The organism is Cumulibacter manganitolerans, from assembly GCF_009602465.1.
In the GTDB taxonomy this organism is placed as follows: Bacteria; Actinomycetota; Actinomycetes; order Mycobacteriales; family Antricoccaceae; genus Cumulibacter; species Cumulibacter manganitolerans.
The window spans coordinates 56,072-105,492 of sequence record NZ_WBKP01000008.1 but is presented as its reverse complement, the minus strand read 5'-3'; the positions used below and the strand labels follow the sequence as shown (position 1 = coordinate 105,492).

49 protein-coding genes, 5 tRNA genes, 1 other RNA gene and 2 riboswitches (1 of these 57 cut by a window edge) are annotated in these 49,421 nt (G+C 72.3%); of the genes, 29 read left to right on the top strand and 26 right to left on the bottom strand.

Going from position 1 to position 49,421, the window contains the following annotated elements; all coding sequences use genetic code 11:
• The coding region (locus F8A92_RS05120; protein ID WP_153503963.1) for a DNA polymerase III subunit gamma and tau at positions 1–1,288 on the bottom strand (1,288 nt) is incomplete at its 3' end.
• 232 nt (positions 1,289–1,520) lie between these two features.
• Positions 1,521–1,616, bottom strand: an RNA gene (gene ffs, locus F8A92_RS05115) — signal recognition particle sRNA small type.
• 160 nt (positions 1,617–1,776) lie between these two features.
• On the opposite strand from ffs, the gene F8A92_RS05110 reads away from it, so the two are divergent.
• The 3 genes from F8A92_RS05110 to F8A92_RS05100 are packed head-to-tail and all read left to right on the top strand — an operon-like array spanning position 1,777 to position 3,710.
• Complete coding sequence (locus tag F8A92_RS05110; RefSeq protein ID WP_153503961.1) at positions 1,777–2,964, top strand: acyl-CoA dehydrogenase family protein; 1,188 nt, start codon at positions 1,777–1,779, stop codon at positions 2,962–2,964.
• Positions 2,965–2,979: 15 nt separating this feature from the next.
• Entirely contained in the window at positions 2,980–3,390 is a 411-nt protein-coding gene (locus tag F8A92_RS05105; protein WP_153503959.1) for a YidH family protein, read from the top strand.
• Positions 3,390–3,710: a DUF202 domain-containing protein gene (locus F8A92_RS05100; RefSeq protein ID WP_153503957.1), complete on the top strand. Its 321-nt coding sequence runs from the start codon at positions 3,390–3,392 to the stop codon at positions 3,708–3,710. The genes F8A92_RS05105 and F8A92_RS05100 overlap by 1 nt, the downstream gene beginning before the upstream one ends.
• A 12-nt stretch (positions 3,711–3,722) precedes the next feature.
• Here F8A92_RS05100 and F8A92_RS05095 read toward each other — a convergent pair whose 3' ends face one another.
• A complete protein-coding gene (locus F8A92_RS05095) occupies positions 3,723–4,118 on the bottom strand; it encodes a Zn-ribbon domain-containing OB-fold protein (protein WP_153503956.1) in 396 nt (131 codons plus the stop codon).
• Positions 4,118–5,290, bottom strand: a complete 1,173-nt coding sequence (locus F8A92_RS05090) for a thiolase family protein (RefSeq protein ID WP_153503954.1) — start codon at positions 5,288–5,290, stop codon at positions 4,118–4,120. The genes F8A92_RS05095 and F8A92_RS05090 overlap by 1 nt, the downstream gene beginning before the upstream one ends.
• A gap of 155 nt (positions 5,291–5,445) precedes the next feature.
• On the opposite strand from F8A92_RS05090, the gene F8A92_RS05085 reads away from it, so the two are divergent.
• Positions 5,446–5,530 (top strand) — tRNA-Ser (locus F8A92_RS05085).
• 87 nt (positions 5,531–5,617) lie between these two features.
• Positions 5,618–6,361, top strand: a complete 744-nt coding sequence (locus F8A92_RS05080) for a cobalt-precorrin-6A reductase (RefSeq protein ID WP_153503953.1) — start codon at positions 5,618–5,620, stop codon at positions 6,359–6,361.
• Here the strand turns inward: F8A92_RS05080 and cbiB are convergent.
• The 5 genes from cbiB to F8A92_RS05055 are packed head-to-tail and all read right to left on the bottom strand — an operon-like array spanning position 6,358 to position 13,485.
• Positions 6,358–7,326 carry an adenosylcobinamide-phosphate synthase CbiB gene (gene cbiB, locus F8A92_RS05075; RefSeq protein WP_228389218.1) on the bottom strand — a complete coding sequence of 323 codons (969 nt, stop codon included), beginning with the start codon at positions 7,324–7,326 and terminating at the stop codon, positions 6,358–6,360. The two genes, F8A92_RS05080 and cbiB, sit on opposite strands and share 4 nt — an antisense overlap.
• The gene (cobA, locus tag F8A92_RS05070; protein WP_153503951.1) at positions 7,319–8,344 is read right to left on the bottom strand and encodes a uroporphyrinogen-III C-methyltransferase; all 1,026 of its coding nucleotides are present in this window, start codon (positions 8,342–8,344) and stop codon (positions 7,319–7,321) included. The genes cbiB and cobA overlap by 8 nt, the downstream gene beginning before the upstream one ends.
• Positions 8,341–10,824, bottom strand: a complete 2,484-nt coding sequence (locus tag F8A92_RS19190) for a cobyrinate a,c-diamide synthase (protein ID WP_153503949.1) — start codon at positions 10,822–10,824, stop codon at positions 8,341–8,343. Before F8A92_RS19190 ends, cobA begins: the two co-directional genes overlap by 4 nt.
• A gap of 1 nt (position 10,825) precedes the next feature.
• On the bottom strand, positions 10,826–11,440 hold the full coding sequence (gene cobO, locus F8A92_RS05060) for a cob(I)yrinic acid a,c-diamide adenosyltransferase (RefSeq protein WP_153503947.1): 615 nt from the start codon (positions 11,438–11,440) through the stop codon (positions 10,826–10,828).
• The gene (locus F8A92_RS05055) at positions 11,440–13,485 is read right to left on the bottom strand and encodes a VWA domain-containing protein (protein ID WP_153503945.1); all 2,046 of its coding nucleotides are present in this window, start codon (positions 13,483–13,485) and stop codon (positions 11,440–11,442) included. The genes cobO and F8A92_RS05055 overlap by 1 nt, the downstream gene beginning before the upstream one ends.
• Positions 13,486–13,684: 199 nt before the next feature.
• On the opposite strand from F8A92_RS05055, the gene cbiT reads away from it, so the two are divergent.
• From cbiT to F8A92_RS05015, 8 genes are all read left to right on the top strand, one after another.
• Complete coding sequence (cbiT, locus tag F8A92_RS05050) at positions 13,685–14,929, top strand: precorrin-6Y C5,15-methyltransferase (decarboxylating) subunit CbiT (RefSeq protein WP_228389217.1); 1,245 nt, start codon at positions 13,685–13,687, stop codon at positions 14,927–14,929.
• Positions 14,926–15,666 carry a cobalt-precorrin-4/precorrin-4 C(11)-methyltransferase gene (locus F8A92_RS05045; RefSeq protein WP_153503941.1) on the top strand — a complete coding sequence of 247 codons (741 nt, stop codon included), beginning with the start codon at positions 14,926–14,928 and terminating at the stop codon, positions 15,664–15,666. Before cbiT ends, F8A92_RS05045 begins: the two co-directional genes overlap by 4 nt.
• Before the next feature lie 28 nt (positions 15,667–15,694).
• Positions 15,695–15,835: riboswitch (adenosylcobalamin (AdoCbl) riboswitch) on the top strand.
• Positions 15,836–15,842: 7 nt separating this feature from the next.
• Complete coding sequence (locus tag F8A92_RS05040; protein ID WP_153503939.1) at positions 15,843–16,517, top strand: energy-coupling factor ABC transporter permease; 675 nt, start codon at positions 15,843–15,845, stop codon at positions 16,515–16,517.
• Positions 16,510–16,857 (top strand): energy-coupling factor ABC transporter substrate-binding protein, encoded by a 348-nt coding sequence (locus tag F8A92_RS05035; protein ID WP_153503938.1) that lies wholly within the window; start codon positions 16,510–16,512, stop codon positions 16,855–16,857. Before F8A92_RS05040 ends, F8A92_RS05035 begins: the two co-directional genes overlap by 8 nt.
• Positions 16,854–17,627 (top strand): cobalt ECF transporter T component CbiQ, encoded by a 774-nt coding sequence (gene cbiQ / locus F8A92_RS05030; protein ID WP_153503936.1) that lies wholly within the window; start codon positions 16,854–16,856, stop codon positions 17,625–17,627. Before F8A92_RS05035 ends, cbiQ begins: the two co-directional genes overlap by 4 nt.
• Positions 17,624–18,496 carry an energy-coupling factor ABC transporter ATP-binding protein gene (locus F8A92_RS05025; RefSeq protein ID WP_153503934.1) on the top strand — a complete coding sequence of 291 codons (873 nt, stop codon included), beginning with the start codon at positions 17,624–17,626 and terminating at the stop codon, positions 18,494–18,496. The genes cbiQ and F8A92_RS05025 overlap by 4 nt, the downstream gene beginning before the upstream one ends.
• Positions 18,483–19,172 carry a precorrin-8X methylmutase gene (locus tag F8A92_RS05020; RefSeq protein WP_153503932.1) on the top strand — a complete coding sequence of 230 codons (690 nt, stop codon included), beginning with the start codon at positions 18,483–18,485 and terminating at the stop codon, positions 19,170–19,172. The genes F8A92_RS05025 and F8A92_RS05020 overlap by 14 nt, the downstream gene beginning before the upstream one ends.
• Positions 19,169–20,710: a precorrin-2 C(20)-methyltransferase gene (locus F8A92_RS05015; RefSeq protein ID WP_153503930.1), complete on the top strand. Its 1,542-nt coding sequence runs from the start codon at positions 19,169–19,171 to the stop codon at positions 20,708–20,710. Before F8A92_RS05020 ends, F8A92_RS05015 begins: the two co-directional genes overlap by 4 nt.
• Here the strand turns inward: F8A92_RS05015 and F8A92_RS05010 are convergent.
• The 3 genes from F8A92_RS05010 to F8A92_RS05000 all read right to left on the bottom strand — a co-directional run bounded on the left by F8A92_RS05010 (position 20,703) and on the right by F8A92_RS05000 (position 24,191).
• Positions 20,703–21,068 carry an HNH endonuclease signature motif containing protein gene (locus tag F8A92_RS05010; protein WP_153503928.1) on the bottom strand — a complete coding sequence of 122 codons (366 nt, stop codon included), beginning with the start codon at positions 21,066–21,068 and terminating at the stop codon, positions 20,703–20,705. The genes F8A92_RS05015 and F8A92_RS05010 overlap by 8 nt on opposite strands.
• Before the next feature lie 32 nt (positions 21,069–21,100).
• The gene (locus F8A92_RS05005) at positions 21,101–22,285 is read right to left on the bottom strand and encodes a DUF222 domain-containing protein (RefSeq protein WP_153503926.1); all 1,185 of its coding nucleotides are present in this window, start codon (positions 22,283–22,285) and stop codon (positions 21,101–21,103) included.
• Positions 22,286–22,703: 418 nt separating this feature from the next.
• On the bottom strand, positions 22,704–24,191 hold the full coding sequence (locus tag F8A92_RS05000; RefSeq protein ID WP_153503924.1) for a cobalamin biosynthesis protein CobG: 1,488 nt from the start codon (positions 24,189–24,191) through the stop codon (positions 22,704–22,706).
• A 49-nt stretch (positions 24,192–24,240) separates the two neighbouring features.
• A riboswitch (cobalamin riboswitch) is annotated at positions 24,241–24,321 on the top strand.
• Positions 24,322–24,401: 80 nt separating this feature from the next.
• On the opposite strand from F8A92_RS05000, the gene cobN reads away from it, so the two are divergent.
• Genes cobN through F8A92_RS04980 form a run of 4 tightly spaced genes read left to right on the top strand, consistent with a single transcriptional unit; the run spans position 24,402 to position 30,616 of the window.
• Positions 24,402–28,100 (top strand): cobaltochelatase subunit CobN, encoded by a 3,699-nt coding sequence (gene cobN, locus F8A92_RS04995; RefSeq protein WP_153503922.1) that lies wholly within the window; start codon positions 24,402–24,404, stop codon positions 28,098–28,100.
• Between the two features lie 31 nt (positions 28,101–28,131).
• Positions 28,132–29,148 carry a nicotinate-nucleotide--dimethylbenzimidazole phosphoribosyltransferase gene (gene cobT, locus F8A92_RS04990; RefSeq protein ID WP_153503920.1) on the top strand — a complete coding sequence of 339 codons (1,017 nt, stop codon included), beginning with the start codon at positions 28,132–28,134 and terminating at the stop codon, positions 29,146–29,148.
• Between the two features lie 4 nt (positions 29,149–29,152).
• The gene (locus tag F8A92_RS04985) at positions 29,153–29,935 is read left to right on the top strand and encodes an adenosylcobinamide-GDP ribazoletransferase (protein ID WP_153503918.1); all 783 of its coding nucleotides are present in this window, start codon (positions 29,153–29,155) and stop codon (positions 29,933–29,935) included.
• A 30-nt stretch (positions 29,936–29,965) separates the two neighbouring features.
• The gene (locus F8A92_RS04980; RefSeq protein WP_153503916.1) at positions 29,966–30,616 is read left to right on the top strand and encodes an MSMEG_1061 family FMN-dependent PPOX-type flavoprotein; all 651 of its coding nucleotides are present in this window, start codon (positions 29,966–29,968) and stop codon (positions 30,614–30,616) included.
• Here the strand turns inward: F8A92_RS04980 and cobF are convergent.
• Both cobF and F8A92_RS04970 read right to left on the bottom strand, forming a co-directional pair.
• Complete coding sequence (cobF, locus tag F8A92_RS04975; RefSeq protein ID WP_153503914.1) at positions 30,592–31,362, bottom strand: precorrin-6A synthase (deacetylating); 771 nt, start codon at positions 31,360–31,362, stop codon at positions 30,592–30,594. The genes F8A92_RS04980 and cobF overlap by 25 nt on opposite strands.
• Positions 31,359–32,795, bottom strand: a complete 1,437-nt coding sequence (locus F8A92_RS04970; RefSeq protein ID WP_153503912.1) for a cobyric acid synthase — start codon at positions 32,793–32,795, stop codon at positions 31,359–31,361. Before F8A92_RS04970 ends, cobF begins: the two co-directional genes overlap by 4 nt.
• Before the next feature lie 37 nt (positions 32,796–32,832).
• Between F8A92_RS04970 and F8A92_RS04965 the strand changes: the two genes are divergently transcribed.
• Both F8A92_RS04965 and F8A92_RS04960 read left to right on the top strand, forming a co-directional pair.
• On the top strand, positions 32,833–33,450 hold the full coding sequence (locus tag F8A92_RS04965; RefSeq protein ID WP_153503910.1) for a histidine phosphatase family protein: 618 nt from the start codon (positions 32,833–32,835) through the stop codon (positions 33,448–33,450).
• The gene (locus F8A92_RS04960) at positions 33,447–34,052 is read left to right on the top strand and encodes a hypothetical protein (protein WP_153503908.1); all 606 of its coding nucleotides are present in this window, start codon (positions 33,447–33,449) and stop codon (positions 34,050–34,052) included. The genes F8A92_RS04965 and F8A92_RS04960 overlap by 4 nt, the downstream gene beginning before the upstream one ends.
• A gap of 14 nt (positions 34,053–34,066) precedes the next feature.
• On the opposite strand, the gene F8A92_RS04955 is transcribed toward F8A92_RS04960, so the two are convergent.
• From F8A92_RS04955 to F8A92_RS04940, 4 genes are all read right to left on the bottom strand, one after another.
• The gene (locus F8A92_RS04955; RefSeq protein WP_153503906.1) at positions 34,067–34,609 is read right to left on the bottom strand and encodes a DoxX family membrane protein; all 543 of its coding nucleotides are present in this window, start codon (positions 34,607–34,609) and stop codon (positions 34,067–34,069) included.
• Positions 34,610–34,721: 112 nt separating this feature from the next.
• Positions 34,722–34,919, bottom strand: a complete 198-nt coding sequence (locus tag F8A92_RS04950) for a hypothetical protein (protein ID WP_153503904.1) — start codon at positions 34,917–34,919, stop codon at positions 34,722–34,724.
• A 140-nt stretch (positions 34,920–35,059) separates the two neighbouring features.
• Positions 35,060–35,146: transfer RNA gene (locus F8A92_RS04945), tRNA-Ser, on the bottom strand.
• A 60-nt stretch (positions 35,147–35,206) separates the two neighbouring features.
• Positions 35,207–35,689: a nucleoside deaminase gene (locus F8A92_RS04940; RefSeq protein WP_228389216.1), complete on the bottom strand. Its 483-nt coding sequence runs from the start codon at positions 35,687–35,689 to the stop codon at positions 35,207–35,209.
• Between the two features lie 43 nt (positions 35,690–35,732).
• On the opposite strand from F8A92_RS04940, the gene F8A92_RS04935 reads away from it, so the two are divergent.
• From F8A92_RS04935 to F8A92_RS04925, 3 genes are all read left to right on the top strand, one after another.
• Positions 35,733–36,707 (top strand): prephenate dehydrogenase, encoded by a 975-nt coding sequence (locus F8A92_RS04935; protein WP_153503902.1) that lies wholly within the window; start codon positions 35,733–35,735, stop codon positions 36,705–36,707.
• A gap of 66 nt (positions 36,708–36,773) precedes the next feature.
• A complete protein-coding gene (gene ypfJ, locus F8A92_RS04930) occupies positions 36,774–37,751 on the top strand; it encodes a KPN_02809 family neutral zinc metallopeptidase (protein ID WP_153503900.1) in 978 nt (325 codons plus the stop codon).
• A 25-nt stretch (positions 37,752–37,776) separates the two neighbouring features.
• Positions 37,777–38,604 (top strand): aquaporin, encoded by an 828-nt coding sequence (locus tag F8A92_RS04925; protein WP_153503898.1) that lies wholly within the window; start codon positions 37,777–37,779, stop codon positions 38,602–38,604.
• 65 nt (positions 38,605–38,669) lie between these two features.
• Here the strand turns inward: F8A92_RS04925 and F8A92_RS04920 are convergent.
• The 5 genes from F8A92_RS04920 to F8A92_RS04900 form a co-directional block, all read right to left on the bottom strand.
• Positions 38,670–38,743, bottom strand: a tRNA-Arg gene (locus F8A92_RS04920).
• Between the two features lie 93 nt (positions 38,744–38,836).
• Positions 38,837–38,926, bottom strand: a tRNA-Ser gene (locus F8A92_RS04915).
• A gap of 86 nt (positions 38,927–39,012) precedes the next feature.
• Positions 39,013–39,747, bottom strand: a complete 735-nt coding sequence (locus tag F8A92_RS04910; protein WP_228389219.1) for a CPBP family intramembrane glutamic endopeptidase — start codon at positions 39,745–39,747, stop codon at positions 39,013–39,015.
• Between the two features lie 89 nt (positions 39,748–39,836).
• Positions 39,837–39,924: transfer RNA gene (locus tag F8A92_RS04905), tRNA-Ser, on the bottom strand.
• 132 nt (positions 39,925–40,056) lie between these two features.
• Positions 40,057–40,263, bottom strand: a complete 207-nt coding sequence (locus tag F8A92_RS04900) for a hypothetical protein (RefSeq protein WP_153503894.1) — start codon at positions 40,261–40,263, stop codon at positions 40,057–40,059.
• Positions 40,264–40,584: 321 nt separating this feature from the next.
• Here F8A92_RS04900 and F8A92_RS04895 point away from each other — a divergent pair, with 321 nt between their 5' ends.
• The 6 genes from F8A92_RS04895 (at position 40,585) to F8A92_RS04870 (ending at position 45,525) form a co-directional block, all read left to right on the top strand.
• Positions 40,585–40,998, top strand: coding sequence for a PaaI family thioesterase (locus F8A92_RS04895; RefSeq protein ID WP_228389215.1), 414 nt, complete (start codon positions 40,585–40,587; stop codon positions 40,996–40,998).
• Positions 40,999–41,079: 81 nt separating this feature from the next.
• On the top strand, positions 41,080–42,645 hold the full coding sequence (locus tag F8A92_RS04890) for a 4-coumarate--CoA ligase family protein (RefSeq protein ID WP_153503892.1): 1,566 nt from the start codon (positions 41,080–41,082) through the stop codon (positions 42,643–42,645).
• Between the two features lie 41 nt (positions 42,646–42,686).
• Positions 42,687–43,124, top strand: a complete 438-nt coding sequence (locus tag F8A92_RS04885; protein WP_153503890.1) for a hypothetical protein — start codon at positions 42,687–42,689, stop codon at positions 43,122–43,124.
• 52 nt (positions 43,125–43,176) lie between these two features.
• Positions 43,177–43,740 (top strand): DUF305 domain-containing protein, encoded by a 564-nt coding sequence (locus F8A92_RS04880; protein ID WP_153503888.1) that lies wholly within the window; start codon positions 43,177–43,179, stop codon positions 43,738–43,740.
• Positions 43,741–43,856: 116 nt separating this feature from the next.
• On the top strand, positions 43,857–44,849 hold the full coding sequence (locus F8A92_RS04875) for an NAD(P)H-quinone oxidoreductase (RefSeq protein ID WP_153503886.1): 993 nt from the start codon (positions 43,857–43,859) through the stop codon (positions 44,847–44,849).
• Between the two features lie 28 nt (positions 44,850–44,877).
• Positions 44,878–45,525, top strand: a complete 648-nt coding sequence (locus F8A92_RS04870) for a bacterial proteasome activator family protein (RefSeq protein WP_153503884.1) — start codon at positions 44,878–44,880, stop codon at positions 45,523–45,525.
• A gap of 132 nt (positions 45,526–45,657) precedes the next feature.
• Here the strand turns inward: F8A92_RS04870 and F8A92_RS04865 are convergent, their stop codons facing one another.
• Genes F8A92_RS04865 through serS form a run of 3 tightly spaced genes read right to left on the bottom strand, consistent with a single transcriptional unit; the run spans position 45,658 to position 48,607 of the window.
• The gene (locus F8A92_RS04865; protein ID WP_194291367.1) at positions 45,658–46,452 is read right to left on the bottom strand and encodes an HAD-IIB family hydrolase; all 795 of its coding nucleotides are present in this window, start codon (positions 46,450–46,452) and stop codon (positions 45,658–45,660) included.
• Positions 46,449–47,342, bottom strand: coding sequence for an HAD family hydrolase (locus tag F8A92_RS04860; RefSeq protein WP_153503881.1), 894 nt, complete (start codon positions 47,340–47,342; stop codon positions 46,449–46,451). The genes F8A92_RS04865 and F8A92_RS04860 overlap by 4 nt, the downstream gene beginning before the upstream one ends.
• A complete protein-coding gene (gene serS, locus F8A92_RS04855; protein WP_153503879.1) occupies positions 47,342–48,607 on the bottom strand; it encodes a serine--tRNA ligase in 1,266 nt (421 codons plus the stop codon). The genes F8A92_RS04860 and serS overlap by 1 nt, the downstream gene beginning before the upstream one ends.
• Positions 48,608–48,677: 70 nt before the next feature.
• Between serS and F8A92_RS04850 the strand changes: the two genes are divergently transcribed.
• Positions 48,678–49,421, top strand: partial view of a GuaB1 family IMP dehydrogenase-related protein gene (locus tag F8A92_RS04850; protein WP_153503877.1) — the 5' portion only. It continues 714 nt past the right edge of the window; 744 of the gene's 1,458 nt are visible here — the first part of the coding sequence; it begins with the start codon at positions 48,678–48,680; the stop codon falls past the right edge of the window.

Here is a 49,421-nt window from a genome sequence, read left to right as displayed (position 1 = left end):
GGCGGGGCACGTCGCGGACCACCGCGCCGCGGGCGGCGGCGACTCTGGCCTCGGCGCGCTGCCGCGGGCTCAGGCCGGCGGTGTCGGCACCGCCGGCCGGCGCGGCGGGGCCTTGCGGCACGCCGCCGATCTCCAGCCGGCGCTCGAGGCGCTCCATGCGCTGCGAGAGCGCGGCACCGTCGCTGCTGACCGCAGGCAGCAGCATCCGGGCGCAGATCAGCTCCAGGCCCAGGCGGGGGGCCGTCGTGCCGCGCATCTCGGTGAGCCCGACGTGCACGATGTCGGCGAGCCGCGACAACGTGGTCAGCCCCAGGCGACCGGCCTGGTCGGCGAGCCGCTCGAGGTGATCCTCCGGCGCGTCGATGAGGCCCTTCTTGCCGGCGTCCGGCACGGCCGCGAACAGGATCAGGTCACGCAGCCGGTCGAGCAGGTCGGCCGCGAATCGCCGCGGATCATGCCCGGCGTCGACGAGCCGGTCGACGCTGCCGAACACCGTGGCGCCGTCCGCGACGCCGATCGCCTCCACCATGTCGTCGAGCAGGGCCGCGTCGGTGACGCCGAGCAGGGCGAGCGCCGACTCGTACGTGATGCCCTCGGGTCCGGCGCCGGCGATCAGCTGGTCGAGCAGCGACTGCGAGTCGCGCACCGATCCCCCGCCGGCGCGGACGACCAGCGGCAGCACCGCCGGACCCACCGCGACGCCCTCGCTGGCGCAGTTGCGCTCGAGCAGGTCGCGCATCGCGGCCGGCGGGACGAGCCGGAACGGGTAGTGATGGGTGCGCGATCGGATCGTCGGCAGCACCTTGTCGGGCTCGGTCGTCGCGAAGATGAAGATCACCGACTCCGGCGGCTCCTCGACCACCTTCAGCAGCGCGTTGAAGCCCTGGTTGGAGACCATGTGGGCCTCGTCGATGATGTAGATCTTGTAGCGGTTGGCCACCGGCAGCTGGAACGCCCGCTCGCGCAGCTCGCGGGCGTCGTCGACGCCGCCGTGCGAGGCCGCGTCGATCTCGATGACGTCGATGTTCCCAGGCCCGTCAGGCGCCAGGTCGACGCACGACTGGCAGGTGCCGCACGGGGTGGACGTCGGACCCTGCTCGCAGTTCAGCGAGCGGGCGAGGATCCGGGCAGACGACGTCTTGCCGCAGCCGCGCGGGCCGCTGAACAGGTAGGCGTGGTTGATCCGGCCGGAGTCGACCGCCGTCATCAGCGGACCGGTCACGTGGTCCTGCCCCACCACCTCGGCGAAGCTCGCCGGTCGGTACTTGCGGTAGAGCGCGAGCGCCATGCCTCACCCCTGGTCGATTCGTTCGTCGTAGGCCGCCCCGAGCCTAGTCTCTCCGCCGGACGCCGACCGGCCGCTGTGGACGACCCAGCGGCCCGTTGTGTTGTTACCGCTCCGGGCGTCGTCGCCCGGAGTCGTCACAAGACAACGGGGGGGGAGGCCAGCGTCGAGGGTGATCGCGACCATCGAAGCGGCCGCTGGGGCCGCGAGGAGCGCAGCGAACGAGGCGAATTGATATAGGGACCCCTCGCGCACCCGCCAGAGCCCGCTTATCCTTGCTGCCTTCCGGCCCTGGGGAGGTTCACAGGGTGACGCCACACGAGGGGTCGGTGCACCATCCTACGCGGCCCCGCGGACGCGTGCGCGCCCGCTCCTCATCCTTCGTGCCGCTAAGGACTGTGAGCAATTACCGGCGGGCACCGGTATCGCCGGACAGGTCGCTCTTGGGACAATGAACGTCGCCCATCGACATACCGAAACAGGAGTTCACCGTGAGCCTCAAGCCTCGCGCCGCCGCCCCCGCGCCCACCGACCTGCTCGGCATCACCAACCTGCTCGATGAGGAGGAGCAGGCCATCCGCGGCACCGTCCGCAAGTGGGTCGAGGAGAAGATCACCCCGCACGCCGGCGAATGGTTCGAGGACGGCGTGTTCCCGGCCGACATCATTCCCGAGCTCGGCGAGATGGGCCTGCTCGGCATGCACCTCGAGGGCTACGACTGCGCGGGCATGAGCGCCACCAACTACGGGCTGGCGTGCCTCGAGCTCGAGGCCGGCGACTCCGGCCTGCGCTCGTTCGTCTCGGTGCAGGGCTCGCTGGCGATGTTCCCGATCTGGGCGTACGGCTCGGAGGAGCAGAAGCAGCAGTGGCTGCCGGAGATGGCCGCCGGCCGAGCCATCGGGTGCTTCGGCCTGACCGAGCCCGACCACGGGTCGGACCCCGCCAACATGTCGACCCGCGCCGTCAAGGACGGCAGCGACTGGGTCATCAACGGCTCGAAGATGTGGATCACGAACGGGCCGATCGCCCACGTCGCCATCGTCTGGGCCTCGACCGAGGAGGGCGTCCGCGGCTTCGTCGTCCCCACCGACACCAAGGGGTTCACGGCCAACGAGGTCAAGCACAAGGGCTCGCTGCGGATGAGCAAGACCGGCGAGCTGGTGTTCGACAACCTGCGGCTGCCCGCCGATGCGGTGCTGCCCGAGGTGAAGGGGCTCAAGGGTCCGCTGTCCTGCCTGTCCGAGGCCCGCTTCGGCATCCTGTTCGGCGCGCTCGGCGCGGGCCGCTCCTGCTTCGAGACCGCGCTCGACTACTCGAAGTCGCGCGTGCAGTTCGGTCGTCCGATCGGCGGCTTCCAGCTGACCCAGCAGAAGCTGACGAACATGGCGATGGACCTGGCCAAGGGTGAGCTGCTCGCCCTGCACCTGGGGCGCCTGAAGGACTCCGACACCGGTATCGCCCCCGAGCAGGTCTCGTTCGGAAAGCTCAACAACGTGCGCGTCGCGATCGACGCCGCGCGCACCTCGCGGACCATCCTCGGCGGCAACGGCATCAGCCACGAGTACCCGATCATGCGGCACGCCGCGAACCTGGAGTCGGTGATGACCTACGAGGGCACCGAAGAGGTGCACACGCTGATCCTGGGACAGCTCCTCACGGGCCAGAACGCCTTCTCCTAACGAATCCGGCGTGTCATGGTGGATGACGCCGACTCCACGAGCCGGGTGAACCCGCCGGCGCGGAGCAGGCTCAGTGCGCGCGTCCTGGGCGGGGGAACAGAGCCCGACCCCCGCTTCAGCCTCGCCAACGAACGCACGTTCCTCGCCTGGATCCGGACCTCGCTCGCGCTTCTCGCGGGCGGGGTCGGGGTCGAGGCGTTCGCCCAGGAGGTGCTGCCGGGCGGATGGCGGCGGGCGCTCGCCATCGCGCTCATCCTCCTCGCGATGGCGCTGAGCGCCGGGGCGGTGGTGCGGTGGGTGCGCGTCGAGCGCGCGATGCGCCGGGGCAGCCCGCTGCCGTTGAGCGGCATCGCCGGCTTGCTCGCGCTGGGTGTCGCGATCGCCTGCGCGCTGGTGATCCTCGTGTTCGTGATCAGCGGCCGCTGATGCGACCGCCGCGGGTCGTCCACCGCGACCGCGGTCTCCAGCCCGAGCGCACCATCCTGGCGTGGAATCGCACCTTGCTGGCGCTGGTGGCGTGCGGCCTGCTGTTCCTGCGCTGGCTACCCACCCATCGGGTCTGGGCGCTGCTGCCGTTCGTGCTCGCCGCGGCCGGGGCGCTCGCGATCATGATTGGACGCCGCCGCGCGGCCGACCGCACGGCGTTGGCGATCCACCTCGAGCGTCCCGATCCGCCGGTCGGCGCGGTGCTGTCCGTGACCGCGCTCGTGCTCGTGATCGGGGCGATCGCGCTCGTCGTCGTGTGACGAGCGGCGAGGTCAGCCGGCGGCGCGCGGGACGGCGTACGGAATCGGCTCGCCGCCCTCCGGGGCCGCGAAGCGCACCTCGACCGGGTCGTTGGTGGCCAGCGACGCCGGATCGACGTCCTGCAGCTGCATGCGCATCCAAGGGCCCTCGTCGAGCTCGACGATAGCGACCGGCAGCGGGTCCGCATCGCGCCGGTTGATCACGGCGTACGACGCCAGTACCCCCGTGCCTGCGGCCTCGATCCACTGCAGCGTCGTCGATCCGCAGCGCGGGCAGGTAGTCGTGTGCGGGGCCGACACGTGCCCCGCCGGGCACTTCCGGATCAGCAGCCGGCCGTCGGCGGCCGCGTCGAACCAGGCCGCCGACGCGTCGTCGCGGTCGATCGGCAGCATGTCCTTCGCGCTCATCACGCCTCCTTCGGGTGCGGGCTCAGAATCAGCGTGGAGTGATGGGCCAGGATGCCGCCGTTGCCGCTGACGAGCACGTAGTCGTGATCGGCCACCTGGCGTTCGCCGCCCTGGCCACGGGCCTGGATCACCGCCTCGCTCAACGGCGTCATCCCCCACATGTAGTAGCCACTGAGCTGACCGCCGCCGGTGTTCGTCGGCAGCGAGCCGCCGGGAGCGAGCGCGCCGCTCTCCGCGAGCGGGCCGCCCTCGCCCTTCTCGCAGAATCCGTAGTCCTCGAGGGTGACGAGGGTGGTGTACGTGTAGCAGTCGTAGATCTCGCGGACGCCGATCTGCTCCGGCCGGACCCCGGCCATCCTCATCGCGCGCTCCCCGGACTTCTTGGCGCCGGTGACGAGGCCGAACTCGGAGTCGCGCTCGTCGATGTAGCCGGGATGCGACTGCGCCCCGCCGTGCAGGTAGACCGGCGGCTGGGCGAGCTCGCGGGCCCGTTCGCCGCTGGTCACGATGACCGCGATCGCGCCGTTGGAGACCAGGCAGCAGTCCAGCAGGTGCAGGGGGTCGACGATGTAGCGGCTGCTCTGGTGGTCGTCGATGGTCATCGGCGCGCGCATCTGCGCGGCCGGGTTGAGCTCGGCCCACTTCCGGGTGCTGACCGCGACGTGCCCGAGCTGCTCGCTGGTGGTCCCGTAGGCGTCCATGTGGCGGCGCGCCGCGAGCGCGTAGCCGACGTTCGGGCCCAGCAGGCCGCCGGCCGGCGGGATGCCGAGGAAGCCGGGGCGCAGCCGGAACTTGGGGTCGGCGTACGCCGCACCGGTGCGCTTGCCCTCGGTGAGCGGGACGTCGGCGAAGACGCACGCGACCGCGGTGGCCTGCCCGGCGGCGATGGCCGCGGCGGCCTGCATCACCATGACGCCGGCCGATGCGCCGAACGACTGGATCTCCGACAGCACCGATAGGTCGCGCAGGCCGAGGTCGGCCGCCAGCGGCATCCCGACCTGGCGGCCCAGGCCGCAGTTGACCAGCAGGCCGTCGAGGTCGGCGACCCCGAGCCCGGCGTCGCTCGCGGCCTTGCCGACCGCCTCGACGGCGAACTGCGTCGCCGTCCGCCCGTACACCTTGCCCATCTCGGTCATCCCGAGCCCGACGATGGCCGCGTTCAGTGTGCTCATGGGCCGATTGTGCCCGAGCGGCAGCACAATCGTTAGAGGTGCTCACAATATGGGTCGCGGCCGGCGTACCCCCGCGCCGAGTCGCGGGCTGTGACGCTCAGCGCTCCCGGTCGACTCGCGGGATCCGCTGCCGGTATCCTTGTGTGTCGCACCCTGGAGGATTCGCCTAGAGGCCTATGGCGCTCGCTTGGAAAGCGGGTTGGGTTCACGCCCTCACGAGTTCGAATCTCGTATCCTCCGCCGTTCACCTTCTGCGGTGGAGTAGCGCACGCTATCCGGCCGATAGCGTTACCTACTCCCCCGCAGGTCGGATCGGAAGGCCTCGACGTGCGCGTGCTGATCCTCGGCGGCACCGCCGAGGCGCGGGCCCTCGCCGCGCTGCTTGCCGATGCCGGGCGGTACGTCGTCTCCTCGCTCGCCGGGCGGGTCGCCCGGCCGCGGCTGCCCGTCGGTGAGGTGCGCATCGGCGGCTTCGGCGGCCCTGGCGGCCTCGCCGAGTTCCTGCGCTCGGCCTCGATCACCCACCTGGTCGACGCCACCCATCCCTTCGCGACCACGATGACCCGGCACGCCGTCGAGGCCGCCGCGGCCACCGGCGTGCCCCTCGTCCGGTTCGCCCGCCCCGGCTGGCGCAGCCACCCGCATGCCGACCGCTGGCACTGGGCCGCGTCGTACGACGACGCCCGGGCGATCGCCGAGGGCCTCGGACGTCGGCCGTTCCTGACGACCGGCCGCCAGACCCTGCCGTACTTCCGGGACGCCTGGGCCGACCGCACGGTCGTCGTCCGCGTCGTCGAGCCGCTCGAGACGCCGCCGCCGGCCGCCTGGCAGGTGCTGCTCGCCCGCGGGCCGTACGCCGTCGACGCCGAGGTGGCGCTGATGCGTGAGCATCGGGTGGACGTCCTGCTGACCAAGGATTCCGGAGGCGGCTACACGGCCGCGAAGCTCGAGGCGGCGGCGCGGCTGGACGTGCCGGTCGTGGTCGTCGCGCGGCCGGCGCTGCCGAGCGGGGCCCACGAGGTCGCCTCGCTGGACGGCGTGTCCGCGTGGCTCGACACCGAACGGACCTAGCGCCGGCCCGACCACGCGCGCACCGCGCGGCCGACGCCGCGCAGCGCGAGCACGGCGGCCACCGTCGCCCAGGACAGCCGCCCGCTCAGCCGGATGGCCCGCGGCACGTCGTCGAGGCGCACGCTACGGCCATCGCCGAGCGTGCCACGGTTCTCGGCCACTCCCGCGTAGACGTTGCTGCCCCCCAGCCGGACGCCGAGGGTCGCGGCGAACGCCGACTCGATCGGCCCGGCGTTCGGGCTCGGGTGTGCCGGCGCATCGCGGCGAACGACGCGCAGCACCTCGCGCGGCCGGCGCGACAGCACCGCGGTCAGCGCGGTGGCCACCCTCGCCGGGACCAGGTTGGCGACGTCGTCCACCCGGGCGGCGGCCCACCCGAAGCGCTCCCACCGCGGCGTCCGGTGCCCGACCATCGCGTCGAGGGTGTTGATCGCCCGATAGCCCAGCAGCCCGGGGATCCCGGCGACGGCTCCCCAGAACAGCGGGGCGACGACCGCGTCGGAGGTGTTCTCGGCCAGCGACTCGACACAGGCGCGGGCGAGCTCGTCGCCGTCCAGCCGCGACGGGTCCCGGCCGACGAGTGCGCGGACGCGGAGTCGCGCCGCCGGCAGGTCGCCGGCCTCGGCCAGCGCGTGCACCGCGGCAGCCTCGCGCTCCAGGCTCCGGCCGCCGAGCACCACCCAGGTGGCTGCCGCCACCGCGAACGCGTACGGCACGGGCCCGGTCGTCCGAGCGGTACGCCGTCCGCCCGCCGCGCGCGCGGCGAGCGCGCCGCCGGCGAGCGTCCCACCCACCAGCACGAGCTCGTAGAGCATCCCGTTCGCGCGTCGGTCGGCGTACAGCGGCTTCTGCAACGCGAGCGCCGCCCGGCCGAATCCGGCTACCGGATGCCGGCGACGCGGGTCGCCGAGGACCCGGTCGGCCAGGAAGCCGAGCAGCAGCCCGGCGCCCGTCCCGTCAACCACCCGCACCCGCTTCGTGCTCGGCGGACCGTGGGAGCGCCTGCACGACCTCGCCGATCACGGTAACCGCCGGGGCCGAGATGCCGGCCTTCTCGGTGATGCGGGCGATGTCGTCGAGCCGGCCGTACGCCGCCCGCTGGCTGGGGGTCGAGGCATCGGCGATGCACGCGACCGGCGTGCTCGCCGGCAGCCCCGCCGCCTCGAGGGTCGCCGCGATCTCGCCCAGCGCCGCGACCCCCATCAGGACGACGATCGTCAGCCCGGACGTCGCCAGCGCCGCCCAGTTCACGGTGTTCCGCGGGTCGCTGGGCGCGACATGCCCGGAGACCACGGTGAAGCCGGCGGTGATGGACCGGTGGGTCACCGGGATCCCGGCCAGCTCGGCGGCGGCGATCGACGAGCTGATGCCGGGCACGATGCTCACGGGCACGTTCGCCGCCGCGCAGGCGATCCACTCCTCGCCGCCGCGGCCGAACACGAAGCTGTCGCCGCCCTTGAACCGGACCACGTCCAGGCCCGCGCGCGCCTTCTCGATCAGGATCTCGTTGATCCGCTCCTGCGGGGTGAACTCGCCGCGCGGGATCTTCCCGACGTGGATGATCTCGGCGTCCTCGCGCGCCTCCTCGAGGGCGGCCAGCGGGGCGAGCCGGTCGCACACGATGACGTCGGCGCTCCGGATCGCCTGCATCCCGGCCAGAGTGAGCAGACCGACGTCGCCCGGGCCGCCGCCCACGAGCGTCACCCGCCCGGTCGTCGAGCCCGGTTCCCCGCTGTGATGACCGAGTCCCTCGGGTGCGGGATCGCCGTCTCGGATGACCAGGTCGAACTCGAGAGGGTCGGCGTCCGCGACGACGCCGATCAGCCCCCGACCGGCGATGTCCGACAGGGCGGCGTCCGGTTGGGCGCACAGCACGGTGACCCGGGCGCCCCGTTGCACCAGGGAATGCAGTCTCCCGGTGGACGACGGGCGCACCGAGTGGACCAGGACGCTCCGGCCGGCGAGGTCTCGCTGCGGGCTCATGCTGTCGTCTCCAAGCTCATGACGTCGTCGAGGGCGGCGACCAGCCGCTCGGTGGCCGCGGGCTCGCGGACCGCGATCCGCACCCATGTCGGGCCCAGTCCCGGGAAGCTCGCGCCGGTGCGGACGGCAAGCCCCCGCGCCCGCAGGGCGGCGCGCACCCCGGAGCCCGCCTCGACGAGCACGAACGGGGCGCGTCCAGAGACTGGGCGTAGCCCGAGCCGCTCCAGCGCGGCGACCAGCACGGCACGCCACCGCTGCAGCTCCTCGGCCTGTCGCGCCGCCTCGGCGACGGCGGCGGGCGTGGCCGTCAGCTCCATCGCGAGGGCCGCGGGAGTCGACACCGCCCAGTGCGGCTGGTGGCGGCCCAGCGCCGCGACGACCTCCGGCTCGCCGATCAGGTAGCCGGCGCGCAGGCCCGCGATGGACCAGGTCTTCGTCAGCGAGCGCAGCACGACCACACCGGTGGGGTCGGACGTGATCAGGCTCTGCGACTCGCCCGGCACCGCGTCCATGAAGGCCTCGTCGACGACGAGGAGCCGTCCGGGGCGGCGCAGGGACTCGAGCGCGCCGCGGGGATGCAGGACCCCCGTCGGGTTCGTCGGGTTGCCGACCAGCACGAGGCCGGCCTCGGCGGGCACCAGCGACTCGTGCAGGACGAAGCCGTCGCGGGCCTGCAGCATGATCCGCTCCGGCACGATGCCGGCGCGCCGCAGCGCCGACTCCGGCTCGGTGAACTGGGGGTGCACGACGGCGGGGCGCCGGTTGCCGAACGCGCGGGCGATCAGCGTGAACGCCTCGGCCGCGCCGTTGGTCAGCAGCACCATGTCGTCGCTCACGCCGTGCCGCTTGGCGACCGCGCGGCGCGCCGCCGAGACGTCGGGGTAGGCGGCGAGGTCCGCGGCGGAGTCCGCGATCCGGGAGGCGAGCCAGGTGGGCGGACGAGCGTCGCGGACGTTGACGGCGAAGTCCTCGAGCCCGTCGCCCAGCTCGGCGTCGCCGTGGTGCTCGAGGGACGCCGGCTCCGCGGACCTCTCGGCCGGGCGGGCTGGGATGCGTCTGCGGCCGGCCGCCTCGGCGTCGGCCGGTTCGGGGGCGGGCAGGGCGTGCGTGCCGGCGAAATCGGCGGCCGCGTCGGCGAAGCTCGCGGCGAGGGCCGGGTTGCCCGCCCAGTGCACGTGCAGGTACGACGCGTGCAGCGTCGCCCGTCCGGTGCCGGCGGGGTCGAGGGCGAACCCCTCGACGGCGCCGCTGTCGTGCCGCCACGCCGGCCGGGGGCCGTACGCCGGCGACGTGCGGGTGCGGTGGAACTCGTGCCCGGTGACCACCGTCCCGGCGGGTCCGAGCACCGAGTCGACCGCGAGGCGGGCCCGCTCGTAGCGCAGGGTCAGCCGCGGGTTCATCGCGGCGCGGGTCGGCACGGCGCCCACGAAGTCGTGTCCGTCCACCGACTCGCCGAGGTACAGCAGGCCTGCGCACTCGGCGACCACCGGCATGCCGGCGGCCACGGCGTCGCCGATCTGCCGCTTGAGGGCCGCGTTGCCGGCCAGGTCGCCGGCGTGGATCTCCGGGAACCCGCCGCCGAGGTACAGCGCCGCCGTCCCCGCGGGCAGAGAGCCGTCACGAGCCGGATCGAACACCACCGGCTCGCAGCCCTGTGCCCGCAGGAGCTCGTCGGTCTCGGCGTACCGGAAGGTGAACGCGCGTCCCCCGGCGACGGCGACCACCGGCCTGACCGCGCGGTCCCGGCGCGGGGGCGTCCAGGGAGTGACGTCCACATCGCTTGCGCTGTCGGCAATGCGGCGGACGGCGTCGAGGTCGACGTAGGAGGCCGTCTGCTCGGCGAGGAGGTCGAGCCCGGCGGCGACGTCGTCGCGCTCGTCGACCGGCACCAGCCCGAGGTGCCGCGACGGGGCGCTCACCCCGGCGTCCCGCGGCAGGACGCCGAGCACCGGAAGCCCGACGGCCTCGACCGAGCGGCGCACCTCCTCGGCGTGCCGCGCCGATCCGGCCTTGTTCAGCACCACGCCGGCGACCCGCAGCGACGGATCGAAGTGGGCCAGCCCGTGCACGGTCGCCGCGATCGTGCGGGCGGCCGAGGAGATGTCGACGACCAGGACCACGGGGCTGTCGGTCACCGTCGCGATGTGCGCGGTGGACGCGAACCCGTCGGTGCCGATGCGGCCGTCGTAGAGCCCCATGACGCCCTCGATCACCGACAGCGCAGCGGGTTCCGGGCTCAGGTGGCCGTGCGCGAGCAGCGGCAGCATCAGCGACTCGCCGCACAGCCACGGGTCGAGGTTGCGGCCGGGACGGCCGGTCGCGAGCGCGTGGTAGCCGGGATCGATGAAGTCCGGCCCGACCTTCGCCGGCGCGACCTGCTGCCCCGCCCGGGTCAGCGCCGCCATCAGGCCGACGGCCACGGTGGTCTTGCCCTGCCCGGAGGCGGGCGCCGCGATCACGACACGGGGGATGCTCAGCACGTCACCACTCGATCCCCTTCTGGCCCTTCTGCCCGCGGTCGAAGGGGTGCGCGAGCTTGGTCATCTCGGTGGCGAGGTCCGCGATCTCGAGCAACCGCGGGTCGGCGTCCCGGCCGGTGATCACCACGTGCTGGTAGCCCGGCCGGCTGCGCAGCGTCTCCACCACGTCGTCGACGTCCACCCAGCCCCACTTCATGACGTACGTGAACTCGTCGAGGATGTAGAGGGTGTGGGTCTGGTCGGCGAGCCGGCGCTTGATCTCCGCCCAGCCCTCGACCGCGTCGCGGGCGTGGTCCTCCTCGGTACCGGCCTTGCGCGACCACGACCAGCCGGAGCCCATCTTGTGCCACTCGATCGGGCCGCCCTGGCCGGTGCCGCGGTGCACGTCGTTCAACGCCTCGAGGGCGCTCTGCTCCCCGATCCGCCACTTGGCCGACTTCACGAACTGGAACACGCCGATCGACCAGCCTTGGTTCCAGCCCCGCAGCGCGAGGCCGAACGCCGCGGTCGACTTGCCCTTCCCGGCGCCGGTGTGCACCGCGACGAGCGGTTGGTTGCGGCGCTGGCGGGTGGTCTTGCTGTCGCCGGCGGTCACCGGCGGGCGGCCCTGTGCCATCAGGCGGCCCACCCGTCGCGCTGCGCCGTCGAGCGTCCGACGATCTCGGTGAGCGCGTCGGCGGCCACGTCGGGCAGCGGTACGTGGGTGGCGCGCATCCGGCGCGCGAGGTCGGCGGCCAGCCCCATCCGGAAGCGGCCGGTCTCGCAGTCGATCACCACCGCGTCGACGCCGGTGCTCGGCCACGCGTCGGCGATGTGCCGGGCCCGCGCGAGCGCGTCGGCACCGCTCGTCGCCCGGCCGTCCGTGAGCAGCACGAGCAGGGCGCGGCGGCGCGGGTCCCGGATCCGCTCGACCTGCAGCGTGCGCGCCGCCACCGTCAGGCCCTCGGCCAGCGGCGTGCGGCCGCCGTGCGGCAGGTCGCGCAGGCAGCGCTCGGCCGCCTCCACCGAGGACGTCGGCGGCAGCGAGAGCACCGCTTCGCTACCCCGGAAGGAGACGAGCCCGACGCGATCCCGCTTGCGGTAGGCGTCGGTGAGCAGGGAGAGGACGGCGGTCTTGACCTCGTCCATCCGGCGACGCGCGCCCATCGAGCCCGATGCGTCGACGGCCAGCAGGATGAGGTTCGCCTCTCTCCCCTGGGTGACCGCGCCGCGCAGATCGGCCGCATGCAGGCGAAGCGGCCCGCCGTCGGCCGCGCGGGAGCGCGCGTGGGCGGCGGCGGTGATCGTCGCCGGGAGGTGCAGGCGGCGCACCTGGTCGCGGGTCGAGCCGATGGTGCGGCCGTGGTCGGTGATCGCCCGGCTGCGTCGCCCGGCCTGCCCCGCACCGAGCCCGCGCACGGTGAAGCTGCGGGTGACGAACGGCGCGGCCGCCGAGGCGACGCCCTGCGGCGCGGCCGCGGCCGGCTGATCCCCGCGGTCGGCGGGATCCCCCGGCGTCGTGGTCTCCCCCTGCGGCTCGGCACGCTCGGGGCGCACGTCGGCCGGCTCGCCGCCGTCGGGGGGCGGATTGCCCCCGGGCGTCGGGTCGTCGTCCGGCGTCGGGTCGTCGTCCGGCGTCGGGTCGTCGTCCGGCGTCGGGTCGTCGTCCGGCGTCGGGTCGTCGTCGCCGAGCAGCTGGTCGAGGAGGTCCTCGTCCAGATCGGGCGCGTCGAAGGGGTTGCGGCGGCGCCGGTGCGGCAGCGCGAGCCGGGCCGCGGCCCGGACGTCGTCGCGGGTGACCTCGGTGCGGCCGTGCCAGGCGGCGTGCGCCTTCGCGGCGCGGGCGGTGACGAGGTCGGCACGCATCCCGTCGACGTCGAAGCCGGCGCAGACCCGAGCGATCCGCTCGAGCTCCCGGTCGGGGAGCCGCACGTCGCCCACCGACGACCGGGCCGAGGCGATCCGCTCGCGCAACGACTCCTGAGCCGCCGCATAGCCGGCGACGAAGGCGTCCGGGTCGGCGTCGTACGCCAGGCGGCGGCGCACCACCTCGACTCGCGTCGCCGGCTCCCGGCTCGCGGCCACCTCGACGGTCAGCCCGAACCGGTCGAGCAGCTGCGGGCGCAGCTCGCCCTCCTCCGGGTTCATCGTGCCGACGAGGACGACGCGGGCGTCGTGCGAGACCGAGATGCCGTCGCGCTCGACCGTGTTGCGACCCATCGCGGCGGCGTCGAGCAGCAGGTCGACGAGGTGGTCGTGCAGCAGGTTGACCTCGTCGACGTAGAGGATGCCGCGGTTGGCGTCGGCCAGGAGGCCGGGCTCGAACTCGGCGCGCGCGTCACCGAGCGCCTTGCGCAGGTCGAGCGAGCCGATGACCCGGTCCTCGGTGGCGCCGACGGGGAGCTCGACGAGCCGCGCCGCGCGGGTGAGCACGGCCTCGCGGTGGGCGGCGCGGTCGGGGCAGGTCGGGTCGGGACGGCGCGGATCGCAGCCGAACCGGCAGCCGTCCACGACCGCCTGCGCCGGCAGGACCTCGGCGAGCCCGCGCACCATCGTGGACTTAGCCGTGCCCTTCTCGCCGCGCACCAGGACCCCGCCGACGTCCGGGGAGATCGACGTCAGGATCAGCGCGAGCGCCATGTCGTCGGCGCCGAGGATCGCGGAGAACGGGAACTGGGACATGTATTCCTCCAGGCAAGTGACCACGCTTGCCGATCGTGAGCCGCCGGCCAGGTATGGCCGTCGGGGTTCACGCGATGTCCTGGCTCGTCCACATCGAAGTGGCGTCACAGTGGCGGGACCGCTGCGGGATGCAACCGCAATTCCTCGCGAGGAACCGCCCACATCATGCCATGCGGCCGCCGCGTCTACACTTGCCGCCGTGATCGAGGTGGTGGGGGTACCGGCCGGCGGCGTGCCGTCGCTGCCGGACGACATGCGCGCCCTGGTGAGCGGCGCCGCCGTCGTCATCGGGTCACCGCGCCTGCTCGGCACGCTCCCGCCCGCTCCCGCAGCTGCTTCGCCGCCACAGCAGCGAATCGCGTGGCCGCGACCACTGCTGCCCGGGCTCGATGCGCTGCTCGACGAGGTCGGCACGCGCCCCGCTGTCGTGCTCGCCACCGGCGACCCGCTCGACTCGGGCATCGGCAGCACGCTCCTCTCCCGGCTCGGCCGCGAGCGGGTCCGGATCCACCCGACAGCCGGCTCGGTCACGCTCGCGCGGGCCCGCATGGGGTGGTCGACGCGGGAGTCCGACGTCCTGTCGCTGGTGTCGACCCCGCCGGCCGCGGTGCGCGCGCTGCTCACCCCGGGACGGCGGATCCTCGTCCTGTCGGCCGACGAGCACACGCCGGCCGCCGTCGGCCGGGAGCTGGCCGACGCCGGCTGGGACGCCCGGCTGACCGTGCTCGGCGACCTCGGGGCGGCGACCGAGTCCCGCCACGAGCTGAGCGTCGAGCGGGTCGCGCACGCGACCGGTCTGCCGCGGCTGAACATCGTGGCCGTCGAGCTGCCGCACGCCGCGCCGACGGTCGGGACGGCGGCCGGCCGGCCCGACGCGTGCTACGACCACGACGGCCAGCTCACGAAGCGCGAGATCCGCGCCTGCGCGATCGCCGCGCTGCGCCCCGCGCCGGGCCAGCTGCTGTGGGACCTCGGCGCGGGCGCGGGATCCGTGGCGATCGAGTGGGCTCTGCACCATCCCCGGTGCACCGCGATCGCCGTCGAGCGCGACCCCGCGCGCGCCGCCCGGATCGAGCGGAACGCCCGAGCGGCGGGCGCGGTCGGCGTACGCGTCGAGTGCTCGGCGCTCACCGCGGCCATCGACGGCCTGCCGCAACCGGACGCCGTCTTCGTCGGTGGCGGCGCCGACAGCGACGTCATCGAGCGGGCCTGGTCCGCCCTCCGCCCCGGCGGCCGCCTCGTCGTCCACACCGTCACGATCGAGACCGAGCAGGCGGTGCTCGGCGCCGCGCGGCGGTACGGCGGCACGCTGCGCCGGATCAGCATCGAGCGCGCCGAGCCGCTCGGCCGGTTCCTCGCCTGGAACCCGGCCCGGCCCGTGGTCGAGTGGTCGGCCACCCGCCCGCTGCAGGAGTCCCCCGCCACCCAGGAGCCGCCCGAATGACCGTCCACTTCATCGGCGCCGGCCCCGGCGCCCACGACCTGCTCACGCTGCGCGCCGTCCGGCTGATCGAGCAGAGCCCCGTCTGCCTCTACGCCGGCACCTACCTCGACGACGAGGTGCTCTCCCACTGCCCACCCGGTGCCGAGCTGATCGACACCCAGCGGCTCAACCTCGACGACATCATCGGGCACCTGGGACGGGCGCACGCTGACGGCAAGGACGTCGCGCGGCTGTGCTCGGGCGACCCGTCGGTGTACTCCGCGGTCGCCGAGCAGGCCCGCCGCCTCGATCGCGCCGGGATCCCCTGGGACGTCACCCCCGGCGTCCCGGCGTACGCCGCCACCGCCGCGCTACTGGGCCGCGAGCTCACCGTGCCCGAGGTCGCGCAGTCGGTCGTGCTGACGCGGGCGCAGAAGGACTCGACGAAGATGCCGTCCACCGAGACCCTCGCGGCGTTCGCCCAGACCCGGGCCACGCTGGTGCTGCACCTTGCGATCCGACACGTCCGCCGTCTTGCCGACGAGCTGGTTCCCTTCTACGGCGCCGATTGCCCCGTCGCCGTCGGATCGCAGGTCAGCCAGCCCACCGAGCTGGTCCTGACCGGGACGCTCGCCGACATCGCCGAGCAGGTCGAGGCGCACGGTCTCACGCAGGCGGCCGTCATCCTCGTCGGGTGGGCGCTGCGGGCCGAGGGGTTCGTCGAGTCGCACCTCTATCAGTCCCGCTGCGCCCCCTGACCGCGCGGGAATCGACCGGGTAGGCTCCGGTCATCCAACGGATGCGTTCGCGAGGAACCCGGTGAGAACCCGGGACGGTCGCGCCACTGTGTGCAGGTAGAACCTGTGAGTCAGGAACTCGGTCGCATCTCACCAGCTGTTCGGGACGCGCAATCCCGAGAGAGGTCGTGCATCCTATGCACATCGCCGAGGGGTTCCTGCCGCCGTTGCACGCGGCCGCGTGGACCGTCGTGGCCGCTCCGTTCGTCGTCCACGGGACGCGGGCGATCGCTCGCACCGTGAAGGAGCACCCGGACGCCAAGCTGCTGCTCGGCGCCGCGGGCGCGTTCACGTTCGTGATGTCCGCGATCAAGCTTCCGTCGGTCACCGGCAGCTCGTCGCATCCGACGGGCACGGGCGTGGGGGCCATCGCGTTCCGGCCGCCGGTCATGGCCTCCCTCGGCACCGTCGTGCTGCTGTTCCAGGCGCTGCTCCTCGCGCACGGCGGGCTCACGACGTTGGGGGCGAACGTCTTCTCGATGGCCGTCGTCGGGCCGTGGGCGGGGTACGCGTGCTACCGGATGCTCGCCCGCGCGCCGTTCGCCGTCCGGGTGTTCGTCGGTGTCGCGATCGCCGACCTCGCCACGTATGTCACGACGGCCACCCAGCTGGCGCTGGCCTTCCCGGACCGGCAGAGCGGCTTCCTCGGCGCGTGGGCGGAGTTCATGGGCATCTTCGCAATCACGCAGATACCGCTGGCGGTGGTCGAGGGCCTGATCGCGATCCTGCTGTTCAACGCGCTGCGGTCGTGGGCGCCGCGCGAGCTGCGCGCGCTGGGCATCCCTGTGCCGGCGGAGGCGCCCCGTGCGTAGGTGTGTCGGGAACGTGCTGATCGTCGCCGCGATCGTCGGGCTGTTCGCGCTCGCGCTCGTGCTAGGCGGCCGCGGCGCGAGCGACGGCAAGGCGCGCTTCGCCGGCACCGACTCCTCGGCCACGGCGCAGATCGAGAAGTCGAACCCCGGCTACGAGCGGTGGTTCGCGCCGATCTTCTCGCCCCGTTCGGGCGAGGTCGAGTCGGGTCTGTTCGCGATGCAGGCGGCGCTCGGCGCGGGAGTGCTGGGCTTCGCGCTCGGTGCGCTGTGGCAGCGCGGACGCGCGGCGCGCGCCGGGCGGTCCGACGGCGCCCGTACGACGGACGCCCCGGACGCATGAGCAGGCTGGCACTCGACGACACCGCGTGGAACAGCCGCTGGCGGACCCGGTCGACCGGGGAGAAGGCGCTGCTGAGCCTCGGGCTGCTGGCGCTGGCGGTGACCTCGCCCGATCCGCGCACGTCCCTGCTGGTGCTCGGCGTCGCGATGACCGTCGCGCTGGCGTTCGCGCGTGTCCCGGTGCGCGGCTACCTGCTCGGGCTGCTCGGTCCGGCGTCCTTCGTGCTGCTGGGATCGGTCGTGATCGCCGTGCACCTCGGGACCGTCCCGCGAGACGCCGTGTGGGCATGGGGTCCGTTGTCGGCGACCCACCAGAGCCTGCTGCTGGCGGCCCGGGTGACCGCGCGCAGCCTCGCCGCCTTCGCGGCCCTCCTGCTGCTCGCGTCGACCACGCCGATGACCGACGTGCTGGCCGGCCTGCGCCGCTGCCGGGTGCCGGAGGTGCTCATCGACATCGCCGGGCTCGTCTATCGGATGCTGTTCTCGCTGCTGGGCGCCACGGCCGCGATCATGGAGGCCCAACGGGCGCGCCTGGGCTATTCCACCGGCCGCGCCGCGCGTCGCTCGGTCGGCTCGCTCGGCGGCGCCGTCCTCGTGCAGGCCTGGAACCGGGCACATCGCCTCGAGGCCGGGCTCGCCGGCCGCGGCTATTCCGGCTCGTTGCGCACGCTCGGCGCGGCACGGCCGGTCTCGGCGCCGTTCGTCGGCTGGACCCTCGCGATGCTGCTCGTCCTCGCCGCCGCCTCGATCGCCTCGGCGGTGCTGCGATGAGCGACATCCTGCTGATGGCCGACGCGATCTCGGCCGGCTACCGAGGGTCGCCGGTCGTGCTGCGGGAGGCGTCGTTGCGTATCCGGCGCGGCGTCCGGCTCGTCGTGATGGGGGCCAACGGCTCCGGCAAGACAACGCTGCTGCGCAGCCTGTCCGGCGCGCACCAGCCCGACGCGGGGACGGTGCGCAGCCACGGCGAAGCGCTGCGGTACAAGCAAAGCGCACTCAACCGGCACCGGCAGCGGGTGCAGCTCGTGCTGCAGGATCCCGACGACCAGCTGTTCTCGGCCGACGTACGGGCCGACGTGTCGTTCGGTCCGATGAACCTGGGGCTGCCCGAGGACGAGGTGCGGCAACGCGTGGCGCACGCCATCGAGCTGCTCGACATCACCGACCTCGCCGACCGGGCCGTGCACCAGCTGTCGTACGGGCAGCGCAAGCGGGTAGCGATCGCCGGTGCCATCGCGATGCGGCCTGAGGTGCTGCTGCTGGACGAGCCGAGCGCGGGCCTCGACCCGATGACGGTGCACCAGCTGTACGGCGTGCTGCGCCGGCTCGAGGACGACGGCACCACAGTCGTGCTCGCCACGCACGACGTCGATCTCGCCTGGCGGTGGAGCGACGAGGTGGCGGTGGTGCACGACGGCGCGGTCCGCCAGGGCGATGTCGCCGACGTGCTCTCGGACGACGCCGTCCTGCGCCGCGCCCGCCTGCAGCTGCCGTGGCAGGTCGACCTGCTGCGGCGCCTGGAGGTCCGCCTCGATGCCGCCGACCGTCCCCGCACGCCCGCGGATATCGCGGCCGTCCTCACCGGCGGACGGCTGTCCGCGGGCCACGACCATCTCAGGAGGAACGATGCCGACCGGTGATCCCGGTGCGCGGCCCCGCCGTCCGGCCCGCCGCTACGACTACCTCACCGACGGCGCCGAGATCTATCGGCGCTCGTTCGCGACGATCCGCGAGGAGGCAGACCTCCACGGACTGCCCGAGGGAATGGACGTCGTCGCGACGCGGATCATCCACGCGGCCGGCGATGTGGGGATCGTGGGCGAGATCGCCGCGCATCCGCGGGTGGTGCCGGCCGCGCGGGCGGCGCTGGGCTCCGGCGCGCCGATCCTGACGGACTCGCACATGCTGGCCTCCGGCGTCACGAGGCGGCGGCTGCCCGGGGACAACGAGGTGATCTGCACGCTGCGGGACGCGCGGGTGGCCGCGCTGGCCGCCGAGTGGTCGACGACTCGCGCCGCGGCAGCGGTGTCGCTGTGGGAGCCGCACCTCGAGGGCGCGGTCGTCGCGATCGGCAACGCGCCGACGGCGCTGTTCCATCTGCTGGAGCTGCTGGCCGAGGGCGCGCCGCGCCCGGCGGCCATCGTGGGGATGCCGGTCGGTTTCATCGGGTCGGCCGAGTCCAAGGACGCGCTCGCCGAGCACCGGCTCCCTGGCGGCGACCAGGTTCCGTGGGTCATCGTGCGGGGGCGCCGTGGCGGTTCGGCGATGGCTGCCGGAGCACTCAACGCGCTGGCGACCGCCGACGAGCTCGCATGAGTGAGCGGTATGCCGCCCGGCCGGGGCACCTGTACGGGGTCGGGGTGGGCCCGGGCGATCCGGGGCTGATCACCCTGAAGGCCGCCCGGCTGATCGAGTCGGCCGACGTCATCGCGTACCACCAGGGATCGCCGCGACGGCCGTCGATCGCGCGGACCATCGCGGCCGCGCTGATCCGCCCGGACGTCGTCGAGGAAGCCTTGGTGTACCCGGTCACGACCGGCGCCAGCGAGCATCCCGGTGGCTACTACGGCGCGATGGCGGACTTCTACGACGAGTGCGCGGCGCGGCTCGAGTCGCACCTGTCGGCCGGCCGGTCGGTCGTCGTCCTCGCCGAGGGCGACCCACTGTTCTACGGCTCGTTCATGTACGTGCACGATCTGCTCTCGTCACGCTTCCCCACGGAGATCGTCCCCGGGGTCACGTCGATGAGCGCGGCCTCGGCGGCGGTCGCTCGCGGACTGTGCCGTCACGAGGACACCCTCACCGTGCTGCCCGGCACCCTCGCCGTCCCCGAGCTCGCCCGCCGGCTGGCCGACTGCGACGCGGCCGTGATCATGAAGCTCGGCCGCACCTTCGCCGACGTCCGCGAGGCGGTCCGCCAGGCAGGCGTCCTCGAGCGGGCGTGGTACGTCGAGCGCGCGAGCTCCGAGCGCGAACGCGTGCTGCCACTGGCGGACGTCGACCCGCAGGACGTGCCGTACATGTCGATCATCGTGATCACCGGGGCCGATCGCCGCGCCGACTCGGCGGGGCGGGCGCACGCACAGGCTGCGCTGCGTCCATCCGGCGGGTCCACTCGAGCGGGGACGGTGTACGTGGTCGGGCTCGGCCCCGGTCCCGACCGCTGGCTCACCCCGGACGCCGGCGAGGTGCTCGGGCGGGTCAGCCACGTCGTCGGCTACTCCCCCTACGTGGCAAGGGTTCCACAGCGTGCGGGACTCACCCGGCACGCGAGCGGCAACACGGTCGAGGTAGACCGCGGACGGCTCGCGTTCGACCTGGCCCTGGGCGGCGAGGACGTCGCCGTGGTGTCCGGTGGCGATGCGGGCGTCTTCGGGATGGCCGCAGCGGTATTCGAGGCGGCGGAGGCCGATCCCCGATACGCCGACGTGGACGTGCGCGTCGTGCCCGGGTTGACGGCCGCGCACGCGGCAGCCGCGCTGGCGGGGGCCGTGCTCGGCGCCGACCACGCCCTCATCTCGCTGTCCGACCGGCTCAAGCCGTGGGACGTGGTCGTCGACCGTATCCAGGCGTGCGCCCGCGCGGATCTCGCGATGGCGTTCTACAACCCGCGATCCCGCAGCCGCCCCGATCAGCTCGGACTGGCGAAGGAGGCGCTGCTCGCGGTCCTGCCGCGCGAGCGGGTCGTCGTCCTCGCGCGCAACGTCGGTCGGGACGGCGAGTCGCTCGTCGTCACGACCCTCGGCGAGCTCGACCCGGAGCAGGTCGACATGGCGACCCTCGTGATCGTCGGCGCGTCGAGCACCCGCGTCACGCCGTCCGGCCGGGTATGGACACCGCGTTTCGTCAGCTGAGCTCGGTGGTGCCGGTGATGGGGTTGGTCCAGTGGATGTGGCCGGTCTCGAGCATGTGCGGTTGCCAGTGCAGCTGGTGCTTGGCGCGGTGGTGGCGGCGGCACAGGACGTGCAGGTTCTGCGGGAGGGTCTGGCCGTCGGGTGGCTGGTCGTCGCGGTAGGGCTGGAGGTGGTCGAGGTCGGTGCCGGGGCCGGCGGGCCGGGTGCAGCCGGGGAATCGGCAGGTGCCGTCGCGGGCGGCGATCGCGGTGCGCAGTCGTTCGGAGGGTCGTCGGCGTCCGACGTCGAGCGGTTGTCCGGTGCGCGGGTCGGTGAGGATGCGTTGCAGGTCGGCCCACGGCAGCAGCCGCTCGGCCATGCTCGACGGGACCTCCCCGACCCCGCGCAACCTCACGGCCGTGCATCGGGTGGCTCGCCGGGTGGCTCTGGGCCGGTGCGGGCGTCGGGGTCGGTGAGTGCGTCGAGGGGGACGTCGAGGGTGATGGTGGCCGGCGGCAGGTCCGGGAGGGTGAGATCGAGGCTCGCGGCGAGCGTCTTGATCGCGTCCCACGCGGCGCGGGCCTCGGTGTACTGGTCCTCGTCCTCGATGAGCACGTACTGCCCGTCCTCGTCCCACTCCACGCTCGTGACGGGCGGCCGGTCGGGGTCGTCATTGTGGTTGCTGAAGAGGGCGATGGGTCCGGTGAACAGGGTCAGGAACGCGTCCAGCTTGCGTTGGGGCTCGGTGCGCGGGTCGCCGGGGCGGGCGTGTTCGCGGGCGAGGTCGGTGAGCAGGCGGTCCAGGGCGGTGGCGTAGGCGGCGGGCATCGAGGCGAACAGGGCGCTCATGCCGTCCGGGCCGGTCGGCCCGAAGTCCAGGCGGCGCCCGGCGAACCCGCAGCGGCGGGTGCGGGTGGTGTCGGTGGGGGCGCCGGCGGCGGCGCGGGCGGCGTCGAGCCACCGTCCGAGGTTGGCGGTGCGGGCGCGGTGCGCGCCCGGCCCGGTCGCCGTGCCGGGGGTGAAGGACCGCTCGCACAGCTGCTCGTCGACGGTGGCGAGCTGGTCGGGGTTCAGGTCGGTGCAGGCCCGCGCGATGCGGTAGGTGGCCTGGTACCCGGTGAGGGTGCCGTCCTCGAGGCGGGCGAGGACGCCGGGGAGGTGGCGCACCAGCCGCAGCGCGTCCTCGACCTTGGCGGTGGCGCAGCCGGTCGTGACCTTCAGCGTGGTGGCGACGTCGATGGCGGTGATCTGGGTGCGGCTCAGCACGCTCTCGGTCGTCCCGTCGGGGTGGGTGCGGCGCTGCCCGGGCGCGACGTCGTCGCGGGCGAGCATCTGGTGCGCGTGGGCGTGCGCCTCCACGATCAGCCGCGCCTTCGCCGCCTCCACCGCCGAGGCCAGCGATTCCAGCACGTCCAGGCCCGCGATCGCGGCCGCGTAGCCCGCGCCTGAGCCCGCGTCGAGGGTGTCGGCGAGGTCGAGGGCGCGGGCGATCACGCCGCCCACTACCCGCTGCGCCGGGCTCGGGGCCGCGGCGGCGCGGGCACCCTCGCGGTGCTCGTCGTCCCCGGCGGTGCTCACCCACCCGATCGCTGTCATGCCCGCAATCTACGACCCGGCACCGACCAGAAACCCGGCTCGACCCGGCTGTCCACAAGCCCCGACGCTGTCCACAAGAACACCGATCACTCTTGACGAGACGAGCGCGGCGGGCATCCGAGCGGCGAGTTTCTTCAGATCGCTGCGTCTCGACGTCGCCTCCGCTAGCGCTCCGGCTCGCTCGACGACCGTTCAGAGTGCTCCCCAAGCCGGTCGACGACCGCGGGAAGGTGCCGCGGCGTCCGGATGGGACGTGACCTTGCTCGACGACCGTTGAGAGTGCTCCCCGAGCAGGTCGGCGCCCGCGGCCTCGGCGTCCGCGGCCGCGGCGTCCGGATCGGACGTGACCTTGCTCGACGACCGTTGGGAGTGCTCCCCGAGTCGGTCGACGATCGTGAGGACGACAAGCGGCGCCGCGCTACTGCGCGGCAGTGACGTCGGCGACGGATCGGGCCCCCACGATCGTGATCGCGTTGGATCGCGGTGCCCCACAGCGCCGCTCGCAGCCGACGAGGTGCAGCCGAGGCCCCTCGACCGGCAGCTCGGCGGCGCAGTCCCGCGCTAGGTTCATGGTCTCGCTGCGACCACGGGCACAGTAAGGCGCGCCGGTGCAGGCGGTGATCCGCGACCAGGTCGACCGGTCGGTGGTCACCAGACCGACGCGCGCGAGGTGGTCGGCGTACCCGGCCCCGCCGTCGATCAGCAGCGACCGCCAGGGCGTGACGACGACCCGATCGGTGATCCCGCGCAGCGCGTCGAGGTGAACGCGTTCAAGCAGGCCGAGGGGCACCCCGACGACGAGCTCCCGGCCGTGTGGCCCGGTCCGCAGGACACGTTGCGGCGTCTCGACGTCGGTCGCTGGCGCTCCCTCGCTCGACGACCGTGGAAGGGCTCCCTCGCTCGACGACCGTGGAACGGCTCCCTCGCTCGACGACCGTGGAACGGCTCCCTCGCTCGACGACCGCCGAAGGCCGCCTTCGCTCGAGGACCGTGGAACGCGGCCTTCGCTCGACGACCGTGGAAGGCCGCCTTCCGCGGGCGAGCGGTCCCGGATGCCGGTGAAGAACGGGGATCCGGCGGGCAGGTCGCGGATGTTCCAGGTCCGGTCGTCGGTACGGAGCTGGAGGAATCGCTCTGCGAGGTCGAGCATCGCGTCCGGCGCCTCCGCTCGGCTGCACCGCAGCGTCAGGCCGGCCATGATCAGCAGGCCGTGCTCGGGGTCCCCGGACAGCTCGTCGTTCGGACCGTCGCCGAGTGGGTCCACGAGCGAGCCGGCGTCGACGTACGCGATGTCGTAGCGCTCGTCGAGGCCCAGGCCCGTCCGATCGGTCAGCAGGAACAGGAATCGACCGGGCAGCCCGGCGAGCGACGGCCGCGCGCACAGCCGGCGGTCGAGGTCGCGGGCCAGGGCGCGCAACCGCGGGCTGGTCGGAGCCGCGAGAATGTTCCGCGCCTTCTCGTGCGTGAGGGACGGGAGCAGCCCGGCGTCCGCCATCCGCTCGGCGACGTCCGCGGGGAGCGGATCGGGCAGACCCCGGACCTGCAGGTTGCCGCGCGAGGTGAGCTGCACACGGGGGCTGCCGTAGTCCTCTCCGATCGCGAGCAGTGCCTCGAGCGCGTCGAGCGCGACCTCGCCGCCGGGCACGCGGGCGCGCACGATCAGCCCGTCCTCCGCGCTGAACGGCGCAAGGGCTCCCGGGCACCGGTCCGCTCCGACCCGGGCAACCGTGCTTCCGGAGACGACGTCGATCGACCCGCGCGGGGCCGAGCCGAGCGTCGTCCTCTCGCCAGCTGCGTCCCCCGATCCGCGCAGGGCCGGGCCGTCGGTCGGCCTCTCGTCATCGCCGTCCCGTCGGCCGGGCGCCGGCGAGCGGTCGGCGCGCGTGGGATCCGGAGGCAGGGTCATCCGAGACATGCTACGTCCGGCAAGTACGCTCGAAGCCGGTCGATACGGCGGAACCCGGTGCGAATCCGGGACGGTCCCGCCACTGTGAGCCTCCGCGGCGCGTCATCGCGTGCAGGGGCAAGCCAGGAACGCGGTATCGGCCACGCCACCGGGATCCGGTGGCGTCCCTACGCACTCGGGGCGCGGATACCCCGTGGAGGAGCTGTACCCATGGCGCGAATCGCCCTGCTGTCGACCTCGGACACCGACCTGCTCAGCGCTCGCGCCAGCGGCGCCGACTACGTCTGGGCCAATCCCGCCCGTCCCGGTCACACCGATCTCGCCGAGCAGATCGAGGGCTGCGACATCGTCGTGGCCCGGATCCTGGGCGGCCCGCAGGACCTCTGCTCCGGCTTCCGCCGGATCGCCGCGACCGGCGTACCGATGGTGGTGCTGGGCGGCGAGCAGGCCCCCAACGCCGAGCTGATGGCGATGTCGACCGCACCCAAGGGCGCCGTCTCCGAGGCGCACCGCTATCTGGCCTACGGCGGCGCCACCAACCTCGCGCAGCTGCACCGGTTCCTGTCCGACACCCTGCTGATGACCGGCGACGGCTTCGAGCCGCCGGTGGAGCTGCCGACCTGGGGTGTCCTCGAACGGCCCGCGCGGCCGGACGGTTGTGGTGTGACGACTCCGGGCGACGACGCCCGGAGTCGCAACAACACAACGGGCCGGGAACGGGAGCCGGGGGCTCCTCGCGTCGGCGTGCTGTTCTATCGCGCGCAGTACGCCGCCGAGAACACCGCGTACGTGCACGCGCTCGCGGACGCGATCGACGCCGCAGGCGGCATCGGCGTACCGATCCACGCCACGTCGCTGCGCGACGCCTCCGACGACCTTCTCGAGTACCTTGGCACCCTGGACGCGCTGGTCACCACCGTGCTCGCCGCGGGCGGGACGAAGCCGGCGACCGCATCGGCCGGTCAGGACGACGAGGCGTGGGACGTCGAAGCGCTCGCCAACCTCGACATTCCCATCCTGCAAGGGCTCTGCCTCACGTGGAGCCGTGAGTCCTGGGCCCAGTCGGACGACGGCATGTCACCCCTCGACGTCGCGACGCAGGTCGCCGTACCTGAGTTCGACGGCCGGCTGATCACCGTCGCCTTCTCGTTCAAGGAGACCGACTCCGACGGACTTCCCCACTACGTAGCCGATCCGGAGCGGTGCACCCGGGTCGCGCAGATCGCCGTCAACCACGCGCGCCTACGGCACATCCCGCCGGCCGAGCGCAAGATCGCCGTGGTGCTGTCGGCGTACCCGACCAAGCACTCGCGGATCGGGAACGCGGTAGGCCTGGACACCCCCGTGTCCACGGTGCGGCTGCTGCGCGCCATGCGCGAGGCCGGCTACGACCTGGGCGACGCGTGCGCGTTCCCGGGCGTCGACCCGCTGCCCGCCGTCGACGGCGAGGCGCCGGACACCACGGCCGGCAATGCGCTGGTGCACGCCCTGATCGCCGCCGGCGGGCAGGACCCCGAGTGGCTCACCCAGGCGCAGATCACCGAGCACCAGGTCCGGGTCCCGGCGGCAACGTACCGCTCATGGTTCGCCGCGCTGCCGGACGACCTGCGCGAGTCGATGACCAAGGCGTGGGGCGAGGCACCGGGTGAGCTGTTCGTCGATCGCAGTGGCGATCCGGACGGCGAGATCGTCTCGGCGGCCATCGTCTCCGGCAACGTCGTCCTGCTCGTGCAGCCCCCTCGCGGGTTCGGCGAGAACCCGATCGCGATCTACCACGATCCCGACCTGGCGCCGACCCACCACTACGTGGCGACGTACCAGTGGATCGAGAAGGAGTTCGGCGCGCACGCCGTCGTCCACATGGGCAAGCACGGCAACCTCGAATGGATGCCGGGCAAGAACCTCGCGCTGTCGGCCGGCTGCGGCCCCGACGCCGCCCTCGGCAGCCTGCCGCTGATCTATCCGTTCCTCGTCAACGATCCGGGTGAGGGTACGCAGGCCAAGCGGCGCGCGCACGCCACGATCATCGACCACCTGGTGCCACCGATGGCCCGCGCCGACTCGTACGGCGACATCGCGCGGCTCGAGCAGCTGCTCGACGAGTACGGCAACGTGAGCGTCATGGACCCCGCCAAGGCGCCCGCGCTGCGCGGCGAGATCTGGACGCTCATCCAGGCGGCGAAGCTGCACCACGACCTCGGCCTCGACGACCGTCCGGACGACGACGAGTTCGACGAGTTCGTCATGCACGTCGACGGGTGGCTGTGCGAGATCAAGGACGTGCAGATCCGCGACGGCCTGCACGTCCTCGGCCAGCCGCCCGAGGGCGAGGGCATGGTCAACCTGGTGCTCGCGATCCTGCGGGCGAGCCAGATGTTCGGTGGGTCCACCGGTCACGTGGCCGGGCTGCGCACCGCGCTCGGGCTCGTCGAGAACGCCTCCACCAAGGCCGAGACCGACCGCGCCGAGGAGCTCGCCCGTGGGCTCGTGGTCGCGATGAGCGACGCCGGGTGGGACGCCGACCACGCCGAGGACGTCGTCCGCGCGGTCCTCGGCGAGCCGAACGAGCAGGCGGCGTCCGCGCTGCGGTTCGCCTGCACCGAGGTGGTCCGGCGGCTGCGCCGCACCGATCGGGAGATCGACATGGTGCTGCACGCCCTGGACGGCGGCTACATCCCGGCCGGTCCCTCCGGCTCGCCGCTGCGCGGGCTGGTCAACGTGCTGCCGACCGGACGCAACTTCTACTCCGTCGATCCCAAGGCCATCCCGTCCCGGCTCGCCTACCAGACCGGGCTGGCGATGGCCGACTCGCTGCTCGATCGCTACCGCGAGGAGACCGGTGCGCTGCCGACCTCCGTCGGGCTGTCGGCGTGGGGCACCTCGGCGATGCGGACGTCCGGCGACGACATCGGTGAGGTGCTGGCGCTGATGGGCGTCGTCCCGGTCTGGGACGAACAGTCCCGCCGGGTGGTGGGCCTCGACGTCCTGCCGCTCGAGGAGCTCGGGAGGCCCCGCATCGACGTCACGGTGCGGATCTCGGGCTTTTTCCGCGACGCCTTCCCGCACGTCATCACGCTGCTGGACGACGCCGTCCGGCTGGTCAGCGAGCTCGACGAGCCCGACGACATGAACTACGTGCGCATGCACGCGCGCCGCGACCTGGCCGAGCACGGCGACGCGCGGCGCGCCCGCACCCGGATCTTCGGCTCCAAGCCCGGCACGTACGGCGCGGGGATCCTGCAGGCGGTCGAGTCCGGCAACTGGCGCGACGACACCGACCTCGCAGAGGTCTACACCCAGTGGGGCGGGTACGCCTACGGCCGCGACCTCGACGGGAAGCCCGCGCGGGAGGACATGCAGCGCAACTACGCGCGCATCCAGGTCGCGACCAAGAACGTCGACAACCGCGAGTCCGACATCCTCGACTCCGACGACTACTTCCAGTACCACGGCGGCATGGTGACGACCGTGCGCGCGCTGACCGGCAACGAGCCCAAGGCGTACGTCGGTGACTCGACGACGCCGGAGGCGGTCAAGACCCGCACGCTCGCCGAGGAGACCAACCGCATCTTCCGGGCGCGGGTGGTCAACCCTCGGTGGATCTCGGCGATGCAGCGGCACGGCTACAAGGGCGCGTTCGAGCTCGCGGCGACCGTCGACTACCTGTTCGGGTTCGACGCGACGGCCGGCGTCATCCCCGACTGGATGTACGAAAAGCTCGCCCAGGAGTACGTGCTGGACAAGACGAACCAGGACTTCATGCGGGCGGCGAACCCGTGGGCGCTGCGCGGCATCGTCGAGAAGCTGTCCGAGGCGGTCGATCGCGGTCTGTGGGAGCAGCCCGACCCCCAGCTGATCGCCGACCTGCAAGAGGTCTACCTCTCGGTCGAAGGCGACCTCGAGGACTAACGGAGTGGTTCTGCGGGAGAAGGAGAAGATCATGGACGACGTACGACGCGCGGCACGGGTCGCCGCGCAGGAGCGGTTCGACGCGCTCGCCAAGCCGCTCGGAGCCCTGGGCCGGCTCGAGGACGTCGGTGTGTTCCTCGCCGGTGCGCAGGGCAGCTGCCCGCCCGAGCCTCTGGACAACGTCCGGGCCGTGGTGCTCGCCGGCGACCACGGCGTCACCGCGTCGGGGGTCGCGGCGTACCCGCCTGCCGTGACGCTCGCGATGGTGAACGAGATCGCGGCCGGGCGCGCCGGGGTCTCCGTGCTCGCCCGCCAGCACGACGTCGCGCTGCGGGTGCTCGACATCAGCGTGGACGCCGAGGCCGGGAGCTTCGCCGACGGGGTCGATGCGCACAAGCTCGGGCGGGGCTGCCCGCCGATCGACACCGCCGACGCCCTGACCGGTGCGCAGCTGGACGCGGCGCTGGAGACCGGCCGACGGATCGTCGCGGAAGAGGCCGCCGAGGGCGCGCAGCTGCTCATCGTGGGCGACCTCGGAATCGGCAACACCACGCCGAGCGCCGCCCTCGTGGGCGCCGAGCTCGGTCTCCCGGCCACCGAGGTGACCGGGCGCGGCGCGGGGCTGGACGACGGCGCGTACGAGGCGAAGACGGCCGTCGTGCAGCGGATCATCGACCGCGCGGCCGACGCGGGCAACGCGCGCGAGCGGCTCCGCCGGATCGGGTCGCCCGACATCGCCGTCGGCGTGGGCATCATGATCGCGGCCGCCGACACCGGCGTCCCGGTGCTGCTGGACGGCAACATCGCGACCACCGAGGCGCTGTACGCCGAGGCGATCGCGCCGGGCACCGTCGAGTGGCTGATCGCCGGGCATCGCTCGACCGAGCCGGCGCTCACCCTCGCGCTGAAGGCGCTCGGCCTTGAGCCGCTCGTCGACCTGGGCATGCGGCTGGGTGAGGGCAGCGGCGCGGTGGCCGCCCTGCCGCTCGTCCGGTCGAGCGTGCTGATGCTGCGCGAGATGGCGTTGCTGGCCGACGTCCTAGGCTGACGGCATGCCCCACGCCGGTTCCGTCGCCGCCGGGCTGCGGCTGGCCGTCGGCACGCTGACGGTCGTGCCGGTCGGCGAGATCCGCCCGCTGCCCGCTGGGGCGGGACGCGTGGCGATGCTGCTGGCACCGGTGGGCGCGCTGCCCGTCGGCGTGGCCGCCGCCGCGGTCCTGTGGCTGGCCACGCTGATCGGCGTTCCGCCGCTGGTCGGCGCCGCACTGTGCGTCGCGGCCGTCGCGGCGTCCACCCGGGCGATGCACCTCGACGGGCTCGCCGACACCGTCGACGGCTTCGGCGGCGGCTGGACGAGGGAGCGTGCGCTGGAGATCATGCGCAGCGGCGATGTGGGTCCGATGGGAGTCGCCGCCATGGTGCTCTCGCTGCTGGTGCAGGCGGGATCCGTCGCCGCTCTCGCGACCGTCCCGTGGGCGCCGTTGCTGGTCGGGGTGGCGGTCTGCGTGTCGCGGTACGCCGCGACCGTGCTGTGCCTGCGCTCGGTACCGGCCGCGCGCGGCTCGGGCCTGGGCGCGGTCGTCGCCGCGAGCGTGCCGCTTCCCGCGGCGCTGGCCGGCGGGGTCGTCTGGGGAGGCGTGCTGTCGGCCGCGGCCGCGGCCGCAGGGCTGCCCTGGTGGTGGGGCGCTGCCGGCGTGCTGGCGATGATCGCGGCGACCGGATGCCTCGTCGCCATGGCGCGGCGGCAGATCGGCGGCATCACCGGCGACGTCCTCGGCGCCGGCATCGAGATCGCGCTGTCCGTCGCCCTCGTCGTCCTCACCGTGGCGGCATAGCTCCGGCGCTGCCGTAGTACGTTTGAGCGCATGGCCAAACCCTGGGACGACCTCCCCCTCGTCGAGGACCGGCAGACCCTCGAGACCTACGGCGTCCCGGATCCCGCGGTGCGCGACAAGGTGCTCGATCGGCTCGACGGCGTGCACGTGGCGTTCATCGGCGCGTCGCCGCTCGTGATCGTGTCGACCTCGACGTCCGACGGACGCTGCGACAGCTCGCCCAAGGGCGACCCGCCGGGGTTCGTCAAGGTGCTGGACCCCACGACCCTCGTCGTCCCCGAGCGTGGCGGCAACAACCGCATGGATGGCTTCCACAACATCCTGGAGAACCCGTACGCCGGGTTGCTGTTCGTCATACCGGGCCGGCCCGACACCCTACGGGTGAACGGTGAGGTGCGCATCGTCACCAACGGCGACTTCTTCGATGATCTGGAGATTCGCGGTCACCGTCCTCCGCTCGCGCTGATGATGCGTGTCGAAGAAGTGTTCTTCCACTGCCCGAAGGCATTCATGAGGTCGAAGACATGGAAGCCGCAGACGTGGGACCCGGACGCGGTCCCGTCGTATGCCGAGCTGGCGAAGCTGCTGTGGCGCCGCGGCGACGATCCGACCGAGGTCGATGCGTACTATTCGGCGGAGCACTACGAGAAGCTGCTCTACTCGGGCGGGACGAGGGCGTAGACGTCCATCACCCAACCGAGGTCGTCGCGCACCCGGCGGCGTACCCGTGTGATCTCGTCGATGACGTCGCCGAGGCGGCCGGCGACGAGCGCCTGCTGCGGCATCCCCACGCAGGCGCCCCAGTAGATCTGCAGATCGGGATGCTCGGCCACCAGCTCGCGGCAGCGCAGATGGCCGTCCAGCATGACCACCACGGTCCCGAGGTCGCGCCGCCACTGCTCGATCAGCGCCCGACCGGTGGTGATGTGCACCGGGCCGCCGATCGCGTTCAGCGGTATCCGATGCTCGGCCGCCAGAACCTGGATCGCCGAGATGCCGGCGATGACGCGCATCTCGACGTCGATGCGCTCGGCGATCCGGTCGACCATCCGGATCGTGCTGTCGTAGAACGCCGGGTCACCCCAGACGAGGAACCCGACGGTCGCGCCGGGCGGCAGCGCCTTGATCACGTCGACGTACGCCGACACCCGCGCCGCGTGCCAGGCGGCGACGCCCTCGCGGTACTGCCTCGCATCGCGCTCCGAGTCCGGGCCGCGCTCGGGATCGGCGATCGTCCGCAGCTGCCACCGGTCGTTCTCGATGAGCTCGGCGCACAGCGCCCGCCGCAGGTCCAGCAGCTCGGACTTGCGCTCGCCCTTGTCGGGCACCAGGAACACGTCGACCTCGTTCATCGCCTCGACGGCCTCGCCGGTCACGTGCCGGGGTGCGCCGAGCCCGACGCCGATGATGCGGATCTTGCGCGTCATCCGGATTCCTTCGCCAGCCGCAGCAGGAGCTCGAGATCGACGTGCCGGCTCACCTCGTCCGCGAGCGTGTCCAGCATCCGCTCACGTCGGACGGTGAACGGCTCGGCGTCGGCGGACGGCGTCCACGGCGACCCGCTCGCGGCGGCCACCTCCTGCAACCATGCGCGGCGGAACCCGTCGCACTCGAGGATCCCGTGCCAGATGGTGCCGTACGTCGAGCCGCGGGCGGCGCCGCCGGGGAACGAGCCGTCGTCGTCGACGACGCCGTGGTGGATCTCGTACCCCTCGACCTGCTCGTCGCGCCAGGTGCCCGAAGGACGACCGAGCGTCTTGTCTGCCGAGAACGTCACCGATCCCGGCAGCACGCCGAGCGCCGGGACGACGCCCACGCGGCTCTCGTGGGTGTCGTCGATCGTCTCGACCATCATCTGGTAGCCGCCGCAGATGCCCAGCACCGGCTGGCCAACGGCTGCGCGGTTGCGTACGACGTCCGCGATTCCCTTGTCACGCAGCCATTGCAGGTCACTGACCGTCGCCCTCGACCCCGGGATGACCAGCAGATCGGCCTCCGCGCACACCTCCGGGTCGACGGTCACGACGACGCGCACACCGGGTTCGGCGGCGAGCGCGTCGACGTCGGTGGCGTTCGAGGTGCGCGGTAGACGTACCACCGCGACCCGCAGCGCGCCGTCCTCCTGGATGCGTCCCCACCGCCCGGTCGACAGCGCATCCTCGGAGTCGATCCACACCTCGTCGAGCCACGGAACGACTCCGGCACAGGGGATCGAGGTACGTCGAGCGATCTCGTCGAGGCCCGGGCGCAGGACCGACTCGTCGCCCCGGAACTTGTTGATCACGAACGCCGACAGCAGCCGGCGGTCGTCCTCGTCGAGCAGCGCCCAGGTGCCATAGAGGGCCGCGAGCACGCCGCCGCGGTCGATGTCGCCGACCAGGACCACCGGCAGGCCGAACCGTCGCGCGAGACCCATGTTGACGTAGTCCCCGGCGCGCAAGTTGATCTCTGCGGGTGATCCGGCACCTTCGGCCACGACCAGGTCATGGCTCGAGCGCAGCTCCGCGTAGGCCTCGAACGCCGCGTCGGCCAGGTGCGTCCGGCCGGTCGCGTACTCGCCGGCACGGAGCTCGCCGGCCGGCTGCCCGCGCAGGACGACGAACGCGCGCCGATCCGAGCCCGGCTTGAGCAGCACCGGGTTGTGGACGCTCGCGGGCTGCACGCCGGCCGCCTGCGCCTGCAGGTACTGAGCGCGTCCGATCTCGGACCCGTCGCGACAGACCATCGAGTTGTTCGACATGTTCTGCGCCTTGAACGGGGCGACGGACAGCCCCGAGCGCGCGAACGCCCGGCAGAGCGCCGCAGTGATCAGCGACTTGCCGGCGTCCGAGCTCGTCCCCGCGATCAACAGCCCTGCCACGCCGAAGGAGTCTACGCGGGCGGTTACCGTGGACCGCGTGCACGACGTCGACATCCACCTCGTCCGCCACGGGCAGTCGACCTGGAACGTCGAGCGACGCCTCCAGGGGCAGACCGCCCACCCGCCGCTCACCGAGGCCGGCCGCGCGGACGCCGCCCGTGCGGCAGCGACGCTCGACGCCCTGGTCGGCGGAGCGGCGGCGCAGCTGGTCACCAGCGACCTGCTGCGCGCTCGCCAAACGGCGGAGGTCATCGCCGCCCGGCTCGGCATCACCGCGGTGCCCGACGCGGGCCTGCGCGAGCAGCACCTCGGATCCCTCCAGGGGCGGCTGACCAGTGAGCTCGTCGCCGAGCCGGTCCCCGACCATCTGCACATCAGCGAGATCCGCCACGGCGGCGGCGAGTCCCTCGCCGACGTCCATCACCGGCTCAGCGGGCTGCTCGAGCGATTGCTGCCGCACGCGCCGGGGCACCTCATCCTGGTGACGCACGGCGACACGCTGCGCGTGGCGCGCGCCGTCCTCGCCGGCTGCAGCCACCGCGAGGTGGAGTGGGACGTGGTGCCCAACGGGGCGGTGATCACCGTGCGCGCAGCGGTCTCTCCGGTGACCGGCATCTCCTCGGCCGGTGGCGGTATCGGCCTAAAATCGGAGTGAAGCCACCAGCCGTCAGCCCGGGGGACCCGATGAACGCCACCAGGAAGCAGGAGTCGTTCCGCAATGCCTCGGCGGTGGGCCGTGACGGGTACGTCCGCGTGCGACCCACCTGGAAGACGACCCAGATCCACCTGATGGACGCCGGTGGCTTCGGTCGTTACGTGGGCTGGCTGCTGGGTGCGATGGTGACCGCGCTGCTGCTCGTGATCACCGACGACAGCCTGCCGTTCTGGAAGCTCGTGGTCGGCATCGCCCTCGGCTCGACCGTGGGTGCGATCGTCGGGCACACCCTGGCCAAGCTCGTCTGGAGCCGATTCAAGCGGCAGATCGACGCGGTGCATCCCCGCCGCGTGCGGGCCGCCGAGGCGCAGCCCGGGTCCTGGATGATGACCCTCAACGACGGCACCAACCGTGCGATCCGCATCGAGTCGCCGGCCGAGCCGGTCGCCGATCCGGAGGCGGCCATCCACGAGCGGCCGGTGCCGCACGTGCGGTTCATGACGTCCACCGGCCGGTGGGTGACCGTGCCGCAGGAGCAGGAGATCACGATCGTCGACCTGGCCGAGACCGTCGAGCTGCCCGCGCACCCCATCGGCTCGTAGGCGGACGAGCGCCGCTAGGAGACGGCGTCCTTCGCGCTCAGCAGCGCGATCTTCGCCTCGCGACGCGCGGCACGCGCGGCGTGCTTCGCCTCGCGCCTGGCCGCCTTCGCAGAGTGCCCCGCGCCCCGCTTCGCCATCCGGGCGCGGTACAGCAGTCCCGGCTTGCCCTCCGTGTCGACGATCGTCAGGATCAGGCCGCCGAGCAGCCCGAGGTTGTTGAAGAAGCCGTTGCGGTGCACGGCCTTCTCCTTCTCGTCCGGCATCTCCCAGAAGGAGTGCGCGGCGAGGGTGGTCGGCACCAGGGACGCGGCCAGCGCGGCGGCCGACGGCTTGCGCAGGACTCCGGTGGCCAGGCCCGCTCCCGCGGTGATCATCAGCGCGCCGTTGGCCTTCACGAGCAGCTCGGGGTCGTTCGGCAGCCCGGCCGGCTCGGCGATCCTGGAGATGAACGGGCGCGCGAGCGCCCCCAGCTCGGCGGGCTTCGTCAGCTGGTTGATGCCGCCCATGACGAACGGCGCAGCGAGCATCGGTCGGGCGAGGGCGCGAACGAGTCCCATGACTCCTCCTAGATCGGCGACAGGACGGCGGAGTGCCGACCTGCGTCGAACGTATCCCAGCCGCCCGCGCCTCGCTCGTCGCGCGAGCGGACCGCGGCACAGGCAGCCGGCGCTACACGTCGTCCGTGAAGGTCGAGTCCGTGCGCGCGCGGGAGGCGTCGCCTGGCTTCCTCGGCGGTCGCCGGCGGTGGGCCGGCCGACGTCCGGCCAGTGCGAAGAACAGTCCCAGGACCAGCAGCGCCGCGCCGATCCACAACAGCACGGGGACGTCGATCCCCATGCTGCGGATGTCGAGCGCGAGCGGCGGCACTGCGGCCCCCTCCGTATGAATCGTGTGAAGATTGCGTTCAGCGTACCGACAGGCGGGCGTCCCGCGGAAGGTGCGGAATGCGCACAGCCTCGGAAAGGCGACGAGGCGGCCCCCGTGCACGCAGGGGACCGCCTCATCCTTGGCGGTGGCGGTGGGATTTGAACCCACGGAGGGGTTGCCTCACACGATTTCGAGTCGTGCTCCTTCGGCCGCTCGGACACGCCACCGCGCACCAGGGTACGGCATCGGGTGCGCCGGTCACGCACGACCCCGACCGGCGGCAGCGCCTAGCCCGGGTCGCCGCGGCGGACCGCGAAGAAGTCGACCAGGAGGCCGGCGGCAGCGGCGGCCACGTCGGGCGAGAGGTCCCACGGGCCGCGCACCTCGGGTCGGTGGTTGAGCCGGGGGTCGCGCACGACGTCCCACAGCGACACGACGGCACCGGTCTTCGGCTCGAGGGCGCCGAACACGATCCGGTCCACCCGAGCCAGCACCGCCGCCCCCGCGCACATCGTGCACGGCTCGATAGTGACGACCAGGGTGTGACCGGTCAGCCGCCAGGCACCGGCCGCCCGAGCGGCCCCCCGCAGGGCGGTGAGCTCCGCGTGCCCGGTGGGGTCCTGATCGCGTTCCCGGGTGTTGTGCCCGACGCCCGCGACGGCGCCGTCCGGCCCGAGGACGACGGCGCCGATCGGCACGTCGTCGTGCGCCGGCGCCGACCGCGCCTCGTCGATCGCGAGCCGCATCGGGGCGTCGTACGGCGTGGGCATGCGACCAGCCTACGGTCGGACGGCCGCTGGATAGGCTGTGCGCATGCCCACCGCTCCCCCTGTCGCGATCATCGGCCTCGGCCTCATCGGCGGCTCGCTGGCGCTGCGGTTGCGCGCGGCCGGGAGCGAGGTGTGGGCGCACGACACCTCGGCCGAGACACTGGAAGCGGCGGGCGTGCACGACATCCGGCCGTTCCCGGGGCTCGAGGGCATGCTCGCCGCGCTCCCGGACGGGTCGCTCGTCGTGGTCGCCACCCCGCTCGAGGACGCCGTCGCGCTGATGCCGGTGCTCGCCTTGCTGACCGATGATCAGGTCACCATCACCGACGTGGTGTCGGTCAAGTCCGCCGTGCTGGAGGCGGCCCGCGCGGCGGGCCTTGCCGACCGGTACGTCGGCGCCCACCCGATGGCCGGCACCACCGAGTCGGGATTCGCCGCGGCCGGCGCCGACCTGCTGCGCGAGGCGACCTGGGTGGTCGCCCTGGAGGACGACACCGACCTGGACCGCTGGGTGCAGGTCTGCCGCCTCGCGCTCGGCGCGGGCGGCCGCGTCGTACCCACGGACGCGGAATGGCACGACCACGCCGCGGCCTGGATCAGCCACCTGCCGCACGTGCTCGCCGAGGTGCTCGCGGCAAACGTGGAGCCGCGCGGGCTGGCCGGCGCGCTGGCCGCAGGTTCCTACCGCGACGCGACGCGGGTGGCGGGCACCCGGCCCGAGCTGGTCGCCGCGATGCTCAACGGCAACCGCCGGATGCTCACCGAGGTGCTCGAGAGCTTCCTCGATCAGCTCGAGCAGGCCACCGTCGCCGTCCGCGACGGGTCGGTCGCCGACCTGGTCGCGCGCGGCTACGAGCACCGCCGGCAGTGGCAGGCTCGTCGCGACGGCTCCGCGTCCACGACCCCGGTCAGGATCCCCCTCGGCGATCCCGGCGCGCGGCAGCGGCTGCGGGAGGTCGGGGCCGCCGGCGGTTTCATCGTTTCGCATGAGGACGGCGCGGTCACTGCACTAGCCTGAACCGCAAGGTTCGACCCGCCGCACTGCCGCGCGGCGATCCGCACGCCGACCGACAAGTGAGGCAGCATGGAATTCAACAGCGACGCCCGCGTCGATACCTCGCAGATCGAGGACGCCCGCGGCCGCGGCGGTGGAGGCGGCGGAGGCGGCTTCGGGCTGCCGGGCGGAATCCCGCTGCCGACCGGCGCCGGGGGCAACATGGGCTGCCTGGGCGTCGTCGGCATCATCATCTTCCTCGCGATCCAGTTCTTCACCAGCGGCAGCGGCGGCACCGGCGGCGGGTTCGACCCCCAGGGTGGCAACGGCGTGTCCACGCAGAACCTCAGCGCGGGCGACACCGGAGCCGACATCCAGTCGTGCAACACCGACCCGAACTTCCTCAAGCGTGACGACTGCCGGCTCGCGCTGATCATCAACAGCGTCAACGCGTTCTGGACGCAGTACCTGCCGCAGGCCACGCCGCAGAAGGTGCAGTACCGCACCGCCGTGACCCAGCTCTACACCCAGGGCACGCAGACCGGCTGCGGGCAGGCGACGTCCGCGGTCGGACCCTTCTACTGCCCGAACGACGAGAAGGCGTACATCGACATGTCGTTCTTCTCCAACGAGCTGCAGCAGCTGGGTGCGACCAATACGGAGTTCGTGCAGGCGTACGTCGTGGCGCACGAGTACGGCCACCACATCCAGAACATCCTCGGGATCCTGCAGCAGGGTCAGCAGATGGACCAGTCCGGCCCGAGCTCGGGCGCCGTCCGCATCGAGCTGATGGCCGACTGCCTCGCCGGCGTCTGGGCCAACCACGCCACCGGGACGACGGACTCCTCCGGCGTGAAGATCATCAAGTCGATCAGCGACCAGGACATCCAGTCCGGGCTGGACGCCGCGACGAAGATCGGCGACGACCACATCCAGCAGCAGACGCAGGGCCAGGTCAATCCGGAATCGTTCACCCACGGCACCTCGAAGCAGCGCTACAACTGGTTCAAGAAGGGCATCGACACCGGCGAGCTCGGCCAGTGCGACACCTTCTCCGGCGGCATCTAGCCACTCTCCATCCGAAAGGATCGCCATGAACGCCGTCCGCAGCTACGTCGCCGAGTTCATCGGAACCGCCGTCCTGATGATCGGCGGTGTCGGCACCGCGGTGCTCGCCGGCCACAACGTCGGTCCCGTCGGCGTCGCGCTGGGCTTCGGGCTGACGCTGATCTTCCTGGTCTACGCGATCGGCCCGATCTCCGGCTGCCACGTCAACCCGGCCGTGACCCTCGGCCTGCTGGTCACCGGCAAGATCGCGCTGCTGGACGCCGTCGCGTACGTGATCGCGCAGCTGCTCGGCGCGATCGCCGGCGCGGCGGTGATCTTCGGGATCGCGCAGGGCAACCCGTCGTACAGCCGAGCGGCCGACGGTCTGGCCGCGAACGGGTGGGGCACGCACAGCCCCGAGGGCTTCAGCATGTCCTCGGCGTTCGGCACCGAGGTCGCGTTGACCTTCCTGCTGGTGTTCGTGGTGCTGGCCGCGACCGACCGGATCGGGACGGCGGCGCTCGCCGGTCTGGCGATCGGCGTGACCATGACCGTCTGCTACCTCGTCGGGATTCCGGTCGACGGGGCGTCGGTCAACCCGGCCCGCTCCCTGGGATCCGCGGTGCTCGCCGGCGGCGGGTCCCTCGGCCAGCTCTGGTTGTTCCTGGTGGCGCCCGCCATCGGCGGCGTCGTGGGGGCGCTGGTCTACAACCTGGTCTTCGGACAGGATCCCGTCGGCTACGAGGGCGAGCTGAACGTCGACGGCCGCCCCGACGGCGACCCGCTCGACCGGACCCCCGGGACGCGGGACGACCTCGTCGCCGGGCACGCCGATCGCGCGGGCCGGCCGGAGCCGGGCCCCGGCGTCGTCTGACGCCGCACCCTCCCCGAGACAGCAGAAGGGCCTCGTGACCGAGTCACGAGGCCCTTCTGTCGCTGCGCGCTCAAAGGGATTCGAACCCCTGACCTTCGGTTCCGTAGACCGACGCTCTATCCAGCTGAGCTATGAGCGCATCCGCGATTTCTCGCGAAGTGCGTTACCCAGTATGACACACTCGGCGCACCCACCGAGCCGGTGGTGGCGAAGTGCACACAGGCAACTGCGGCGGAGGATGCGGGATTTGAACCCGCGAGGGACGAGTAGCCCCAACCGCATTAGCAGTGCGGCGCCATAGACCGGACTAGGCGAATCCTCCACGCCGACATCCGAGGACGTCCGCGACGCTCAAGAGTACAGTGCGCCGGTCGAGGGTCGCAAAGCGGACCGGCGGGGTCGGGCGGCTCAGCGGAGCAGCTGGTATCCCACGAATGCGCAGATGTCGAGCAGCCAGTGGGCCGCCACGAGCGGCAGCACCCTGCCGCGCTTGTGGAACCACCAGGCGAACACCGCACCCATGACGCAGTTGCCGAGGAACCCACCGAATCCCTGGTACAGGTGGTACGACCCGCGCAGCAGCGCGGAGGCCGCGATCACCCACCCGAGGGGCCAGCCGACCTGCCGCAGCCGGGTCATCAGGAACCCGACCACGACGACCTCCTCGAGCACGGCATTCTGCAGCGCGCTGAGCACGAGCACCGGGACGGTCCACCAGTACGCCGACAGCCCGCTCGGCGCGACGGTCGTGTTGACCCCGAGGTGCTGGGCGAGGAAGTAGAAGCCGAGACCCGGGATCCCGATCAGCGCCGCGAGCGCCGCGCCCCATCCGGCGTCCGCGGCGGCGCGCCGTCCGTCGGGGACGTCGAGGCCCAGACGCTCGCGCGCCGGTACCGCGCCGCCGTCGCGGGAGAGGAGATAGAGCGCGAGCGCGACCGGGACGAGCGCGAACCCGATGCCCAGCAGCTGGTAGGTGAGGTCGAGCAACGGGCGCACGGACCGGGACTCGTTCAGCGTGGTCGTCTGCTGGGACAGCGGCGTCGACTCGGTCAGCTTGGCGACGATGCTGACGATCGAGTAGACGGCCGACTGGCCGAGGGAGAGGCCGAGCACCAACCAGACCTCACGCCGGTAGCCCCGCACGTCCAAGTCGGCTCCTTCACGCGAATCTGCGGTGGATGCGTGCACGCTATCGCGCCGATAGCGTGCACTGATCCACCGCAGATGCGTGGTGGCGGAGGGTAAGGGATTTGAACCCTTGAGGAGTCTCCCCCTGCGCGCTTTCAAGGCGCGTGCACTCGGCCACTATGCGAACCCTCCAGGCGTGCCGCTCCAGTTTCGCACGCGACGGCAGCGCCGCCGCACCGGTCCCGAACGCGACGATGCCCCGCGGCAACCGCGGGGCATCGTCGCGTTCGAGTGGTGCCGGGCAGCGGATCCCCGCCCGATCGGCTACTTGCCGAGGACCTCGTCGGTGCACTTCTTGTCGATGGCTTTCATCTCGTCGACGTCGTCGTCGCTGCCCTTGGCGTCCTTGCCGTCGTCGACCAGGTTGTTCAGGCCGGTGCGCGAGATCTTGTCGACCATCTCCGGCGCGGCGCAGTCGGCGTAGGCCTGAGCCTGCTCCGTCGTCGCCCCCTGCTTGGTCATGATCTTCACCACGGCATCATGCACCTCGGACTCGCTGGGCTTGCTGCATCCGGTCAACGCGAGGCGGGGGCGCAGCACAGCACAGCGGCGGCGAGCTTCTTCATACGCATGCGTGAGGTCTTCTTTCGTTGTGGGGTCTCGCCCGGTCCCTGAAGGCGCCGAGCCGGGCTTAACGCAGGTCATCCTAGCCTTTGAGGAGGTTGAGAAGCCGGGTAGCGCGCGGCGGCCTCTCGGGATGAACCGACGCATCGGACGACCGATCGGCTCCGCGGTCGCCCGAATGCTCGCCCGGCGGATCCGGCGTTCACCCCGTTGCATAGCCTGACCGGCATGCCAGTCATGTCCGCCGCAGAGTTCAACGCCAAGTCGCAGGGCCGCTTCCCCGGCCACATCGGCTACCAGGCGACCGAGAGCACCAAGGGCCGCGCCGTCGCCCATTTCACGATCGAGCCGCACCACCTCGCACCCAACGGCTACCTGCACGCCGGGTCCGTCGTGACGCTCGCCGACACGGCCTGCGGCATGGGCGCCCGCGGCGTCCTGCCCGACGGCGCGACGGGCTTCACCACCATCGAGCTGAAGAGCAACCACCTCTCCACCGCCCGCGAGGGGACCGTCGAGGTGGTCGCGACCGCCATCCATGCCGGGCGCACCACGCAGGTGTGGGACGCCGTGGTCACGCACGTCGACACCGGGCGCAAGCTCGCGCTGTTCCGCTGCACCCAGGCGGTGCTCTGGTCGTAGGGTCGCGGGGGCACCGACCCCGCCGGATCTCCGGCCACCTAACATCGAGGGCACTTTTCCCGATCGATCGAGGTGCTCACCGTGGTGTACAAGTCGACCTACCCGGACATCGAGATTCCCTACTGCACCGTCGCCGAGATGGCGCTTCGCAAGGCGGCCTCGATTCCGGACAAGGTGGCGCTCGTCGATGCGACGTCGGGCGACAAGCTGACCTACGGCCAGCTCAAGGCGCACGCCGAGCGCGTCGCCGCGTGGCTGGCCGAAGAGGGCTTCGTCAAGGGTGACCGCGTGATGCTGTGGGCGCCCAACACGATCTGGTACCCGGTGCTGTTCCACGGCGTCACGATGGCCGGCTGCGTCGCGACCACCGCCAACTCGCTGTACACGCCCGAGGAGATCGCCCACCAGCTGAAGGACTCCGGCGCCCGGGCGATCGTCACGATCGCCGCGTTCCTGGACCGCGCCAAGGCCGCCCACGCGCTGCAGCCGGTGGACCGCATCGTCGTGCTGGACGGCGCGGAGGACTATCCGGACCTGCAGACGATCCTCAGCAGCACCGCTCCGCTGCCCACCGTGGAGATCGACCCCTCGGTCGATCTCGCCGTCCTGCCGTACTCCTCGGGCACGACCGGGCTGCCGAAGGGCGTCATGCTGACGCACGAGAACCTCGTCGCGAACGTGGCGCAGTGCGAGGTGATGATGAGCGCCATGGGCGAGGACGCCGTCGTGCTCGCGGTGCTGCCGTTCTTCCACATCTACGGCCTGACCGTCCTGATGAACCTCACGCTGGCCCAGGGCGCCGAGGTCGTGACGATGCCACGCTTCGACCTCGAGGGCTTCCTGCAGGCGATCCAGGACCACAAGGTCACGAAGGTGTACGTCGCCCCGCCGATCCTGGTGGCGCTGGCCAAGCACCCGGTCGTCGATCGCTACGACCTGTCGTCGCTGCGGTCGATCACCTCCGGTGCCGCACCGCTGGATGAGGCGCTCGCGCTCGCCGTCGAGGCGCGGCTCGGTGTGCCGGTCATGCAGGGCTTCGGCATGACCGAGCTGTCGCCGGTCTCGCACACCGTGCCCGACGCGCTCGCCGGCGAGCTGCCGCGCGGCTCAGTGGGCGTCTCGCTGCCCAACATCCAGTGCCGCCTCGTGGACGTCGAGACCGGCAAGGACGCCGAGCAGGGCGCCGAGGGCGAGCTGTGGATCAAGGGCCCGAACGTGATGGTCGGCTACTTGAACAACGAGGCCGCCACCGCCGAGACCATCGTGGACGGCGGGTGGCTGCGCACCGGCGACATCGCGTCGTACGACCCCCAGAACGGCGTCTACGTGATCACCGACCGGCTCAAGGAGCTCATCAAGTACAAGGGCTACCAGGTCGCGCCGGCCGAGCTCGAGGCCGTGCTGCTGACCCACGACGACATCACCGACAGCGCCGTCATCGGCGTGCCCGACGAGGAAGGCGGCGAGGCGCCCAAGGCGTTCGTCGTACGGCGCCCGGGCGCAACCATCACCGAGGACGAGATCAAGACCTGGATCGCCGGCATCGTCGCGCCGCACAAGAAGATCAGGCACGTCGAGTTCGTCGACGAGGTGCCCAAGTCGTCATCCGGCAAGATCCTCCGCAAGGACCTGCGCTCTCGCGGCTAGCCCTCGGGCGCCGTCCGCGCAGCGCTCGTAGCATGGGCAACGTGAGCTCCGAGCGCAGGTCTCTGCTGCGGCTGCTGCTGGTCGCGGCCGCGCTCGCCCTGTTCTCGATGCACGGGCCGGTGTTCGCGTCTCCCGCGGCGGCGCACCCGTCGTCTGCCGCGGCGGCGGACCCGTCGCATCCTGCAGCGGCGCACCCCTCGCCTCATGCAGCGGCCGCCGCGGCGCTACCGGCCCCGGGTCCGGCGGCGACCGACGCGTCGGGGATGCCGCAGGACCACGATCATGGCGCCCACCTGCTGCATCTGTGCCTCGCGATCCTCGTCGCGCTGGTCTGCTGGGCGACGGCGTGGCTGCTCATCGCGACACCGGCGTGGTTCGACGCGCGCCGCGGCGCTTGCCGCCTCCGCGGCTCGCCGTCCGCGCGCCCTCCGCCGTACGGCGCCGACCTGCTGACCCGCCTGAGCGTGAGCCTGACCTGAGCGGTGCGTGACTCGCACCCGTTCGGCACGCACACACTCAGGAGAGAACCCCATGAAGAAGTACCTGGCGGCCGTGGCCGCCCTCATCGCCCTGCTCGCCACCGCGGCCTGCGGCTCGGCCGACAGCTCCGCGTCACGCAGCGGCGACCACAACCAGCAGGACGTCATGTTCGCGGTGATGATGATCCCGCACCACCAGCAGGCGGTCGAGATGGCCGAGATGGTCGAGGACCGCGGAGCCGGCACCGAGCTCGCGCAGCTGGCGAAGAACATCAAGACCGCCCAGCAGCCCGAGATCGACAAGATGACCGGCTGGCTGAAGGCCTGGGACGAGAACGTCCCGTCGTCCGGATCGGCGATGGGCGACCACGCGGGCCACGCCGGCATGGGCGGGATGATGACCGACGAGCAGATGGGCCAGCTGGACGCCGCCGCCGGCCCCGCTTTCGAGCAGCTGTGGCTGGAGATGATGATCGAGCACCACGAGGGCGCGATCGACATGGCGAAGGCGCAGAAGTCGGGCGGCCAGTACCCCGCCGCGCTGTCCATGGCCGACGACATCATCGGCGGCCAGGAGAAGGAGATCGCGCAGATGAAGAAGATGCTCGGCCAGTAACGCGTCGTAGCGGTGCGCAGGCCGGCCCGGGCGGTGCCCTCCCGGGCCGGTCGGCCGGACGCTGTGCGCCCGGAGCCGCCGAAGACGACGACCGGCCCGCGACTAGGGTGGTTTTCATGAAGGCAATCGTGGTGCATGAGCCAGGCGGTCCCGAGGCGCTGACCTGGGACGACGCTCCGGACCCGGTGTGCGCTCCCGACGAGGTCGTCGTGCGGATCGCGGCGGCCGGCGTCAACCGCGCCGACGTGATGCAGCGGATGGGGCACTACCCGCCGCCGAAGGGCATCACCGACATCATCGGGCTGGAGGTCTCGGGCACGATCACCGAGGTGGGCGGCGAGGTCACCGAATGGCAGCCGGGCGACGAGGTCTGCGCGCTGCTGGCCGGCGGCGGATACGCCGAGCAGGTGAACGTGCCGGCCGTCCAGCTGCTGCCCATCCCGCACGGTGTCGGCCTGGTGGACGCCGCGGGGCTGACCGAGGTCGCCTGCACGGTCTGGTCCAACCTGTGGGCCCCGTTCTCGACGTCCCGCCTACAGGAGGGCGAGACCCTTCTGGTGCACGGCGGGTCCTCGGGCATCGGCACGATGGCGATCCAGATCGCCGTCGCCAAGGGCAACCCGGTCATCGTGACCGTCGGCTCGCCCGAGAAGGCGGCCTACTGCCGGCAGCTCGGCGCACAGACGATCAACTACAGGACCGAGGACTTCGTCGAGCGGTCGCGCGAGCTGACCGACGGTCGCGGCGTCGACGTCATTCTGGACAACATGGGCGCGAAGTACCTGGATCGCAACATCGACGCGGTCGCGCCGGACGGCCGGATCGTGACCATCGGCATGCAGGGTGGCAACACCGCGGAGCTGAAGATCGCCAAGATGCTCGGCAAGCGGGTCACCTACACGGCCACGGGTCTGCGGGGCCGGCCGGTGCACGGGCCGCACGGCAAGGCGGCCGTCGTGGCCGGGGTGCTGGAGGATGTGTGGCCGATGATCAGCAGCGGCGAGGTCAAGCCGATCATCGACAGCACGGTGCCGATGAGCCAGGCACCGGTGGCACACGAACGCATCGAGTCCTCCCAGCACATCGGCAAGATCCTTCTGACGAACTAGAACCGCTACAGATTGGCGACCCGGCGACATGCCTGACGAGACCCAGTTCGAAGACAGCAACCGCCCCGAGCAGAACGGCGCCGCGGAGCACGCGCAGGCCGGTCGCGAGCGGGCCGACGGGGTACCGCACACGCGGCGCGTGGTCGTGGTCGGTCCGGACGGCCAGCCGTTGGGGCAGGCGGAGATCGCGGCCGACGAGTCCGACGAGGAGAACGGCCACAAGTCGGTCACCGACATGGTCGAGCAGCCCGCCAAGGTGATGCGCATCGGCACCATGGTCAAGCAGCTGCTGGAGGAGGTGCGCAACGCACCGCTCGACGACGCCTCCCGGCAGCGGCTGAAGGAGATCTACCAGCGCTCCATCAGCGAGCTCGAGGACGGACTCGCGCCGGAGCTCCAGGAGGAGCTCAACCGGCTCTCGCTGCCGTTCACCGACGAGACCACGCCGACGGACGCCGAGCTGCGGATCGCCCAGGCCCAGCTCGTCGGCTGGCTCGAGGGGCTCTTCCACGGGATCCAGACCGCGCTCTTCGCGCAGCAGATGGCCTCGCGCGTGGCCCTCGAGCAGATGCGCGGCGGCGGCGGACCGGCCGCGCTCCCGGCGGGGATGGCGATCCCGCCGCAGGGACCCGGCCGTCCCGACGCGGACGGGCACGGCTCCGGCCAGTACCTATAGGTCGGGGCACCGCTCCGCAGCCTTACATCGGACCTGTGCTCAGCCATCGGAGGGCGGTTCGGACGTCGGACCGACCAGTCCCACCTCTGTGCCCGGCCCCACTACCCGGGCGCGGTCCCGACCCGGGCGCGGCTACTTGATGAGCGACTCGAGGTAGGCGGCGGTGCCGTCCTCCTCTATGTGCCCGATCAGCACGTCGGCGCGGGCCTTGGCCGCGTCGTTGCCGTTGGCCGGGACGACGGCGGTGCCGGCCCACTCGAGCATCTCGAGGTCGTTGGTCATGTCGCCCATGCACACGACGTCCTGGGCGGGGACGCCCCAGCGGTGCGCCAGCGCGGCGCAGGCGCTGGCCTTCGTCACGCCGAGCGCGGTCATCTCGACCAGCCCACTGCCTTCGCTCGACCAGGCGACCTCGACGCGCCCCTCGGCGATCTCCGCGAGCCGCGCACCGATCTCACTGCTGCTCAGCTCGCGGTTCACCGCCCAGATCTTCGCGGCCGGGAACATCCCGAACTCGTCCAGGTGCAGCGCCTGCTGCCCGAAGTCGAACACCTCGACCTGCCGCGGCTCCGAGTACATGGCCCTCGGGTTCGGCGTGATCCGCGACAGCCCGAGGTGCAGGTCGGGGTACTGCGCGGCGATCTCGCTGGCCATCTCGCCGACGACCATCGCCTCGATCAGCTCGCAGGCCAGCACCTGGTCGTTGCCGGCGTCGTAGGTGAGCGCGCCGTTGTCGCAGATCGCGATGCCGTCGTAGCCGTGCTCGAGCACCGGCGCCAGCAGCCCGGCCGCGCGCCCGGTGGCGACGGCGAACCGGATTCCTGCGGCGCGGACGGCCTGGATCGCGGCCCAGGTGCGATCGGAGACCCGACCGCGGTCGGCGATCGTTCCGTCGATGTCGCTGATGATGAGCGCCGGCCGGCTCACGACGCGCCCCGATCGAGGCGATGCAGGACCGGCGGCGGTCCGGCCGGCAGCGCGGGCCGATAGCCGGGGAACAGCTGGGCGATGTATCGGGAGATGCCGTGGTCGCAGGCGGCCGGCGCGACGTCGTCGGCCGCGGCGAGGACGTCGGGATGCGCGTCGGCCATCGCGACCGCCCGCCCCGACCACTCGAACATCGGCAGGTCGTTGGGCATGTCGCCGAAGCACAGCACGTCCTCGTGCGCGATGCCGAACCGGTCGCAGATGTACTTCACGCCGGCGGCCTTGCTCACGTACGGCGGCGAGATCTCGACGAAGCCGATGCCCGAGTGCGTCACGTAGGCGACGTCCTCGGGGACGAACGACTTGATCAGCGCGACCAGATCGTCGATCGGGTAGGTCTGCGACTCGACGAAGACCTTCAGCACCTCGGGCGCGATGACGTCGTCGGCGTCGACGCTGACCGACTCGTCCATCGAGTACGGCCACACGAAGCCGTGCTGCAGGCGAAGCGGCTCGGAGAAGTCCGCGCCGTCCTCGGCGCCGATCCGCACGTCGTCGACGTGCTCGCGCACCTGGTCGAGGATGCTCATCGCCAGCTCGCCGCTCATGGCGGCGCGATGGATCAGTGTGCGGCCGTCGTACACGATGCCGCCCTGTCCCATGATCAGCAGCCCGCCCTCGCCGATCTCGGCGCGGGTGAGGTCGAGCAGCCGCGGACCCCGTCCGGTGACCGGAACGACCGGTATCCCGTGGCTCTCCAGCCAGTCGCGGGTATGCCGGTGCCCGGGCGACAGCCCGTGACCGTGGCAGATGTAGGTGCCGTCGAGATCCGTCGCGACGAGCTTGGGTTGCCAGCCGGGCTCCCGCGCCGGCTTCTTGTGCCGGTGCATTACTTCGCAGATATCTCTTCGATGCCGCCGAGGAACGGGCGCAGCGCCTCCGGGATGCGGACCGAGCCGTCGGCCTGCTGGTGCGCGTCGAGCAGCGCGGCGATCGTGCGGGTGACCGCGCACAGGGTGCCGTTCAGGGTGGCGGCGATCTGCGGCTTGCCGTTCTCGTCGCGGTAGCGGATGCCGAGCCGCCGGGCCTGGTACGTCGTGCAGTTGGACGTCGAGGTCAGCTCGCGATAGCGCTGCTGGGAGGGGAACCAGACCTCGCAGTCGAACTTCCGGGCCGCGGACGAGCCCAGGTCGCCGGCCGCGACGTCGATCACCCGGAACGGCAGCTCGAGCTTGCCGAGGAACTCCTTCTCCCACTCCAGCAGCCTGCGGTGCTCGGCCGCCGCGTCCTCCGGCTTGCAGTAGGTGAACATCTCGACCTTGTCGAACCAGTGGACGCGGAACACGCCCTTGGTGTCCTTGCCGTACGAGCCGGCCTCGCGGCGGAAGCAGGACGAGAACCCGGCGTACCGCGTCGGGCCGGCCGACAGGTCGATGATCTCCCCGGAATGGAACCCGGCGAGCGCGACCTCCGACGTCCCGACGAGGTAGAGGTCGTCGGCCTCGAGGTGGTAGACCTCGTCGGCGTGCGCGCCGAGGAAACCGGTGCCCTCCATGGCGTCGGGGCGCACCAGCGCCGGCGCAATGATCGGCGTGAAGCCGTACGACGCGGCCTGCGCCATGGCCATGTTGACCAGCGCGAGCTCGAGCTGCGCGCCGATGCCGGTCAGGAAGTAGAAGCGGGACCCGCTCACCTTGGCGCCACGGGCGAGGTCGAAGACCCCCAGGGCCTCGCCGATCTCGTCGTGGTCCTTGGGCGTGAAGCCGAGCCGCGGGATCTGGCCGACCTTCTCCAGCTCGACGAAGTCGTCCTCGCCGCCGGCGGGCACACCGTCGAGCACGACGTTGTGCACCGCGGCGTGCGCCTCGCGCAGGTCGACCTCCGCCTGGGCGGCGGCCGCCTCCGCAGCCTTCACCTCGCCGGCGAGCTCCTTGGCGCGTTCCAGCAGCGCGGGCCGCTCCTCGGGCGAAGCCTTCTTGACCGCCTGCCCGGCCTGCTTCTGCTCGGCACGCAACGACTCGAAGGCCGACAGCGCGGTACGGCGCGCCTCGTCGGCGTCCCGCAGCTCGTCGGCGGTCGCGGGGTCGAGGCCGCGGGCCTGCTGGCTGGCGCGCACCTTCTCGAGGTCGTCGCGTACTTCCCGAAGATCGATCACGGTTCCGAGTCTATCGACGTACGCCGGGCGACAGCCGCCCCGAGGGCGGGCGTCCACGTACCCTGTGCGGGTGAAGTTTCTCAACGACCTGACCCCGACGCACGACCTCACCTACAGCGACGTGTTCATGGTGCCGTCGCGCTCGTCGGTGTACTCGCGCATGGACGTCGACCTGACGACCCCGGACCGCGTCGGCACCACGATCCCGATCGCGGTGGCGAACATGACGGCCGTCGCCGGACGCCGGATGGCCGAGACGGTCGCCCGCCGCGGCGCGATCGCGATCCTCCCGCAGGACATCACCCTCGATGCGGTCCGCGACATGGTCGGCGAGGTCAAGTCGAGCCACCCGGTCTTCGAGACTCCGGTGACCGTCACCCCGCAGGACGCCGTCGCGACGGTGCTGTCTCTGCTGGGCAAGCGCGCGCACGGCGCGGCGGTCGTCCTCGACGGCGGCAAGCCGGTCGGCATCGTGACCGAGACCGACTGCGCGGGCGTCGACCGCTTCACGCTCGTCTCCGAGGTGATGACGACGAACATCGTGACCGTCGACAAGGATGCCCACCTCGGTGCGGCGTTCGACACGATGACCGAGCGGCACCTCGGCCTGGTGCCGGTGCTGGACGGCGACCAGCTCGCCGGCGTGCTCACCCGCAAGGGCGTGCTGCGCTCGGCGATCTATCAGCCGGCCCTGGACGCGCACGGCCGCCTCATGGTCGGCGGCGCGATCGGCATCAACGGCGACGTGCGCGCGAAGGCCGACGCACTGCTCGCCGCCGGCGTCGACGTGCTCGTCGTCGACACCGCGCACGGC

Excerpts from the sequence above, each read along its gene's own strand:
- F8A92_RS05105 (WP_153503959.1), top strand. The coding sequence starts at position 2,980 with ATGGTGGATGACGCCGACTCCACGAGCCGGGTGAACCCGCCGGCGCGG.
- F8A92_RS05100 (WP_153503957.1), top strand. The coding sequence starts at position 3,390 with ATGCGACCGCCGCGGGTCGTCCACCGCGACCGCGGTCTCCAGCCCGAG.
- F8A92_RS05095 (WP_153503956.1), bottom strand. The coding sequence starts at position 4,118 with ATGAGCGCGAAGGACATGCTGCCGATCGACCGCGACGACGCGTCGGCG.
- F8A92_RS05090 (WP_153503954.1), bottom strand. The coding sequence starts at position 5,290 with ATGAGCACACTGAACGCGGCCATCGTCGGGCTCGGGATGACCGAGATG.
- cobA (WP_153503951.1), bottom strand. The coding sequence starts at position 8,344 with ATGAGCCCGCAGCGAGACCTCGCCGGCCGGAGCGTCCTGGTCCACTCG.
- cobO (WP_153503947.1), bottom strand. The coding sequence starts at position 11,440 with ATGGCACAGGGCCGCCCGCCGGTGACCGCCGGCGACAGCAAGACCACC.
- F8A92_RS05055 (WP_153503945.1), bottom strand. The coding sequence starts at position 13,485 with ATGTCCCAGTTCCCGTTCTCCGCGATCCTCGGCGCCGACGACATGGCG.
- F8A92_RS05045 (WP_153503941.1), top strand. The coding sequence starts at position 14,926 with ATGACCGTCCACTTCATCGGCGCCGGCCCCGGCGCCCACGACCTGCTC.
- F8A92_RS05040 (WP_153503939.1), top strand. The coding sequence starts at position 15,843 with ATGCACATCGCCGAGGGGTTCCTGCCGCCGTTGCACGCGGCCGCGTGG.
- cbiQ (WP_153503936.1), top strand. The coding sequence starts at position 16,854 with ATGAGCAGGCTGGCACTCGACGACACCGCGTGGAACAGCCGCTGGCGG.
- F8A92_RS05025 (WP_153503934.1), top strand. The coding sequence starts at position 17,624 with ATGAGCGACATCCTGCTGATGGCCGACGCGATCTCGGCCGGCTACCGA.
- F8A92_RS05020 (WP_153503932.1), top strand. The coding sequence starts at position 18,483 with ATGCCGACCGGTGATCCCGGTGCGCGGCCCCGCCGTCCGGCCCGCCGC.
- F8A92_RS05015 (WP_153503930.1), top strand. The coding sequence starts at position 19,169 with ATGAGTGAGCGGTATGCCGCCCGGCCGGGGCACCTGTACGGGGTCGGG.
- F8A92_RS05010 (WP_153503928.1), bottom strand. The coding sequence starts at position 21,068 with ATGGCCGAGCGGCTGCTGCCGTGGGCCGACCTGCAACGCATCCTCACC.
- F8A92_RS05005 (WP_153503926.1), bottom strand. The coding sequence starts at position 22,285 with ATGACAGCGATCGGGTGGGTGAGCACCGCCGGGGACGACGAGCACCGC.
- F8A92_RS05000 (WP_153503924.1), bottom strand. The coding sequence starts at position 24,191 with ATGACCCTGCCTCCGGATCCCACGCGCGCCGACCGCTCGCCGGCGCCC.
- cobN (WP_153503922.1), top strand. The coding sequence starts at position 24,402 with ATGGCGCGAATCGCCCTGCTGTCGACCTCGGACACCGACCTGCTCAGC.
- cobT (WP_153503920.1), top strand. The coding sequence starts at position 28,132 with ATGGACGACGTACGACGCGCGGCACGGGTCGCCGCGCAGGAGCGGTTC.
- F8A92_RS04985 (WP_153503918.1), top strand. The coding sequence starts at position 29,153 with ATGCCCCACGCCGGTTCCGTCGCCGCCGGGCTGCGGCTGGCCGTCGGC.
- F8A92_RS04980 (WP_153503916.1), top strand. The coding sequence starts at position 29,966 with ATGGCCAAACCCTGGGACGACCTCCCCCTCGTCGAGGACCGGCAGACC.
- cobF (WP_153503914.1), bottom strand. The coding sequence starts at position 31,362 with ATGACGCGCAAGATCCGCATCATCGGCGTCGGGCTCGGCGCACCCCGG.
- F8A92_RS04955 (WP_153503906.1), bottom strand. The coding sequence starts at position 34,609 with ATGGGACTCGTTCGCGCCCTCGCCCGACCGATGCTCGCTGCGCCGTTC.
- F8A92_RS04940 (WP_228389216.1), bottom strand. The coding sequence starts at position 35,689 with ATGCCCACGCCGTACGACGCCCCGATGCGGCTCGCGATCGACGAGGCG.
- F8A92_RS04935 (WP_153503902.1), top strand. The coding sequence starts at position 35,733 with ATGCCCACCGCTCCCCCTGTCGCGATCATCGGCCTCGGCCTCATCGGC.
- ypfJ (WP_153503900.1), top strand. The coding sequence starts at position 36,774 with ATGGAATTCAACAGCGACGCCCGCGTCGATACCTCGCAGATCGAGGAC.
- F8A92_RS04925 (WP_153503898.1), top strand. The coding sequence starts at position 37,777 with ATGAACGCCGTCCGCAGCTACGTCGCCGAGTTCATCGGAACCGCCGTC.
- F8A92_RS04895 (WP_228389215.1), top strand. The coding sequence starts at position 40,585 with ATGCCAGTCATGTCCGCCGCAGAGTTCAACGCCAAGTCGCAGGGCCGC.
- F8A92_RS04880 (WP_153503888.1), top strand. The coding sequence starts at position 43,177 with ATGAAGAAGTACCTGGCGGCCGTGGCCGCCCTCATCGCCCTGCTCGCC.
- F8A92_RS04875 (WP_153503886.1), top strand. The coding sequence starts at position 43,857 with ATGAAGGCAATCGTGGTGCATGAGCCAGGCGGTCCCGAGGCGCTGACC.
- F8A92_RS04870 (WP_153503884.1), top strand. The coding sequence starts at position 44,878 with ATGCCTGACGAGACCCAGTTCGAAGACAGCAACCGCCCCGAGCAGAAC.
- F8A92_RS04860 (WP_153503881.1), bottom strand. The coding sequence starts at position 47,342 with ATGCACCGGCACAAGAAGCCGGCGCGGGAGCCCGGCTGGCAACCCAAG.